A 55,584-nucleotide genomic window follows, 5' to 3' on the forward strand; every position below is an offset into this window, starting at 1 on the left:
ATTGGAAATGGCACACCGTCACGGTATCCCTGCCAGGCTATCGGATGCCGAGCTGTCCGAACTACTGGACAATCCCCCCGCTTGGCTGGTCCAGTCCAAGGCCAACCGGACCGGCAAGCGCCCTGTCTGGGTCCAGCTGACCTGTGCTGTCTGCGGCTTCTCGGAAGCCGCCCGGCCCAAGAAATGGTGGCCGCCGTTCACGTACGTGTGCTGCGTCCATCACGCCCTCGATGACCTCCCCCCGGTCCTGCCGGGCCTGGTTCGCAGCGAGTATGAGGGAATCGGCAGCCGGTTCGTCGGCATTGTTGACGTTGAAGTGCCCGGTTCCTGACGGCCGGCGCCCGGGCGGGGTGCGCTGCGACGCGTGAATGAGGGGCGGTGCCCGAAGCCGGCGTTGGTCCCAGTTACATTCACGAGAAAACAGGCGTACCTTACAAACACGGGGCCCATTCAGGGCCCTACGTTAGGGAGGGCGACATGCCTGACAAATCGCCGCACCGGCAGGTCACCAAGAAGTCGGACAAGACCATCAAGCAAAAAAGGGCCGAAAAGAAGTCCAAGCATGAGGTGGACGCCCACGTGGACCCTGTAGCGCACATCAAGAAGCGCTGACTCGCCGCGGCCACGGCTGGCCGCTGGCGGATGCAGGAACGGTGCTGAAAACACAAAAGGCCGGAAGCTTTCGCTTCCGGCCTTTTGCACGGGGTGGAACGGCGTTGCCGCCGTCCCGATGGTGGAGATGGGGGGAATTGAACCCCCGTCCGATGTCGTGTTGTCAGGGCTTCTCCGGGCGCAGTTCGCGTCGGATTTTCTCGGCCCCAGCTATCCTGCAAACAGGTAGCTGATCCGGGCCCAGTCATTTAAGAGTCCCGTTCACCCCAATGACGAAGGTAAACAGCAGTGGCTATCTTAATGACGCCAGGATCCGGGACGATAGCATTCCCGGGCTGACGGACTGTCTTACTGCTTAGGCAGCGAGAGCGAAGTCAGTGCGCGTTTGTTTGGCACTTATTGTTTTGCAGACAGCGTTTACGAGATAATTCTGCATCCTCGGCCCGCTTCACCTGTCGCGACTAACATCGTCGAAACCGATCATCCCCGTATTTTGTTATCAAACCGGTCAGGACCCTTGCAGAACCTTTCATGGGTTCCGCGCCGTTCCTTCCCGGACTACCAATCATAACGCACTGCCGCGCGGAATCATTCCCGGCAGCAACCCGCGTGTTGCGGACGGCAGCTGGTTTCGCGCCGCTGGCCGGAAGGTCAGCCGCGGTTGCGTTCGCGCATGACCCGCAGCGCTTCGCGCTTGTCCTGCTGTTCGCGGAGCGTCTGCCGCTTGTCGTATTCCTTCTTACCGCGTGCGACGCCGATCTCCACTTTCGCCCGCCCGTCCAGGAAATACAGCTGGAGGGGGACGATGGTGAAGCCGGATTCACGGATCTTGTGCGAGATCTTGGTCAGTTCCTCGCGGTGGAGCAGCAGTTTGCGCCGCCGGCGGGCGGAGTGGTTCGTCCAGCTTCCCTGGTTGTATTCGGGGATGTGGATGCCCTCCATCCACAGCTCGTCATTGTAGAACGTGCAGAACCCGTCCACCATGGAGGCGTGGCCCTCGCGGAGGGACTTGACTTCCGTGCCCATCAGGGCGATGCCCGCCTCATAGGTGTCGAGGACATGGTAGTCATGCCGGGCCTTCCGGTTGGTGGCCACTACCTTACGGCCACTTTCTTTCGGCACGGTGGAACCCCTCAGCTCTTGGTCTCGATGGATGCCCCGGCCGCGGCGGCTCGAAGCTACTTAATTCTACGGCAGGCGCGGGGCATGCCGTTTGTACCGGTCACCGCCCTGTACTCAGGGCCCGGCGCTCAGGGTCTGTCAGAGCAGGATCATGGGATCTACGGCCTTGCCGTTAAGCCAGGTCTCGAAGTGCGAATGGCAGCCCGTCGAGTTGCCGGTCGTTCCTGAATAGGCAATGAGCTGGCCCTGGCTGACCTGCTGGCCCATCGAGACCACCACGCTGCTGTTGTGGTAGAAGATGGTGGTCAGTGAGTTGCCCTGGACAACGCCATGCGAAATCTTGACGTTGTTGCCGCCGCCGTCGTTGCTCCACCCCGCTGAGACGATGGTGCCGGCCGCCGGGGCGTAGACAGGGGTGCCGCAGCTGGCGCCGAAGTCGATTCCGGTGTGCATGTATCCGCCGGAGCCGTAGAAGTCCACGGTGCCGGGGGGCGTCGCGCGCCAGCCGAACCCCGAGGTGATGGGGACGTCGGCCGAGAACGGGTGCCGCAGCCCGAAGGCTGAGGGCGGCCCGATCTGCGGGACATAGGGCTGGGCTGCCTGGCCGGCTGCCCTTGCCGCGGCGGCGGCGGCCTCGGCAATGCGGCGCTGTTCCGCTTCCCATGCTTCCCGGAGCTTCCGGTCGCGCTCGACGATCTCGGAGGCTACTGCATCCTGCGCCGCCTGGACCTTCGAGAGCTGGCTCTGGATACCGGGCTTGGCTGCCTGTAGCTCGTTGTTGAGGCGGGTGGTGTCAGCGATGAGCTTGTCCACCTGTTCCTTCTTGGCGGCAGCCTCGTCACGGGCTGCCTTCTCCCGGGCCAGGGCGGCGTCCGCCTTGGCCTTGAGGTCCTTGATCTCCGCTTCAACCGCTTGCAGGCGGGCCTGCGAATTGACGTTGGTGGCATTCTGCTGGGACAGCTTGTCCATGGCGGAGTTCTGGCTGCGCATGGCCTGGTCCGCGAGGTCGATGGTGTCCGTCAGGCTTCCGCCGCTCTTGGAACCAAAGAAGAGCGTGAGGTTCGAAGGAACGCCGCCGGATTTGTAAGCCTGGGTGGCAATCTGCCCGATGAGTTTCTTGGTGTCGGCGATCTTCTGCTTGTCGGTTTCAAGCTGCTGGGTGATCTTGGCTTTGTTCTGCTGTGCAAGATCCACACGGGCAGCGAGGGCCTCGACTTCCTTGACTGCACTCGCGACCCGGCCCTGCGCCTCGAGCAGCGCCTGCTGCGCGGCAGGGAGCTGCCCCTGGTAAATCACCAGGTCGCCTGCAGCCTTGGCAATCTTGGCGTCCACGAACTCAAGGGACTGCTGCACGCGGGCAGCCTCGGCTTCAAGCGCGGCCTGCTTGTCCTCAAGCTCATCCGCGAAAGCCACGGGTGTCGAGGCACCCAGGCTCGCGGCCAGAATTAGCGCCAAGGCGGCACTGATCATGCGGCTGCCCCGTCCCGCGGTCCGGAACCGGCGGCCCTTGCGGTCCATAGCTGTCATCATCATTCCTTCGTTGGTAGCCACAGCCTAGACCCGCAAATATCTACGTAAGGTCAAGAGAGACGAAATTCCAGCCAAGGTTGCACCAAGGGCGAGCAGCGCCGGAGCAAGGAGCAGCGTCTGCGCCGGCGAGATGAATGCCGTGTCCGGATACTGCTTGGACATGTATTCGCCAAGGAAGAAATGGGCCACAGCCCAGAGCGTGCCGGAAGCCAGCGCCGCTCCAATCACGGCAGCGATGACGCCTTCAAGAATGAACGGCAGCTGGATGACGATCTTGGAGGCGCCGACCAGCCGCATGATTCCGGTCTCCCGTCGCCTGCTGAACGCGGACAACCGGATGGTGGTGGCAATCAGCAGGATTGCACAGACGATCATCACGCCGGCGATGATGACAGCCACCAGCGAGGCGGCGTTCATGACCGAAAAAAGCCGTTCCAGGACCTGGCGCTGGTCGATCACGGTTTCGACGCCGGGCTGTGACGCAAACGTCTCGCTGATGATCTGGTACTTTTCCGGATCCTTCATGTTGATCCGGAAGGAGGCGGGCAGCTGGTCCGGGGTCACCGAGTCAACGATCGGTGAATTGGAGAACTGCTCCTTGAAGTGCTTGTACGCGTCGTCCTTGGATTCGAACTGGAAGTCGTTGATGTACTGGGACACGGCGGGCGATTCCAGGAGCGTGCGCAGGTTCTCCTGCTGTTCCGGGGTGGCCGTCCCGGTGGCGCAGCCGGCCGCCGTCGAGCCCTCACCACAAAGGAAGATTGCCACCTGGACCTTGTCGTACCAGTAGCCCTTCATCTGGTTGATCTGCAGCTGGAGCATACCCGCCGCGCCAACGAACGTCAGCGATACGAAGGTCACCAGGATCACCGACACCACCATGGACAGGTTGCGCCTCAGCCCGCTGCCAATTTCACCGAGAATGAATGCGAGCCTCACTTGGACTCCCCTGCGGACGAAGGGACGGATCCGTCACCGGGTTCGGTTGCGGACTCATCCGGGCGTCCGCTGGCATCCTTGAGGCGCCGGGACTGCCCCACGACCGGAATCATCGAGGTGTACAGGGCCCGGGCCTCGTCGCGGATGACAACGCCGTTCCGGAGCTCCACCACACGTTTGCGCATCTCGTTGACGATATCGTCGTCGTGCGTTGCCATCACCACAGTGGTGCCGTTCTGGTTAATCTTGTCCAGGACGCCCATGATGCCCATGGAAGTGGTGGGATCGAGGTTTCCGGTGGGTTCGTCGGCCAAGAGGATCCCCGGACGGTTGACCACGGCGCGGGCGATCGCCACGCGCTGCTGCTCGCCGCCGGAGAGCTCGTGCGGCATCCGGTGTTCCTTGCCCTCCAGGCCCACCGTTTTGAGGACCTCGGGGACCGTGTCCCGGATGATGCTGCGGCTCTTGCCAATGACCTGCATGGCGAAGGCGACGTTCGCGAAGACATTCTTCTGCGGGAGGAGCCGGAAGTCCTGGAATACGACGCCGATCCCCCGGCGCAGCCGCGGCACGCGCCAGCTTGAAATGTTCGCTACGTTCTGGCCGGCCACGTAGACGGCGCCGGAAGTGGCCCGGTCTTCCTTGAGCACCAGGCGGAGGAAGGTGGATTTGCCGGAACCGGAAGCGCCCACGAGGAACGCGAACTCGCCACGGTCAATTTCAAGGTTGACAGAGTCCAGCGCCGGCCGGGCCGTCTGGTCGTAGACCTTGGTGACATTTTCGAAACGGATCATTGCCCTAAGTACCCTGCAGGACACGGCTGATGGAGCCCCGTACTGCAGCCGGCGCACGGGCTTTCTTTTGGGGGAAGTAGAGCTCCGGCCCCTCGACTATACGCACGGGTACCTGCAGAAAAGCTTGAGTTCCTGCGCGTGTCGCAGGTTTTCAGCCACCGAATGGAATGCCCCGTCACCGTATGGTCCTAGTTGGCGGCGTTGCGGTTGTCGGTGCGCCAGCGGATGCCGGCGTCAATGAAATCGTCGATTTCGCCGTCGAAAACGGCCGAGGTGTTGCCGACTTCGTGCTCGGTCCGGAGGTCCTTGACCATCTGGTAGGGGTTCAGCACGTAGGAGCGCATCTGGTCGCCCCACGACGCCTTGACATCCCCGGCGAAGGCCTTCTTTTCCGCGTCCTCCTGCTCCTTCTTGAGAAGCAGGAGCCGGGACTGGAGCACCCGCAGGGCGGCGGCCCGGTTCTGGAGCTGGGACTTTTCGTTCTGCATGGACACCACGGTCCCGGTGGGGATGTGCGTCAGGCGAACGGCCGAGTCGGTGGTGTTCACGGACTGGCCACCGGGGCCGGATGAGCGGAAAACGTCCACGCGGATTTCGTTGTCCGGAATGTCGATCGAGTCCGTCTGCTCGATCAGCGGAATCACTTCCACGGCAGCGAAGGACGTCTGACGCCGGCCCTGGTTGTCGAAGGGGCTGATCCGGACCAGGCGGTGCGTGCCGGCCTCGACGCTGAGCGTGCCGTAGGCGTAGGGGGCCTTGACTTCGAAAGTGGCGGACTTGAGCCCGGCTTCTTCGGCGTAGGAGGTGTCCATGATGGTGGTCGGGTAGCCGTGGCGTTCAGCCCAGCGCAGGTACATCCGGAGGAGCATCTCGGCGAAGTCCGCCGCGTCCACGCCGCCGGCGCCCGCACGGATGGTGACAACGGCTTCACGCTCGTCGAACTCACCGGACAGAAGCGTCACCACTTCAAGGTCCTTTAGCGACTTGCGGATGGACTCAAGTTCCGCGGCCGCCTCGCCCATGGAATCGGCGTCGTCCTCGTCCTGGCCCAGCTCCACCAGGACCTCAAGGTCGTCGATCCGGGAAACGAGGGTGTTGAGCCGTTCGAGTTCGCTCTGGCGGTGCGAGAGCCTGGAAGTGATCTTTTGCGCGGCCGCCGGGTCGTCCCAGAGGTTCGGCTCGCCGGCGCGTTCGCTCAGTTCGGCGATGTCTTCCTTCAGCTCCTCAACATTCGAGACGTTTTCGATGGAGGTGTAGGTGGCGCGCAGAGCGCGGATTTCTGCGGAAAAATCAATTTGAGCCATGGTTGTTAAAGCCTACGCTATCCTTCCTAGCCGCCCTCACCGGTTCGGACAGCTACCGGACGAGCCGGGAACGCGCGGTGGATGTCGCCTCAATCCTGATTCCGTCCGGGATGAGGAAGTTAACGATCGGAGGATGTACTTCCGCGGTCAGTACAACGACGGCGGTGGAACCGTCCGGGCTTCCTGTGGCCGGCGCGACAGCGAGGCCGTGGAGGCTGGCATGGGCGTCATTCCGGATGAGGTAGTCAGCGGCGACGCTCCGCACCCGCGCGCCGTTGAGCACCGCAGTGGGGCTTCCGCCTTCGGTCTCGACCTGGCCGAGCGTGTAGCTGTCCGCCGCTGCCACGGATGCGCCGTCTGCCGCCGACAGCAGCTTCTTGTGTTCAAGGTAGAGAGCGGATGCCGCCATGACTGAGGTGGTGACCAGGAGCGCAAGGAGAACGTAGCCGATGATGAGGACCATCATCTGTCCGTCCTCAGCGTCAGGTTCAAGGCTCGGGTTGTTCACGGTTATCGGAATCGCCCCACAACCTGGGTGGCCGAGGCGTCTAGTTGGCTTGCGTTGAGACGGAACGAATCGCTGAACGGCACAAATGGCAGCGGGACCGTGAGGTGGACGGTGACGGTGACGGCCGACCCCGGGGCGAGGCAGTCCGACGGCTGGCAGCTTGCGTCCATCCGCGCGTTGTCCGCCGGATGCCCGTAGTCCGCCAGGGCGAGCATGACTGCCTGCTCAGCAGCTGCACGGCCGCTTTCCGCGTCGGGCTGGGCAACGTACACCTTGGCGGCCTGGTCAGCCGCACCGACAACGGCGAAGGCCCCACCCTGGATCTGCCCCACGGTGATGATGAAGTACACAAGGGGGACCATGAGGAGGAGGGCGAGGAACGTGAATTCGACGACGGCACTCCCCCGCTCCCCCGGGCGTGTTGTCCCGTTTCCGGACGTTGTACCCGGTTCGGATTCGTGTGCGCAGGCGCTTTGGGTCCCCCGATCGGACCCGGGGCTCCCGGCGCGGCCCGCAGTTTCCAGTAGGCGGCCTGTCGGCCTTGATCGAAATCTACGGCTGGATGGCGGCATGGCCTTTCACCTCCAGAGCCTCGCGTGGACCGATCAGGCCGATCACCGGCAGCGGCGCCCGGACCGTCACTTCGAGCGCACGGATTCCTTGAAATGTGACTTCCGTGGTGGTCACGTCCTTGGCGAAATCTTCGTTCAGGGCCATTCCAATCAGTTCGCCCGTGCGGTCCCTTGCATCGGCGGCGTTCCGGTCGGCGAGTGTGCCGTACCTTGCCCCCGAGGCCGCAGCATCGATCAGGGTGTTGCGGACGTGGAGGACCAGCGTCAGCTGGATCACCGCGAGGAAAAACATTGTGAGCAGGCCGCCGACCAGGACAAAGTCCACAACGGCGGAACCGCGTTCCCGCCGGGGCGTGCCACCGCACCCGGCCGGCAGTCCTGCCGTCCGGCAGCAGGCATCTTCCGCCACCGGGATCGCCGCAGGCATGTGCTAGTTTCCGACCTTGTCCATGGCCTGGTTGAAGAGCCCCTCCAGTGCAGGTCCGGCCAGGGCCAAGAGGGCAGCGACCAGCACTGCGGACATCAAAGTGATCATTACCCAGCCGGGCACGTCGCCCCGTTCGGGATGGTCCCCGTCCCGTGACGTACTCACCCGGGCTCCCACTCCGGAAGCCGCCGACGTCCAAACCATCAGCGTGAATGTGTGGATCAGGGCCAAGGCGCGGATTCCGTGGTGTTTCATTGAGTTTCCGTTCTGTGGTTCCGGCTGCGTTTGTTCCCGGCGGTCCGGGCGATCTGGATTACGTCATAGTCCGAGGCTGATGGCCGCGAGCCCGGGAAACACGGCAAAGATGACCGTCAGCGGAAGGACACCAAAGACCAACGGCACCATCATGGCGATTTCCTTCTTTCCGGCCGATTCCATCAACTCGCGCTTGGCAGTGTCGCGGACATCCTGCGCCTGGGCCCGAAGGACATCTGCAAGGGGTGTTCCGCGCTCCACTGCCACGATGATCCCGTCAACGAACCGCACCAGGGGTCCCAGATCGGTCCGCGAAGAGAACCGCTGCAGGGCTTCGACAAGTGGTTTTCCGGCCCGCGTTTCCCCAAGAACCAGGTCAAATTCCTTGGCCAGTTCGCCGTGTGAGCTGCGGCAGACGCGGTCAAGTGCACCTGTGGCACTTTCACCTGCACTGACGGCAAGTGCCATCAGTTCGGCCAGGCTTGGGAACTCAGCCATCATCCGCTTCTCCCGCCGCTTGATCTGGGCGCCCAGCCAGTAGTCCCTGAAGAGGAATCCCCCAAGTGCACTGCCCAAGATGGCGACGACTGCTAGGAACGGATTGAACCGTCCCGATGCCGCCGCGATTACTACCAGGCCGGTGGCAGCAGTGAATCCCATGACTGCCCACAGCAGCTGTTCGGCCCTGAAGTCGACGGCTGACTTCCGGATTCCGGCCTGGGCCAGCCTGCGGCTCAAGGCCGACGCCCCCAGGTTGAAACGGCTAAGAAACGAGAGTCCGTCCTTGAGAACCGGACGCAATATGCCCTCCAGCGGACCAAATGGCGTGAGGGTGTCGTTGGCCGCCGACAGCAGCTTGGACTCCAGGTTTTGCGACTTCAGTTGCGGCTCAATCCGTTCCGTGAAGCTGATTGGCCGCATGAACGGCAACCGCACCACCAGAAGCCAGAGCCCCGCTCCGAGAAGGATCCCGCAGACCACGGCCGCGGCGTCCGGCGACGTCACCTGAGCACCCGCTCGTCTTCGGGGAGGGCACCGATCCTCAACATGACGGAGTAGCAGATGGCGGACACAACCAGCCCGCCGAGGAGCACGGCCGCCCCCATAGGGGTGTTGTAGGCGGCGACTGCTTCCGGCCGGGTGGCCAGCAGCACCATGACAATCCAGGGCGCGGCCACTGCAAGGCGGGCCGCGTTCACCGTCCAGGACTGCCGGGCCTCAAGCTCACTTCTGGTTCTGGCGCTCTCGCGGAGGAATTCGCCAAGCGTTCCGAGCAGCCGTCCCAGGTCTGAACCACCCACCTCACGCGTGAGCCTGAGTGCCTCCACAATCCGGTCGGCGACGGGATCTGCCAGCCGTTCCTTAAGCCTGTTGAGGGCCGGATCGAACTGGCCGCCGGCGCGGTAGTCGGCGCCGAAGTCACGAAACACGTGCCGCAGCTCCTCGGGGCCCTTTTCACCCAGCTGGATCAGCGCTTCCGGCAGGGACAGCCCGGCCCTGATCGCAGAGCGGAGATGGTCAACAACATCTGGCCACAACTGGCGCAGCGTCGCCGTGCGTTTGCGGGCCCGCCATCTGACAACAGCCATCGGGAGCCACCCACCGAACAGGCCGAAGCAGGCTGAAATGGGCCAGGACCGGGTCACAGCGAAGAAGATCAGTCCGACGAATGCCGCGAGGCCCAGACAGGTGGATGCCAGGCCCAGTCCCGAGACGTTTTCAATCCCGGCTGCACGCAGCAGGTCTTCGAGCCGGCTGGACCGCGGCCGTCGCTTGGCCTTCTCGGGCTGTTCCCAAGCAGACCACCACATGAGGAACAGCCCGGTTCCGAAGAGCACGCCCAGCACAGGTGCCATCAGCGGACCTCCAGAAGGGCCGCGACGTCGAATCCTGCCGCGGCAAACTTCTCAGCGGCAGGCATGGAGTTGGCCTTGGGGTGCAGCTGCCCGTCGGCCATTGCGAACACCATCGACGATTCGATAATCCCGTTTTCAACGCGTCTGCCCAGCGACAGGATCTCCGTCACCTGGCGGCGCCCGCTGGACTGCCGGCTGCAATGGACCACGAGGTCAATGCACGAGGCAACCGTCGGCACGACAAACGCGCTTGAGATGTTGTCACCGGCAAGGAGCGGCAGCGTGCAAAGCTTGGTGACGGCGTCGTGCGCCGAGTTAGCGTGGACGGTGCACATCCCGGGAAGCCCGGAATTTAGGGCGATCAGCATGTCCAGGCTTTCGGCTTCACGGACCTCTCCGACCACGAGGCGGTCCGGCCGCATCCTGAGGGCTTCCTTGACCAGCCTTCGCAGCGGGATCTCACCTTCGCCTTCAAGGTTTGGCTGCCGGCACTGCAAACCGACAACGTCACGCAATGGAAACTGCAGTTCGAAGATTTCCTCAACAGTGATGACGCGCTCCCGGGCGCCAATGCTGGCAGCCAGGCAATTCAGCATGGTGGTCTTACCGGCCTGCGTCGCCCCTGAGACCAGGATATTCAGCCCGCTGGCCACGGCGGCACCCAGGAACCGGGCCGCCTGGGGAGTCAGCGTGCCGAGCTCCACCAAGTGTTCGAGCCGGCTCGCCTTGACCACGAACTTTCTGATGTTGACGGCCCAGTGACGCCGTGTCACATCGGGAATGACGACGTGGAGCCGGGATCCATCGGGGAGGGCCGCGTCCACGAACGGCGAGGACATGTCGAGGCGACGGCCCGAGCTCTTCAGCATGCGTTCCACGAGGTCCCGTACCTGCTGGTCCGAAAGGCTCAGGGACGTGAGCTCAGACTCGCCGTTCCGGGCCACGTAGATTTCGTTGGGCGCATTGAGCCAGATTTCCTCGATGGTGGGGTCATCCAACAGGGGCTGCAGCGCGCCAAAGCCGGCTACGGCGTCGTAAACATATCGGCGGGCAGTCTCCAGCGGGCCGATCGGCGGAAGCGGACCCATCAGTGCGCGTTCGTCGTAGTCGCTGACGGCCGCCTCGACGAGGCGCCTGACCTCGCCGGCCTGCCGTAGCGGGTCCAGGCCACGGCGCCGGATCAGCTCGCGGACCTCGTCCTCCACGATTCGAACAGCATCCATGTGTTCCCCAATACGACTGCCGCCCCCGACTGAGGCAGTACAACTGGGTTAAAGCTAAGGGAGCATACACATGTAGGCCAAGTCACATCTTAATTGCTGTGGATAACCCTGGTCAGGGTCCCCTGGAACCGGGCGCTAAATCACACTGACTCTTCGTACCCTGAGGGGTTCCTGCTTTGCCAGCGCCAATGGTCTTCGCACATTGTTGCCAGGTTCCGCCGGGCTGACCAGCCCAGGTCCGCCAGTGCCGCGGAAGGATCCGAATAGCTGACGGCAGCGTCGCCGGGCCGCCGTGGAGCGATCTCGTAGGGTACGGGCACTCCGGCCGCCTGGCTGAAGGCCTCAATGACCTCAAGGACGGACGATCCACGGCCCGTTCCAAGGTTCCAGCGGTAAACACCGGCCTTGTTCTGCAGGTAGCCCAGCGCGGCAAGGTGACCGGCTGCAAGGTCCATCACGTGGATGTAGTCCCGGACACCGGTGCCGTCCGCCGTCGGATAGTCATCCCCGAAAACCATGACCTTTTCCCGTCGCCCTACCGCAACCTGGGCCACGAAAGGCAGCAGGTTGTTGGGTACGCCGACCGGGTCCTCGCCGATCAGGCCCGACTCGTGGGCACCGACGGGATTGAAGTAGCGCAGAAGGGCTATGCTCCAGCTGGGGTCGGCCGCACCAAGGTCCGAGAGGATGTCCTCGATCTGCTCCTTGGTTCGGCCGTAGGGATTGGTGGCGTCCAGCGGCGCCTTCTCGATCAGGGGTACTTCCTCGGACGCCCCGTACACCGTGGCGGAGGAGCTGAAGACGAGGCGGCGAACACCGGCCCGGTCCATGCTGTGCAAGAGATTCAGGGTGCCGACGACGTTGTTCTGGTAGTACCAGAGGGGCTTGGCGACCGACTCCCCAACGGCCTTGAGGCCGGCGAAGTGGATCACGGCATCGAAGCTGTCCTCGGCGAAGAGACGGTCCACGGAGGCCGCATCGAGCAGATCAACCTCGCGGAAGTCGATTTTCTTTCCGCTGAGCTGCTCCACCCTGCGCAGCGACTCACGGTTCGAATTCATCAGATTGTCGAGGACAACGACCTCATGTCCTTCTTCCAGCAGACAGAGCGTCGTGTGCGATCCGATGTAGCCGGCGCCGCCGGTGACCAATACCTTCATGGGCTCTAGTCTAGGACGGCGTCGAGGACTGGTCACAGTCACACCGCTGCCTGACGTTGTGTGAACGAACCGAAACGAGCGTCTCCGGCTGCTGTGATCCACACGGCAGAAGTCCTTGGATCCGGCTCGAACGTTAGTATGTTCAGCATGACGACCTCCGAGCCCGGCACTTCGCCTGCCAACCAAACCGGCCACTCAGACGCGTTGAAGGTGGGGGTTTCCATGCTCACGCTGGTCCCCGGCGGGATGGGAGGCAGCGAAACCTATGCACGCGAACTGGTCCGCAAACTCGGTGCCTCCCAGGCGGTGAATCCCACCTGCTACGTCAACGAATCCGGGCGCGGGTTCAGCGAGGGCGCGGATGAAGTCGTGATTCCCGGGCTGGCCGGCGGCGCCTCAACCATCGCTCGTCTGGCCACCCTGGCCAAGGGTCTCGTCATGAGGAGCTCCATTCTGCGCAGGATGCGTCCGATGGACGTTTTCCATGTCCCCTTCACCGTTCCGCTGCCGAAGCCGCCGAAGGGCACGCCGTTTGTTCAGACACTTCTGGACGTTCAGCATCTCGACCTTCCCGAACTGTTCGGCACCGCCGACAAGCTCTACCGCAAGGTCTTCTATGAGAAAGCCGCCCGCGACGCGGACGCCATCGTGACCATCAGCGACTTTGCCAAAGAGAGCATCGTCAAGCACCTCGGCATCGCGCCGGACAAGATCTTCACCGCGCACCTGGGCGTCAACGCCGAAGAATTCATGCCGAATTTCGGACCGCGCGAGAGTTTCATCATGTACCCGGCCCGGGGGTGGAAACACAAGAACCACGCCAAGCTTTTCGAAGCCATGCGGTTGCTTGAAGTCACCAACCCCGAGCTGCGCCTCATTCTGACAGGCGGTGCCCTGGACACGCTGACGGACATTCCCGCCAACGTGGAGGTCCGCGGCCTGGTCCCGCTCGCCGAGCTCAGGGAACTGTACCGGAGCGCCGCCTGCATGGTGTTCCCCAGCCTTTACGAGGGATTCGGCCTCCCGCCGCTGGAGGCCATGGCTTCGGGCTGCCCCGTCGCAAGCTCAACCGCAGGCTCACTTCCGGAAATTGTTGGAGACGCCGCCGAACTGTTCGATCCGCAGGACCCTGAGGCCATCGCCGCGGCGATCCGGAACGCCATCGGCAGAACCGACGAGCTGCAGCGGCTTGGCCTGGAGCAGGTGCGTAAGTTCACGTGGGAACACTGCGCCGATGTGCACGAACAGGCGTACCGCTATGCACTCAGTCAGCGCGCCACAGCAGCGAGCACCGTTTGATCACCCTGTACACGCCGCCTCTGAGCCAAAGCTCCCTGCCATATATAGTTGCTGTAGCCCCGCAAACAATCTGTAAGGACCTCTTCCCATGCCCCGTGCGCTAATCACCGGAATCACTGGCCAGGACGGCCTGTATCTCGCAGAGCTCCTTCTCTCGAAAGGCTACGAGGTATTCGGCCTCATCCGAGGACAGAATAACCCCAAGCACGATCTGGTCCGCCAGACCGTTCCGGGCGTGAAGCTGCTCACCGGCGACCTCACCGATGTCTCTTCACTGGTCCGGGTGCTCGGCGTTGCCCAGCCGGACGAGGTCTACAACCTCGGGGCGATTTCCTTCGTGGCTTACTCCTGGGAGAACGCGTCACTGACCACAGACGTCACCGGCAAGGGCGTGCTGAACATGCTCGAGGCAACCCGCCTCTATGCCGGGGACGACATCTCCAGGGTGCGCTTCTACCAGGCGTCCTCGTCCGAGATGTTCGGCAAGGTCCAGCAGGTGCCCCAGACCGAGGAAACCCTCCTTTGGCCCCGGTCCCCCTACGGCGTAGCCAAGGTCTTCGGCCACTACATGACAATCAACTACCGCGAGTCCTATGGCATGCACGCATCAAGCGGCATCCTCTTCAACCACGAGTCACCGCGCCGGGGTCCGGAATTTGTCACCCGCAAGGTTTCCATGGCGGTCGCACGGATCAAGCTCGGACTCCAGGACGAAATCGTCCTTGGCAACCTGGACGCCAAGCGCGACTGGGGCTTCGCAGGGGACTACGTGGAAGCCATGTGGCTGATGCTGCAGCAGCCCGAAGCTGACGACTACGTCATCTCTACCGGTGCAACGCACTCCATCGAAGAACTCCTCCAGGCTGCCTTTGACGCAGCGGGCCTGGACAACTGGCGGCAGTACGTCCGGCAGGACCCCAAGTTCATGCGCCCCGCCGAAGTCGACCTGCTGATCGGTGACGCGTCCAAGGCCCAGGAGAAGCTTGGCTGGAAGCCGAAGGTCTCCTTCAACGAACTCGTCAAGATGATGGTTGAGAACGACATTGCCGAGCAGACTGCCTTGATGCGGTGAACCCGCTCAGCGAGGCGGGACCCGTTCCCGTCGGCACGGCCTTCCTAACCGGGGTAACGGGCCAGGACGGGTCCTACCTGGCCGAATCCCTGCTCTCCCGCGGCTGGGAAGTCCATGGCCTCGTCCGCCATGCACTCCAGCCGGGAGCGCTCGAAGGGGAAACAACCGTGGAAGGGGTGGAGTACCACCTCGGCGATCTTTCCCGCCCGGACGATGTGGGCTCCATTCTGGAATCGGTCAAACCTGACCTGGTCTTCAACCTCGGCGGCATCAGTTCGGTGTACCAGTCGTGGCAGCACCCGTACGACACGGCGCTGATCTCGGGTGCCTCGGTCGTCTCAATGCTGGAAACCATCTGGCAGCTGCAGCAGGCCACCGGCAAGGAGATCCGCTTTCTCCAGGCTTCGAGTGCCGAGCTGTTCGGTGAGGCGGAGTCGGCACCGCAGAGCGAGTCCACCCCGATCAGGCCCATCTCGCCCTACGGTGCCGCGAAGGCGCTGGCGCACCACGCCGTCAGCGTGTACCGGAGCCGCGGCATGTTCGCTTCCTCTGCGATTCTCTACAACCACGAGTCGGTGCGGCGGCCGGCAAAATTCGTCACGCGCAAGATCACATCGGGAGCTGCGGCCATCGCGGCGGGCAAACTGGACAAGCTTTCGCTGGGAAACCTGAACGCTATCCGGGACTGGGGCTGGGCTCCGGACTTCGTCGACGCCATGGACAGGATTATCCACGCCTCCGAGCCCGACGACTTTGTTGTCGCGACCGGCGTCTCGCATTCCGTCCAGGACTTCGTGGAGGCGGCCTTCAAGGCTGTGGGCATTGACGACTGGCGCGCGGTGGTGGACGTTGACGAATCCTTGGCCCGTCCTACCGACGCTGCAGAGATGAGGGGTGACATCTCCAAGATTTCGTCCCGGCTGGGCTGGCGTCCGTCCGTCGATTTCGACGCCCTGGTTACTGCCATGGTCCGGCACGACCAGGCACTCCTCGCAGGCAAATAGGCTCCCACTAAGTTCACTTTGGTAACAACTTGCACTCTGGTTACACCTGTAACATTGGTGCTACATTGGCCGGGTCATGAAGATGATCTGGAAACGGCCCAGCTGTCCCCACCGTCCGAAATGACAAAACCAATAGGTTTCTAATTTCGCGATGTGTGGGGATCTGCGCGTTGCCGGCCGGAGCAGAACATGAGTCTCAGCAAAGTCACAAGCGCACGTGCGGGCGCAGCAACTTCCTTGGGCGGACGGGTACTGGCGGCGGCCTTTCTGACCTCAGCCCTGGTGTGCAGTTCCTTTGTGCCGGCTTTGCCGGCATCTGCCGCCGAACAGGTTGCGCCGTCACCGTCGTCGACACCCACACCGACGGGCGACGCCACACCGGCGCCCGGCGCCCCTGCGGCGCCTGCTACGGCCACCGCAGCTGAAAGCCCGACGCCGCCCGCTCCGGCCCCGACCTCGGGCGAGGCGGCAGCGCCCAGCCCGGCGCCGACCGCCACCGAGTCCGTTCCGCCGGGATCAACGGTCGACGCAGAAACGCTAGCAAAGCTCAAGGCCGCCCAGGGGGCAGATGGCGCGCACATGGGCCAGGGGCTGCAGCAAAAGCTCGGGATCAGGGCAACCACCGAATCAACCGGGGCTTCGACACAGGCCACATACATGCCGCCCGGCATCCAGGGGCTCGACGTCAGTAGCCACCAGGGAGCGGTGAACTGGCAGGAACAGCGCAACATGGGCGGACTGTTCGCCTATGTGAAGGCGACAGAATCCCTCAGCTACCTCAACCCCTACTTTTCCAATCAGTACAACGGCTCCCGCAACGTCGGCATGATCCGGGGCGCTTACCACTTCGCGATCCCGAATGTTTCCTCCGGGGCCTCGCAGGCGAATTACTTCGCGTCCAACGGCGGTGCGTGGAGCGGCGACGGAACCACCCTGCCTCCCCTGCTGGACATCGAATACAACCCATACCCGGAACTGGGCAACACTTGCTACAACATGTCCCAGAGCCAGATGGTCCTCTGGATTGCGGACTTCTCCAACACGATGTACACCCGCACAGGCCGCTATCCCGCGATCTACACCACCACAGACTGGTGGACACAGTGCACGGGCAACAGCCCGGCGTTCAAAAACCAGCCGCTCCATATCGCGTCATACCGCACCGTCTCACCGGGCGTGTTGCCAGCCGGCTGGACCAAATACGATATCTGGCAGTACAGCAGCCAGGGGCCTTTCGCGGGCGACTCGAACGTCTTCAGCGGCAGCTACGCCGAACTCCAGGCGCTGGCAACCGGCTTCGATCCTGTCCTTAACAAGTACAACTCGATGGGCGGCGCCTCCAGCCGACTGGGTGCCCAGACGCACCCGCTCTACTGCGGCCTTCCGGCCGGCGGATGCTACCGGCAGTATGTCGGCGGCCAGATCATCTGGCACGCCAACACCGGCGCGAATGCCGTCTATTTCAGCTCCATCGGCGGTACCTGGCGCGGCTGGGGCGGCGTGGACGGCCGCCTCGGGTACCCAAAAACGGATGAAACCTGTTCTGCCACGGCCTGTTCCCAGACTTTCGTTGGCGGCGAGGTGTACTGGTCCACGTCAACGAACGCCGCCGCCGTCTTCAACGGCGGAATCGGCGCACGCTGGCGGGTCATGGGTGGCACCTCCGGGACGCTCGGCTACCCCACAGCCTCCGAGACCTGTTCCGCCTCTGCCTGCAGTCAGACCTTCCAGGGCGGAAAGATCCTGTGGACAGCCGCCACCGGCTCCTGGGCAGTCACATCCGGTGACATCGCAACGGCCTGGGAGGCGCTGGGCGGCGAAACCAGCCGGCTCGGCTACCCAACGAACAACAAATCGTGCACCGACACCTCGTGCGTCCAGAGCTTCCAGGGCGGAACCATGGTGTGGACCGGTGCCACGGGGGCGGTCCCGGTCTGGCGGACCTCCATCGGAAGCAAGTGGCAGGCCGACGGCGGACTCTCCGGCCAGCTCGGGGCACCCCGGACGGCCGAAAGCTGTGAGGGATCAGTTTGCCGCCAGGTTTTCGTCAGCGGCCAAATATTCTGGACCCCGGAATCCGGGACGCGGACCATCGTCAACGGCGAAATTTCCAAGAAGTGGACCGCACTCCAGGCCGAGAAGGGCCGCTTCGGCAGTCCCATCAGCGATACCAACTTCTGTGACGGAAAAGAGTGCTTCCAGGATTTCGAGGGCGGCCGGATCCTCAAGGACCCCACCGCTGCGGGTCCTGCGTTTGGGGTGCTCCGCGGTACGGGTATCGGGTCATTGTGGGCGGCCATGGGAAGCGAGAATGCCCGCCTGAGTTACCCTGCGACCGATGAGTCCTGCGCCGGCAGCACCTGCAAGCAGTCCTTCAGCGGCGGAACCATTTACTGGACCCCCGCCACCGGGCAGTGGGCGGTATACAACGGCAGCATCGGCGGACTCTGGCGGACCCTCGGAGCCGAGAACGCCCGTTTGGGCTACCCCGTCAGCAACGAGACCTGCCTCGTCAGCTCCTGCCGCCAGAGCTTCGCCGGCGGCGACATCCTTTGGTCGCCCGCAACCGGTACTGCGGCGGTGTACTCCGGTGGCATTGGATCCCTGTGGCGCTCGCTCGGGTCCGAATCGGGCCGGCTCGGTTTCCCCACGACGACGGAAACCTGCGCGGCAACAACATGCACCCAGTCGTTCGCCGGCGGAGAGATCCTGTGGGCATCCGGCGTGGGCATGGGCGCCGTCTACAACAGCGGCATTGGCGGCGTGTGGCGGACCAACGGGGCCCAGAACGGCTTCTTTGGATTCCCCACCAGCACCGAAACCTGCACCGCGGATACTTGCGAGCAGTACTTCAAGGGCGGCTCCATCAAATGGAGTGCAACGGCGGGCTTCACCATTGCCCGCTACTAAGTTAGCTGCCCCACTGCCGCCCCAGGCGTAAGGCTCCCGAGCGTAGGGCCCCGCGGGGTCCTACGCCGACGGGGCAGCAGTGCGGCGTGAGAGTGCCACAGTGTGGATGGAGACGCCCAGCAGCGGACCCACCAGCAGGGACAAGACTGCCCTGAGGTCCGCGTCCAGGGGCAGCAGGAGGACCACCAGGGTGAGGACGCCTGCACTCACCCAGCCGACAGAAGATACCCGGTGCCGGTTGAGGGCTACACACATACCGCCGGTGAGGGTGAGCAGCGCCAGCACTGCGGCAGCAGCGGTCAGCCCGGCGAGGATCCACGGTGCTACATGGTAGTCCGGGCCGAACAGCAGGACCATGAGCCAGGGTCCCAGGAAGTACGCCGCCACGGCGCCCACAACCGCGACGCCGGTAATTGCGAGGGCGATCGGCCGCAGGGCCCCAAGGCCGCGGTCGCGGTGCCGGACGAAATGGGCGATGGCCACGCTCTGGAAGGTTCCCAGCGGAACCATCAGGGGTGCCCTGGTCAGGAGGATGGCAAGCAGCAAAGGAGCCGACGCGAGGTACACGTCAGCCGGCGTCGTGATCCGATACAGGATCGGGAATCCGACAACGAGAGATGCGCTGGCGGCCGTCGAAATGCTGGCGTGGCCCACTTTCCGTGCAAAGTCCCGGACGGGAACGGCCAACGGCATCCTGAACGCGGACCGCAGTTGAGTGCTGAAGACGGCTACCAGCACCCACGCGAGGGCCCCGCCTGCCGCTGCGGCCGCCAGCCCGGCAGTGGATCCCGCCAGCAAACCGACGATGAGGACAAGGACCAGGCGGAACGAGGACTCGGACGCGACGAGGGCCGAGAAATTGCCCCAGAGGTGCCGGCCGCTGAGGACGCCCGCCAACGCGGCGTGGACGGAGAAGGCCACGCAGGCACCGGCGAGGACGAGGACCAGCACCACCCAGTGGGGTCCCAGCACTGCCCGGCCCCACAGCAGTGACGTCATCACCAATACGAGTGCGACGCCGGCGGCGATGCCGAAGACCACTGCGAAGAGGGAAACCGTTCGGGGCCGCTCCGTGCCGCCGGGCGTGGCGGAAGGGGCCGTGCCCAAGGCGGTCACGTACCGGATGATCTCCGTTTGGAGGCCGCCAAGGATACCGAACAGCAGGAAGAGCGCGGACCAGAACGCCAGGAACTCGGCGTTGTCGGCCTTGCTGAGTACACGCGGCACAAACCAGATGACCAGGTACCCGGCTGCAGCCGAAGCAATCGACGCCAAACCGACCGAAGCGGCCTGGCGCGCAGCAATGGTCGACTTCTGCGGTGCCTTCCCTTCAGTGTGCGTCATCCGTTAAGGACCGGGGCAGCAGGGGTCAATGGCCGGATAACGTGGGAGGTCATGGCAACATATTAGTGTCGGATACGGACGGGCGCTCAATTGAAGCCGCCGTCCCGGCACCCGTGAACGAGCTCAGATGAGCTACGACAACCCGTGGAAGTTGGAAAATGCCGCTCGATATTTTTGTACCGTACTGGGGCGATCCTTCGCTGCTCAAGGAAACAGTCGCGAGCGTCTTTGCACAAACCAACGAGGATTGGTTGCTGACGGTCATCGACGATTGCTACCCCGATCCCTCCGTGAAGGAGTACTTCGCGACGATCGACGATGAACGGGTCTCCTACCAGCGGAACGAATCCAACAAGGGCATTACCGAGAATTACCGCACGTGTGTTTCCCAGGCGACCCAGGACCTCATGGTGATCCTTGGCTGCGATGATGTGCTGCTGCCGAATTACGTGGACGTCGTCCTGCAGGCCCACCGCGATTTTCCCGACGCTTCCGTTATCCAGCCGGGAGTCCAGGTCATCGATGAAACCGGACAGGTTGTCCGGTCCCTCGCCGATTCGGTTAAGCGGAAGTTCGTTGGACCCAAAACCAACGCCACAACCGTCCTGGCCGGGGAATCCCTCGCCGTCAGTCTCTTGGGCGGCAACTGGCTGTACTGGCCTTCCCTCGCCTTCCGGACGGACGCAATCCGCAAGGTCAGCTTCCGCGACGGCCTCCCCATCGTCCAGGATCTGGCGCTGGTGATGGACATCGTCCTGCAGGGCGGATCGCTGGTTCACGTCCCGACCCTGGCGTTCTCCTACCGCCGCCACTCCGCAAGTGCCTCGGCTGCGACGCTGACCGACGGAACGCGTTTTGCCGGCGACCGGGAGTACGCCCGCATTGCCGAGGACCTTTGCCGGGCAAAGGGCTGGAAGAAAGCCGCGGTGGCAGCCCGTGTGCGCTGGACCTCGCGCCTGCACGCCGTCACCCTCATGCCCGGAGCCCTGCTCTCCCGCAATCCGAAAGCGGTCAAGGCCACATTCAGGCACGCTTTCGGTCACTGAGCCACGCCAGTCCTATGAGAAACTGGACCTTGCAGATGTCCGCCCCAGAAAGGCCTCACTAGTGACCCCCTCAACGTCATCAACAACGTCCACTGCCAAACGGGGTACTGTCCTCGTGACGGGAGGCGCCGGGTTTATCGGATGCGCCGTTTCCCCGGCCCTGGTTGCGGCGTTCGACCGAGTGGTAGCTGTGGACAGCCTGCACCCGCAGATCCACGCCAGCCAGTCGCGGCCGGAGGAACTCGATCCCGCCGTCGAGCTGATCGTTCGTGACATCACTGAGGCTCAGACCTGGGACGAGGTGCTCCCGGATGTCGCGCCCGACGTCGTGATTCACCTTGCCGCCGAGACCGGAACCGGACAGTCGCTGGAGGAATCCACGCGACACGCAATCGCCAACGTGGTGGGCACCACGCAGTTGCTGGATGGCCTGAACCGCAGCGGTAAGCTGCCGCGCCGCATCGTCCTGACGAGCAGCCGCGCTGTATATGGAGAAGGCGCCTGGAAGTCGGACGCGGACGGCACCCTGTTCTATCCCGGTCAGCGATCGAACGAAATCCTGTCACGTTCGCAGTGGGATTTCCCCGCGGCCCAGCCCGTGGCTATGTCTGCTTCGGTCGTTGCCCCGGCTCCGGTCAGTGTGTACGGCTCCACGAAGCTCGCCCAGGAGAACATCCTGGAGTCGTGGGCCAAGTCCTACGGGGTCGAAGCCGCCGTGCTGCGCCTCCAGAACGTCTACGGTCCGGGCCAGTCCCTCATCAACCCTTACACGGGGATCATGTCCCTCTTCTGCCGGATGGCAAAAGCCGGGAAGTCCATCCCGCTTTACGAGGACGGCGAGGTGCGCCGCGACTTCGTGCTGATCGACGACGTCGCCGCAGCTGTGGTTGCAGCTGCTGTCGCTGACGAGGCACATGATGGTGCCCTCGACATCGGATCGGGTGAATTCCAGACCATCCGGACGGCCGCTGAGATCATCAGCCGCCACTACGGCGCACCGGAACCGCACGTCACGGGCCAGTTCCGCCAGGGCGACGTCCGGCATGCATGGGCCGACGTGGAGCCGGCCAAGGCCGCGCTGCCGTGGGAACCCCGCTACGACCTGGAGGCCGGCATTGCACGCCTTGCTGAATGGATCGACGGGCGCTTACCGGCAGAGGCAAAGCTCTAGGTTTACTGCCCGCTAGCGACTGCTTGGGCAAACAAAGCGAGGGCCTCCGGTATCGATTGGGTGATTACACTCAACCGATTACCGGAGGCCCTCACTTTTTACGTCGATTGCGCGGATCATACCCGCACCCGCGGTCACAGCGCCGTGGTGCTAGCGCCTTCCTGCCGTTGCGATTCCAGCTTCCGCCGGGGAGTCAGCAGGCACAGCTACGCTGTCGTTCCCGGCTTCGGGAGGCGCCGCTGCCGGAACTGCAGAGGGCACCGATGCCTTGCGCCGCCGCCGGACCGCACGCATGACAGGCCGCTCCACCAGCAGCCAGCTGAGCGTGGCCAGGACCAGGGTGCCGGCAGCGGAAGCCAGGATGTAGATTGCCATGCCGTGGTTATGCACACCATAGAGCGCCAGCAGCTGCTGAACGGGCCAGGCGTAGATGTAAAACCCGTAGGAGACATCGTGGATACGGATCAGCTTCGGTGAGGGCAGCACTGACGAGACCCACAATAGGCCGTAAGCGATAAACGGGCCGGCAAGCTGGCCTCCCCATACGGGAAAAGCGAAGATGCAGAGCGCCGCCGCCGCGATGGACCCGATGCCGGTGGCCCAGTGAAGGCCAACCCATTTGGAGATGGACTGGACAAGGGCTCCGCCGAGGAAGAACGGCACCAATTTCGCCAGCAGGGAGAAGTCGGTGTCCTGCAGCAGGGGCATGATGGCCGGCAGGTTCGCGTAGACTGCGACGCTTGCGCCGAACGCCAGTGCGAGCGGCACCGGTGAGCGCCGGACCCACGCCAGGCCTCCGATGGCCGCAATGATCAGATAGCAGAGGAATTCGTAGTAGAGGCTCCACAGTGAACCGTTCCACGAGCCGGCAAAGGGCACAGTCGCGGGAGTGAAGGCCACATCGTAGTTCTTCATCTCCAGGAACAGGTTGGAAAAGACGAACCGGAGCGGCGTCGTTTCCGTGGTCCAGTAGCCCGTCAAAGTGCCGTTCTGGCGGAGGAATCCGAGCGGGGCAAACACCAGGACCGTTACCGCGAGGCACGCCAGGAACGCGGGATAGATCCTGGCGACGCGGTGTACGAGGTACTCGCCGAGGCCATTGGTGAAGCGGCTCCCGGTGATCAGGTATCCGCTGAGGGCGAAGAAGCCCGCAACAGCCCAGCCGCCAAGGTTTTCACCGCGAAGATGGGGCCCCTCACCCGCACCGGCCAGATAGAAGCTATGGGCAAAGAGCACCATGGCAGCCAGGCCCAGCCTGATCATGTTCATGCTGTTGTTGCGCGGATCCAGCGCCTTGCCCCAGCGCGGTCCGGAACCCCGCGGCTCAACTGGGCTCGAGGCAGCCGAAGCGGCCATCGGCTTTCGCGTGATTGGGGATGTGGCGGAGGTCTCCTCCACTAGCTCAGCTGCCCGGGTTTCTCGGCTTCATCGATCGCGATGCGGCGCGAGAGCTTAGTGAGGGCGTTTTCAGCGTGGCGGAAGCGCTGGTAGGTGGTAGCCATGAAAACGAAGAGGGAAACTACCGCGCCGTAGAGCACCAGGTCGGTTCCTCGTCCGATGCCAAGGAAGCCCGCAACCCGCGTGAGGGCTTCGGGAAAGAACACCGACAGCGCCGCGACGACTGCGAAGATCATCAGCAGGATGCGGCGTACGGCCAGGTGCCGGGCGTTGGAACCGCCGCGCATCAGGGCGAGCGAGACCACCATGACGGCAGCAACGAGGACAATTTGGACAATGATTAGCAATCCGACACCTTGGCTTGTTGAAGAACTGGGGGCTATTTGAAGAACAGTTCGGCCACGATGTTGACCGAGTTCAGCAGGGACTGTCCCTTGGACTTGGAATAGTCGGTGTAGATGATCTCCACGGGGTGCTCAGCATATTTCGGCTTGAGCCTGGCCAGCTGGTTCACCAACTCGGAAGCATGGGCCATCCGGTTCTGGGTCAGGTGGATATTGGAGGCGACACGGGGGTTAAAGGCGCGCAGCCCGTTGTGTGCATCCGTCAGGTCCATACCTGTAGCAAGCCTGGACTGAATGGCTGCCGTCTTGAGCACGAGCCGTTTCGCGGCCGAGAGCTTTGTGCGGTCGTCCAGGAAGCGCGAGCCGAGGATGATTTCGGCCTCCCCTGATTTCACCCGCTCCGCCATGGCCATGGCGTCGTCAACCCGGTGCTGGCCGTCAGCGTCGAACGTTACGATGCACTCCAGTTCCGGATCCTGCAGGGCGAACTCGATGCCGGTCTGCAACGCGGCACCCTGGCCCAGGTTGATAGGGTGCTGAACAACGACGGCGCCAGCCGCACGCGCCTTCTCCTGTGATCCATCCGTGCTGCCGTCATCAACGCAAACGACGTGGGGGAACTGCTTCCGCAGCCCCTCGATGACCGAACCTACGACAGTAGCCTCGTTGTACATGGGGATTACGATCCAGGTGCGACTCACAGATCAATTGTTGCATATGGCACGCCTCCGGCTTGGCAGCGGCACCGGAGTCCGATGCCGCTGCCAAGGCCGTGAATCCGGCAATTCATGCCCGGTTGAGGGCCCGCCGGCGCCCTTCGGCTAGCTCAAGTACTCTTTCAGCCTGCTGGCGACGTTGGCCGGATGAAAGCCTGTGGACTGGATTTTTGCCAGGTCCAGCATGCTGTTCAGTGGCCGGGGCGCTGCGTTCTTGCCTTTGAAGTATTCTTCGGTGCTGACGCCGGTAACGGCGGTCCGGGGCTGGCCTGACAGCTCGTATACGTCTGCGGCGATGTCCGCCCATGACTGCGGTTCGCCGTCGTTGCTCAGGTTGTAGGTGCCGTAGGCGGCGCCGGATGCCAGCAGATGCTGGATGCCCGCGGCGATGTCCGCGGTGAAACTGAGCCGGCCGATCTGGTCGTTGACCACGGACGGTTCAATGCCGCGGCCGGCGAGGGACGCCATGGTGCGGACGAAGTTGTTGCCTTCACCGATGACCCAGCTGGTCCGGACGATGTAGTGGCGGGGAACAACACTGACGACGGCGTCGCCGGCTGCCTTGGTCTGGCCGTACACCCCCAGCGGAGTGAAGGGTTCAGCCTCGTCGTGGTTCTCGCGGACGCCGTCGAAGACGTAGTCCGAGGAGACATGCACGAGGGTGAGGTCATGTTCGACGGCGGCCCGGGCCAGGCGTGACACGGCGGCAACGTTAACGGCCCAGGCGGCGGCGCGCCCCTCCGCGGTTTCCGCGGTGTCGACGGCGGTGTAGGCGGCGGCGTTGATGACTGTCGAATAGTTCTTCCAGTTCCGCTCCGCGAAGGCCGCTTCACTGCCGAGGTCGAATCCGGCGCGGCCGGCGACCTCAACGGTCGCGTCGCCGTCGTACAGTTCCCGCAGCGCTTTGCCCAGCTGTCCGTCGGCACCGACAACGAGGATCTTTTTGGCTGGCATCGGCACGACGTCCGCGAGGCGGGGGTGTGCCTTGTCCTTGTCGGAAAGCTCGGCCTCTTCCAGCGGAACCGGCCATGAAATGCCGGCCGTCTCGTCTGCGAGGTTCAGGAACGTGTACTGCCCCTGGGCGTCTGCGGACCAGTGGTCGTTGACGAGATAGGTGTAAGCGGTGTTGTCTTCCAGGGTCTGGAAGGCGTTGCCCACGCCGCGGGGAATGAAAATGGCCTGGCTCGGGTCCAGTTCGGCGGTGAAGACGGCGCCGAAGGACGGGCCCTCGCGCAGGTCCACCCAGGCGCCGAAGATTTTGCCCGTGGCGACAGAGATGAACTTGTCCCACGGCTCGGCGTGGATGCCGCGGGTGGTGCCGGCCTTTTCGTTGAACGAGATGTTGTTCTGCACGGGGCGGAAGTCCGGCAGCCCCAGGGCCACCATTTTCTCCCGCTGCCAGTTTTCCTTGAACCAGCCACGGTTGTCACCGTGGACGGGCAGGTCGTAGAGGACGACGCCGGGGATCGGCGTTTCGTGCGCGGTCAGCTTTTTGGAGAACTCGATCGGCATCGTCTACTGGCCCTGTTCCTTGTATTTGGCTTCGGTCTGGGCTTTTTGCGGCCGCCACCAGTTTTCGTTCCCGCGGTACCAGGCGATGGTGTCTTCAATGCCGGCGTCGAAGTTGGAGAACTTCGGTGCCCAGCCGAGCTCGTCGCGGAGTTTGGCGGAGTCGATCGCGTAGCGCAGGTCGTGGCCGGGCCGGTCCACGACGTGGTCGTACGCGTCACGGGGCTGGCCCATGTGCTCCAGGATCAGCTCCACGACGTCCTTGTTGTTCTTCTCACCGTCCGCGCCGATGAGGTAGGTCTCGCCGATGATGCCTTTGTCGATGATCGCGAGCACGGCCGAGGAGTGGTCGTTGGCGTGGATCCAGTCGCGGACGTTCTCGCCCTTGCCGTAGAGCTTGGGGCGGATCCCGTCGATCACGTTGGTGATCTGGCGTGGGATGAACTTCTCCACGTGCTGGTACGGGCCGTAGTTGTTCGAGCAGTTGCTGATGGTCGCCTGCAGCCCGAAGGACCGCACCCAGGCGCGGACCAGCAGGTCCGAGCCGGCCTTCGTGGAGGAGTACGGGCTGGAGGGGTTGTACGGGGTGGACTCGCTGAACCGTTCCGGGTCATCGAGTTCCAGGTCCCCGTAGACCTCGTCGGTGGAGATGTGGTGGAAGCGCCTGTTGTGCTTCCGGGCGGCCTCGATCAGCGTGTAGGTGCCGATGATGTTCGTGTCCAGGAACGGGCGGGGGTCATGCAGGGAGTTGTCGTTGTGCGACTCGGCCGCGTAGTGGACCACCACGTCGGCGTCGGCCACGAGCGTCTCGACCAGGGCGGCGTCGCAGATGTCGCCCTGCACGAAGCGGAAGCGCTCCTCCGGAAGGCCCCTCAGGGATTCCAGGTTGCCTGCGTACGTCAGCTTGTCCAGGACCGTGACGTGATCCTCGGTGTTCTCCAGAACGTAGTGGACAAAATTGGAACCGATGAAGCCGGCACCGCCGGTGACAAGGAGTTTCTGCATTCAGCCAGCTTAGCGCGCGCCTGCAGCCGGGACTTTCAGCGACGGGCCCTCCGCAACAGGTCTTACTGGTTTGCTGGCCGTGACAATGCACGCAATGATAGAGCGCATGCGTGGAATCATCTTGGCTGGCGGCACAGGCTCGCGGCTGCACCCGATCACTCTTGGCTCAAGCAAGCAACTGGTGCCTGTCTACGACAAGCCTATGATCTACTACCCGCTCTCCACTCTGATCCTGGCAGGCATCCGGGACATCCTGATTATCACCACGCCCCACGACGCCGAACAATTCCAGCGCCTACTCGGCGACGGTTGGCAATTTGGCGTCAATATTACGTACAAGCAGCAGCCGAGCCCTGACGGACTCGCGCAGGCATTCGTTCTCGGCGAAGAGCACATCGGCAATGAGCCGGTGGCCCTGGTACTGGGCGACAACATCTTCTACGGCCAGGGTATGGGCACCCAGCTTCGCCGCTTCAAGGACATCGAGGGCGGTGCTGTATTCGGGTACTGGGTCTCGGACCCGACAGCCTACGGTGTCGTGGAGTTCGACGGCAGCGGACAAGCGATCTCCCTGGAAGAGAAGCCGGAGAAGCCGCGCAGCCACTACGCCGTTCCCGGACTGTATTTCTATGACAACGAAGTCATTGCCATCGCCAAGGACCTCAAGCCTTCCCCCCGCGGCGAACTCGAGATCACGGACGTCAACCGCACTTATCTGGAACGCGGCCAGCTGAAGGTTGAAATCCTTCCCCGGGGCACCGCGTGGCTGGACACCGGCACGTTCGACTCGCTCAACGATGCGTCCAACTTCATTCGTACCGTAGAGCACCGCCAAGGCCTGAAAATCGGCGCACCGGAAGAAATTGCGTGGCGGCTCGGCTTCCTGAACGACGAGGAACTCCGCGTCCGCGCCGAACCCCTGGTGAAGAGCGGCTACGGAGCTTACCTGCTGGAACTTCTCCGCAGCGCAAACAACTAAGAACAGGTATAGCCCTACATGTCCTGGTGGAACGCCCTGCCCGCATTTGCCGTCGCTCTTCTCATCACTTTCGGCCCCGGCGGAGTGCTCGCCTACTTCATGGGGGCCCGGCGGCTGCCGCTCCTGTGCCTTGCGCCCCTGCTCACTGTCGGCATCATCGGCGTGGCCGGAATCGCTGCCGGCGCTGTGGGCCTGCGATGGAACGTCCTGCCGCTCCTGTTGACCACGGCGGGTGCCTCCGCCGCCGCATGGGCCCTGCGACGCTTTGTGCTTAAAGCCAAGGTTGCCGTTCAGGAGCCGACACCTTTCCGCGCCTGGGCGGGAGCCGCCACCGGCATGGCCGTTGGTGCATTCCTGACCGCACGGCGACTCGCGGAAGTCATTGGCAGCCCGGAGAACTTCGCGCAGCGCTTTGACAATGTGTTCCACCTCAACGCCATCCGCTACATTCTCGAGACCGGCAACGCATCCTCGCTGACCCTCGGAGGCATGGCGGGCGGCGAAGGCGGCGGCGCCATCTACCCCTCCGCGTGGCACTCCACAGCGGCCCTGATTGCTCAGCTTTCCGCCTCGGACGTGGTTGTTGCGGAGAATGTATTCAACATCATCATTGGTGCGGTTTTCTGGCCGGCGGCGCTGATCTTCCTAGTACACCAGATCGTCGGGCCACGGCCCGTGGCCCTGGCCCTCACGGGCGTCTTCGCCGCAGGGTTCACGGCATTCCCGATCTCGATCATGGACTTCGGACCGCTGTACCCCAACATCCTGTCCTACGCCCTGCTTCCGTCGGCCGTCGCACTCGTCATTGGACTGTGCAGGCTTGGTTTCGACAAGCGTGAAGACCGGACAATGTTGTGGATGGCGCTTGCCGTGGCCGTCCCCGCGCTGGCCCTGTCACAGACGAACGGGCTCCTGTCCCTGGTCGCGTTCTCACTCCCCCTCGGTCTGTGGGTCGCAGGCCGCGAACTGGTGGGCCTCCGTGGCCGTACGTTCCGTCCGCTGCAGCCACTGATCATCATCGGGGCAGCCTTTGCGGGGCTGCTGGTGTTTGCCCTGGTTTGGCGGGTTTTGCGTCCGCTCGTCGAATACGACGGGTGGGCACCGTTCACGAGCCTGACCGGCGCGGTGGGCGAGGTCATTTTGAATGCACCCATCGGGCGTCCCGTCGCATGGGCCGTCTCCATACTGGCCCTCATTGGCCTTCATCGGGTGCTACGGCACTCCCGGGACCTCTGGATCGTCCTGTGTTGGCTCGTGCCGGTATTCCTTTACATCACCACCGCATCCGCGCCCAAGGGCTTTTGGCGGATGTTGCTGACGGGCGGCTGGTATCAGGACAGCTACCGGCTTGCGGCCCTTCTGCCAATCTTCACCGTGGTCCTCGCCGCTATCGGCAGCTTGTTCCTGTGGGATGCCCTCAAGGCTCCGATAGCGAAGGCAGCCACCAGGATGAACGGGGCGCTGAGCCACAAGTACCCCGCTGCGGGCCCTGCCGCGCTGGCGGCACTCTTCATTTTGGCCGCCACGGTTACTACGCAGACGGGAACCATGCGGGGAATTACCGAGGAGGCGTCACGGGCGTATGTTATGGACGCCTCGTCGCCGATCGTCGACTCAGACGAGCTGGCTGTGATCAACCGCCTGCCGGAGACAGTTCCCGAAGACGCTACCATCGCGGTGAACCCTTGGAACGGAGGCTCGTTGGCGTACGCCCTTACCGGCCGCAAAGTCAGTACGTACCACATGTTCTCCACTGACGACCCCGCGCTCACGGCCATCAACCAGGACATCGGCGAGGCACTCCCCGGCTCCGACGTGTGCTCGATCGCCAAGGCGCGGAACGTCGACTACATCCTGGACTTCGGTTCCAAATACCTGGCCAACGCAGCGGCCGCCAAGGGCTTTGGAGGTGTTGTGGATGTCAAGGATTCACCGTCAGTGAAGGTTGTGGACAGCCAAGGCCACGCCAGGCTGCTGAAAGTTGTCTCCTGCGGCTAGGGCCGCCTGCGGTTGATGTCTCCTGGGCCGAAGCCACCTGCGGCCGAAGTCACCGGGAGCTTGAAGCGTTGCCGCTCCCCCAGAGCCGCGCTTCGATCATCCGAGCCGGGCTTCGATCATCGGGCCCAGGAGCCTGCTGAACTCCACGTTCAGGTGGTTGACGTCGAAATAGACCACCACGCCCCCCACAACGCTGTAACACCGGCCGCTGTCGCAAAAGTAGTCGGTGAGGTCAACGAGCTTCAGTCGCGGGTCCTTATTGGCGTGCGCCGCGTAGACCATGGGATCCAGGGGAGCTGCCGCGGACCGGTCCACAGCGCAACGCGCGGGATCCTCTACGTTGAGCAGGGGACAGTCTGCAGGCCGGACATCGACGTTGTAGGGCGGATCTGCCAGGACTACCACTGTGCTGCCGGCGGACGTCCATGCCTTCCAGTATTTGCCGAAGCCTTCGGCGTACTGTTCGTTCTGGGACCGTCCTGAACCGTCGTCGACACGTTCCCTGCGGGCAAAGGCAGACGTGAAGACGTAGGCGGGCTTGTCAGCGGCCACGGCCTCGGAGACGGCCTGCCCCCACGACCTGCAGTTGTTGACGCTGCCCTGGTCGGCCACCGACGCATAGAAGCCTGCATACGTCACCGCAGCCGGTGGGCAGCCGCCCAGGAAACTGATCTTAAGCAACCATTTGTTCTTTTTGGCCATGTCGAACAAAGGGGCCTGCCATTGCTGGGCGTGGGAGTCCCCGACCAGCCAGACGGTCGGGGCGTCCGGGGCACCGCCGCTGAAGTCGCAAAACCTTGTGGTCCTCTTGTCACCTGCCATGAGGATGTCCAGGTTGTCCGTGCATTCGGAGGCCGTCTTGTGGTAGGCGTTTGCTTCGCTCATCGTCGACACGAAGGCGGGCCCGAACCGGTCCCCGCATTTGGCAGGGTGGTCCATTGCCCGGGGGCCGTAGCAGATGGACGTCTTCTGGTTGAGCATGATCTGTTCTGCTTCTGCCACCCGGGCCTGCTGTCCCAGGGACACACCGGCGCAGCCGGCTGCTATCACAGCCATTCCCAGCACCATGGCCACCACGGTCTTCACGGCGGGTCTGGACTTCGGCCGGAACTTCAGTCCCTTGTCCTCAACCCAGACTTTGGTGGCCCACGCCAGGGGAACCGCTATCGCCAACAGAATGAGCTTCTCTGGTGTGTGGAGTTCCGCGTCAATGAGGAACGGGCCCACAACGATCAGGGGCCAGTGCCAGAGGTAGAGCGAGTAGGAGATGTTCCCCAGGAACTGCACCGGCGGCAGCGAGGTCACCCGGCTGTGCCACATGAAATGGCCCGGGGTTCCGCCCGCAATGACCATTGCGGTGGCTACGACCGGCAGGAGCGCGGCAGTGCCCGGGAAGGGCGTGCCCGCGTTATACAGGACGGCACTGGCGATCAGACCGCCAAATCCCAGGAGCGCGAGAACATTTGCGGCGACGGGCGGGAATTTGAGCCTGTTGACCATCAGGGCCAGCCCGGCACCCACACCGAATTCCCACAGCCGTACCTGGGTGTAGAAATAGGCCTCATGGCGGCCCGCATCGGCAAGGTAGGCGGACAAGGCGAATGAGCCGGCGGCAGCCACGGCGATTCCCGCCGCGACGATGACCCGGGGCCGGGCCCTCAAACGGACCGCCGCCGTCGCCAGACCCACCATCAGCAGGGGCCAGAGCAGGTAAAACTGTTCTTCCACGGACAGTGACCAGTAGTGCTGTGCAACTGTGGCGGATTCGGTGGATGCCGAATAGTCAACGGCGTTGGCCGCCAAGACCCAGTTCTCGGCATAGAGTGCGCTTGCCAAAACTTGCTGGGCGGTGTCGGTCCATCTGGAAAACGGAAGGATCATCACTGCCGCGATGAGGGATACAACGAGTACCACGAAAGCCGCCGGCAACAGCCGGCGGATACGCCTGGAATAGAAGGCGGCCAACCGTAGTTTTCCCGTCGCGAAAATCTCTTTCGACAGGTGGGACGTGATGAGGAAGCCTGAAATGACGAAGAACACGTCAACGCCCACGTAGCCGCCGGTTAGCTTGTTGGGCCACACGTGGCCCAGAACCACCATCCCAACGGCAATCGCACGCAAAGCCTGAATGTCGGCACGGAAGCCGCTTTTCGGTCGGGACGCGGGTTGCGGGCGGCGTTCTCGCTGGTGGAACTCCGCCCGTTGCCCCAATGGCACAGTTCGACTTGTCGACAAACCCAACTCCTCAGACTTCACAGTAGTGGGTCGCGTATAGCCGGGCCCAAAGTAGCTTATGCCATGGTCCGCTACGCGCCCAAGTTGGAGGCCGGCGGGTCGCCGGTTTTCGCGCTGCCCTAATTGGGTTGACGCCAAAGGAAAGTGTTAACCTTGGCCGATGACTGAGAACATCTATCTCGTTGCCTCCGGTGGGAACCCGAACTACGGCGATGAGCTGATCGTAGCTGCATGGCTGCGGTTCCTGGCCCGCGTCCGGCCCGACGCATCCGTATGGCTTGACTGCCCCCAGCCCGGTACCGCAAGCGCACTCTTTGCCGGAATCCACCCTGGTTTCCACGCCACGAATACGCTGTGGCGCTCCTGCGCCGAGGCTCCGGATCAGTCTGCCCAGGCCGTGTGGGATCACGTGGTCAACGTCGTCACCCGCGGCGGGACGCCCATGTACGACATCGGGCTCATGACGTTGGGCCAGGCGGACTCGATCCACCTCCTGGGCGGCGGCTATGTCAACGGTGTCTGGCCGGACCATGTAGGGCTGGTAGCGGGAATGGCCGCAGCACGAAACCTGAACGGCTGCAGGCTGGTGGGTTCCGGGCTCGGCCTGATGCCCCCGCCTGAAAATGCGGAACTGTTGGCGAAGACGTTCGCGGACTTCTCGGCGGTCAGCGTTCGCGACGACGCCAGCGCGGCCTTCCTCGGCCTCGAAACGGGACTGGACGATGTTTTCCTGGGCCTTCTCCATGAGCTGCGCCGGAGTACTGAATCGCCACGCGTCCAGTCCCGCGCGAAGGATGTCATGTTGTGCATCCAAAGCGACATGACCGATGAACCCACGTTCTTGCGGCTCAGGGACAAACTGCGGGTTGTTGTCGAAAACGCCCTCGCAAACGGCCTCTCGGTCGGCTACGTGGAGGCGATCCCGGGGTCGGACCGTCGAATGTTCGACGCCCTCGAAGGGCTCATCCCGGAGGAGAACTTCGTCCCGTTCACACAGGTCTGGAGTGAAGGATTGCCAGTCCGCCGGGGTCAGCAGTGGTACACGTCCAGGTTCCATCCGCACATGGTTGCGGCGGCCGCGGGCGCTCAGGGCGTGGCCATCGGCATTCTTGACGACTACTACGACATCAAGCATCGCTCGCTGCTGGATCTTGGTTCCGGCTGGACGTACGCCGCCGCAAGCAGCGACGCCGAACTTCCGGAACCGACCGGTTCGCCCGAGTTTGAAGCAACTGCCACCCGGTTGGCGGGCAGCAAGAGAACCGAAGCGCTGGCTTTGTATCCCGTCCGCTAAGGCTTGGACATAACAAAAGGGGGCCCTGCAGGGCCCCCTTTTGTTATGCGGTTATGCGGTCAAATGGTTCAGCGGACGCTGCGGGCCATTTTCGGCTTCGGATCGAATTTGAGGCCGGCAAGGACCTGCTTCGCAACCTTAAGCTGCAGCCGGCGCCCGACGCCGCCCTTGACCATCCAGGCGTACGTTGTGACCACAAACTGCAGCCAGGCGAGCTTGTCGTCGTGGTGCCAGCGGTACGACGACTCGTTGCGCGCTCCGTAGAGGAACTTCCAGGCATTCCCGGGGTTCAGGTCGCCGAAGTTCACGCCGCGGTTTTCGGGCATGTCGTGGGTTACCACGCTGTCGATAATCTGTACACCGGGTCCTTCTGCACTGATCCGGAGCGTGTATTCCATGTCGTCGAACCAGATGAAGTACTCGACCAAGGGCAGTCCGTACTTGGCGATGGACCGGCGGGGAATCAGGACTGAGACGAAGGAACAGTTGGTGATGAGGACCGCCCGTTGGCCCTGTGCGATCAGACGACCCCAGTCCCAGGTGGGGCCGGCGTTGTTCATTTCGCAGATGGAACCGTCGGTGTAGCGGACCAGCGAGCAGCTGTACGGTACGTTCCTTCCGAGCCCCTTCTCAGCTTCCGCGTGCCCGGCGAGAAGCTTCTCCAGGGCGCCTTCCTCGGTGTAGCAGTCATCATCCATGATCCATACCCAGTCGGCGCCGCGCTCGTAGGCACGCTCCATACCGGCAGCAAAACCGCCTGCACCGCCCGTGTTCGAATCCAGGCGGACGATCTCCACCCGCGGATCGTCATCGTAGACAGCGAGCAGCTGTGGTGTGGAGTCCGTACTGGCGTTGTCGATGACAATCACCCGATCAACGGGCCGGCTCTGGGCGAGGATCGAGTCGAGAACCCTTCCGAGCTTGTCAACACGGTTGTAGGTGACGACTACGGCTGCGACCTGGTCGGTCATGCTTTCCATCCTTCGTAAAGTCCTGTGGTCCATTCCCGTGCTTCCGGGAGTTCCTTGAGCGCGGCGATTTTCTGCCTTTGTTCTTCCACGATCTGTTCACGCAACTCCTCCGAGGCCATGATCGCCTTGGTGCGCTGGACAGCTTCCCTGATAAACGCGAGGGGCTGCCTCGGTACCAGGACTTTGTCGGACACAAGGGAAGCCTGTGAGCCGACGTCGGTCGACAGTACCGCCACGTCCTGGGCTGTCGCTTCAAAGGTCGTGAGTGTCAGCCCCTCATTGTCCGAGGAAATCACCAGCAGGTCTGAGTCGGCCAGGGTGTCGTCCACGGAACGCGGCGGCTGACGCAGCTCAAGACAGTCCGAAAGACCGTACTTTGCGACAAGCCGCGAGGTCTCTTCAGCCAGGGCCCCTGATCCGTGCAGGATGAAGCGCACGTCCTGTTCGGTGGAGCGTCGGAGCTGGGCGGCATAACGGAGGAAGAGATAAGGGCGTTTCTGCTGGCTGAGCCGGCCAATGAAGGACACCGTAAAGGGCCGCTCCGGGTCCTTTACCGCCTTCGGGGCAGCCGACAACTCACTGAGTCCGTACAGCGGCGCGAGGGAAACCCGTTCCTTCGGGACGTCCCGCTGCAGGACCATGTAGTCCCTCAGCTGCGGCGAAATGACGTGGTGCATGTCAATGGCATTGGACAGCTTGACGGCCAATTCGACGAAACCGCCGGTCCGCCACTCGATGACGTGCAGCGAGTCGACCGTCCGGATCCCGGGATCCATGGCCTTGAACCATGGCAGACGGTGGTACAGCCACCCGTTGTGGTGGACGTGGATACCGCGAACCGAGAACTTCGTCAGCAGTGCCAACAGCAGTTCGGATTCTTCCTCGTCTGAAATGGGAAGGTTCACCGGCAGGACCAGCGCGCCGTCCAGTTCGGGGCGCACAATCCAGGGGTGGGCCGACTCACGGTCAGTCAACACGATGGGCAGGAAGCCGGCCTCGCGGGCCAGCGCGATGGTTTCAATGGCCCATCGTTCCGCCCCTCCCATTTCCAGCCAATGCAGCCCGAAGATGATTGCCGGCTCGCCGTCTTCGGACGGGCTGCGCAGCGGCGCGGCGGATTCGATCGGAGCCATCCGATGCGGCCGGCGGTTCGGTGTGAGGCGTTTTTCGTGGTAGTCGGTCAGTCCCTGGCGCAGGGCGTCGAAGGCGATCGGCGCTCCAAACCGGGCAAGACGAAGCACTTTGGCTTTTCGGCCCGGGCGGTCGTAGAAGGTTGCGCCCCCTTCGGCGCGTTCCCCGCCCAAATCGATGACGAGGGGAACGACCGGCGAATCGGCAGACGCCGTCGTCGGAACCGTGCTTTTGACGCCAACCGTGCAAACGACGGTACGGTTCGGTTCCCACTCGTGCCGGTGGCAGGCGTAGCCGGTCAGCTGGGGAAACTCGCCGTCCGGTGCTCGGAGGACTATGACCTTAAATTCCCGGCCGGGCTGGATCAGTGAGTGATAGTTCAACCCGCCAACAAGCAGGCCAATTTCCCGCTCGGAGAGTCGGGCCTCTCCGCCTGCCAGGCCTGAACCGCCGTCGTCTAAAACTTCGAAGAGCTTACGGGCCCTACTCATCTGCGCTCCCTACTGCAATCGTGTTCATGTCAGCTTCGTATCAGCTTTCCCGGAGAAGGCGGACTGCTTCCCCGATTGGCCCGTCTGCAACCTTCTTGCCTTGCCGCAGCACAACGCCTCTGTCACAGACCTTGCTCACCATGTCCAGGTCGTGGCTGACCACGACGAGCGTGCAGCCCGAGTCCCGGAGTTCCTGGATGCGTGCCAGGCACTTCTTCTGGAAGGGCTCGTCGCCCACCGAGAGGATTTCGTCGATTAGGAAGACATCCGGGTTCGTGTGCACGGCGACCGAAAAGGCGAGGCGCAGGAACATACCGGATGAGTAGAACTTGACCTCGGTGTCGATGAACTTTCCGATTTCGGAGAACTCGACGATTTCGTCAAAACGCGCTTCTGTTTCCTTCTCGGTCATTCCAAGAAGCACGCCATTGAGGAACACGTTCTCCCGGCCTGTCAGGTCGGGGTGGAAACCGGCGCCCACCTCAATGAGGCCGGCGACCTTGCCGCGGGTCCTGATGCTTCCGCTGTCCGTACTCATAACACCGGAAATGAGTTTGAGCAGGGTCGACTTTCCCGACCCGTTGAAGCCGAGCAGCGCAACCGACTCCCCGACGCCAACAGAAACGTCCACACCATCCAGCGCCATGAACGTCGAGGAAAGATCCCCGCGTCGTCCCTTGAACAGCCACACAACCGTCTCCTTGAGGGACCGTGTGTGCCGAAGGTTAAAGCGTTTCGATACCTTTTCAACAATGATTGCTTCTGCAGCCATCACAACTCCTGCGCAAATCTGCCCTCAAGGCGTCGGAATACGGTCTGGCCAATTGCGAGGAGCGCCAAGGAAATCAGCAACCCGACCGGCAGCCACAGCGAAATGAGGTTCTCCGGCATTCTGGCGCCTTCGGCGGCATTCCGCACGGCGCCGGTCGGTGCCCAGAATGCAAAGTGGAACAGTTCGACGGCGATAGTCATCGGGTTGAGTTGGTAGAAGAAGTAGAACGTCTCTCCCAGCGCGTCCCGGACCAGGTACCAGGCGTAGAGAACAGGCGAAAGCCAGGTGGCCATCATGAGCATCAGGTCAACGATATTTTCGGAGTCACGGAACATCACGTTGGCGGCGGCAAACAGCAGGCCAAGTCCAAGGGACAGCATGGCGACAATGACGAACGCACCAATGGCACCAATGATCTGCACGATGCTCGGGGTCCAGCCAAAGAAAAAGCAGGCCGTGAGGAGGATCAGGAACTGGGGCAGGAAGTGGACCATGGCCACCCAGACGGACGCCACCGGGAAAAGCTCACGGGGGAGGAAGATCTTCTTGACCAAGGCCCCGTTCGCAACAATGGACCGCGTTGCGTTGCTGAAGGCTTCCGAAAAAAAGTTCACCAGGATGATGCCCGAGAACATGTAGATGACGAAGTTGGGCTGCTTGTTCAGGCCCAGGAAGACTCCGAGGGCGAAATAGAAAACGATGAACTGCACGCCCGGCTTTACGTAGCTCCAGAGCAGGCCCAGCACCGAGCCGCGGTAGCGGACCTTGAGTTCCTTCCGCACGATAAGCCGGAGCAGTTCACGGCGCCGGAACACGTCGAGGAGGCCGCCGCCCTTGTCGGGAGCAGCCAGTAGCTCAGCGCTCATGCGTCTACCCCTCCGCTTTCAAGGGTTGTTCCACTCTCGAAGTGCGGACGGATTTGGTTGTCGAACATGGTCAGGGCTGAGCCGATTGCCATGTGCATATCGAGGTACTTGTACGTTCCAAGCCGGCCGCCGAACAGCACATCCTTCTCGGCAGCCGCGAGGTCGCGGTACTTGAGCAGGCGTTCGCGATCGGCTGCGGTGTTGATCGGGTAGTAGGGCTCGTCGCCCTTCTCGGCCGCACGGGAGAACTCCCGCATGATGATGGTCTGCTCACCCTGGTAGTCGCGTTCCGGGTGGAAGTGGCGCGGTTCGATGATGCGCGTGAAGGGGACATCGTCGTCGTTGTAGTTCACGACCGACGTTCCCTGGAAATCGCCGACGTCGAGAATTTCCTCTTCGAAGTCGATGGTCCGCCAGGACAGATCGCCTTCCGAGAAGTCGAAGTACTGGTCCACCGGCCCCGTGTAGATCACCGGGATGTTGCCGACAACCTTGTTCTTGCTGTATTCGTGCGACTCATCGAAGAAGTCGGTGTTGAGCCGGACCTCGATGTTCGGGCTCTCCGCCATCTTCTCGATCCACGCGGTGTAGCCGTTGGTCGGCAGCCCCTCGTACTTGTCGTTGAAGTAGCGGTTGTCGTAGTTGTAGCGCACCGGCAGCCGGGAAATGATCCCTGCGGGCAGGTCCTTGGGATCCGTCTGCCACTGCTTGCCGGTGTAGTGCTTGATGAACGCCTCGTACAGCGGCCGGCCGATGAGCTGGATGCCCTTGTCGTTCAGGTTCTGGGGATCAGTGCCCGCGAGCTCGCCGGCCTGCTCCTGGATGAGGGCCTGGGCCTGCCCCGGAGTCAGGTTGGCACGGAAGAACTGATTGATCGTGGCGAGGTTAATCGGCAGGGAGTACACCTCGCCCTTGTGGACGCCGTAGACCTTGTGGACGTAGTTGGTGAACGTCGTGAACCGGTTGACGTACTCCCACACGCGCTCGTTGGACGTGTGGAACAGGTGGGCGCCGTATCGGTGCACCTCGATGCCGGTCTGCTCTTCTTTTTCGCTGTAGGCATTGCCGCCGATATGGTGGCGGCGGTCGAGGACAACGACCTTCAAGCCCAGCTCAGTGGCGGCCTGTTCTGCGATTGTCAGGCCGAAAAAGCCCGACCCTACGATGACGAGGTCAGCGGTCACAAAATCTCCTGATTCGAATGCGGGCAGCCCAATGTTGTGCATTGGCTGCTGCTCTAGCCTACCCGAGGCTGTACGGCCACCAGTGAATCGCCGGCACGGGCCGGGCTTGTCCACATAGTCGGATGAGGGCGATGACCGGGGGCAGCGCCCGCCGGTAGCTTGGGCAGAAACCGTCTCCTTCCCAAGGGAAAGCCCCCGATGACGCTCCACTGCACGCTGGTCCGCGGACCCGATGCCGGCAGCCCTGGCCCACCGCTCGAACTCACCATTGCGGCCGGGCATGGCGCTGCAGGCCACCTCGTGCAGCAAGCCATTGCGGAGCAGTACGGCGCAGGGGAACTGACCGTACGCGGACTGCCCTTAGCCGGCCTGGCTGTCGGAGTCCCTCCGTTTGTTACTGGGGCGGTCATAGTGGACGGTGTGGGAGGCCACGCGGCGGACACCGGCAACGCCACGGATGCTGGCCTGCTGATCGCCGTACACAGCGGACCTGCGGCCGGGACTGTACTGCCCCTGCGGCGCGGCACTTACCGGATCGGCCGGAGCGGCACTGAAATCGCCCTTCCGGATGCCGCCCTCTCCCGTGAGCATGCCCGGCTGGACGTGACGGACACCGCCATCACCATAACGGACCTTGGCAGCGCCAACGGAACCATCGTGGACGGGAAGAGAGTGGCCCACTCCGCGGTTTCGGCAAATTCGCTGATCAGCTGTGGAAATTCAACGCTATCCATCACCTTCGGCCCCCGGCCGGCAGGACAGCTCGCCGAGTGGGAAGCTGCCGGGTCCAGCGTCACTGAGCCTTTGAGGGTCCCGCACAGGGCCGAAGGCGGCAACCGGGTCATTCTCTTCCTCACCGCGGCACTGCCGCTGCTCATCGGCGTGGGCCTCGCTGTGATCACCGGAATGTGGATGTTCCTGGCCTTCACGGCGGTTTCTGCCGTTTCCGTGCTCGTTCCCATGCTGGCGGGCCGCCGCCAGCGATGCCGCCTCAAGGCGTCGGTGGCTGCCGCCGTTGAAGAAGACAAGGAACGACGACGCCGGTCCGCACCGTCCGCCGCTGCGCTGGTCCTCAGGGGGCAAGCGGAACCCGCGGTCGGGACCGGAGGAACAGTGGCACCGGACGATCTTGGGTTGCGCCTGGGACTCGCGGATCAGCAGGCCAACGTCAGGCTGGATCCCGCCGACCCGGATTTCGACGCACCGGCGGCCGGCCGCATGCCGGTCATCCTCCACCTTCCGGATAGGACATTTGTCCGTGGGCCCCGGCAGGACGTCGCCGGCCTGATCAGGTTCATGGTTATGCAGCTCACAAGCTACCGGAATGCGGCACGGACGCGGATCCTGTTGCAGGGCCGGCCCGAGTCACTGCCGCTGACGTCCCGGTATCTCACGCCGGTGTCGCTTTTGTCGAACGCCCGGAAGACATCGGACCTGCTGGAGCGCGGCATCGACCGGAGCCGGGAACGGGGCGTGCTGATACTGATCGATGACGTCGATGGCGCGCCCGGAATTTCCGGCATGACTGCCACCGCCATCAACCGCGGCTGGCACGTTCTTGACTGCACCCGGGGTGGCTCCGCGGAGGCGGGCACAGTCATCGAACTTGGCGGAAACATGGCCCGGCTCTGTGCCGGGAACTCCACGCAGGACTTCCTGCCTGACCTTGTTCCGGAGCGGGTGTTCGACCGGTACTGCCGGGATATGGCACCGGCCCTTGAGCGCAGCCCGGCTACCCCATCAGTGGTGCCGCTGAGTTGTTCACTGGCCGATGTCCTGCCGGCGTCGGCGGCGGACACGTCGGTCCGTTGGCTTGGCGGGCGCGGGACGCGCGGACTGGCCGTGCCCATCGGAATGTCAGCACAAGGACCCCGCATGCTCGACCTTGAGTCGGACGGTCCGCATCTGCTGGTGGCGGGAACCACCGGTTCCGGAAAATCCGAACTCCTCCGGAGCCTGGCGGCCGGGCTGGCTCTGAGCTTCCCGCCGGATGTGGTCAACCTTCTCTTTTTTGATTTCAAGGGCGGTTCGGGACTGGGACCGTTGACGGGCCTGCCTCATTGTGTGGGTATGCTCACGGACCTCACCCGGGATGAACTGGACCGTTCGCTGATTTCCCTGCGCGCCGAAATCCGGCGCCGGGAGGAATTGCTTTCCGCCGTCCAGGCTCCGGACCTGGCGGGCTATCGGGCGGCAGGTGCCGCCGCCGGTCCGCTCCCCCACCTGGTTCTGATCATCGACGAGTTTCGCATGCTCGTCGAAGACGCCCCCGAAGCGCTGACGGAACTAATGCGGATCGCAGCCATCGGACGATCGCTGGGCCTACACCTCATCATGGCCACGCAGCGGCCCCAGGGCGCCCTCACGGCGGACATCCGTGCGAACGTCACCACCAGCATTGCGCTGCGCGTCCAGTCTGAGATGGAATCGTTCGACATCATCAACTCCAGGGTCGCCGCCGGAATCGACGTGGCCACTCCCGGGCGCGCCTATCTCGCCCGCGGCTCCGAGGATCCGGTCGAGTTCCAGACGGCGTCGCTGGCCGGTGCCGCAGCTGACCCCACCGCGTCCGGGGTCAGGGTGTGCCTCGCCGCCGAGGCACTGAGGGAAGCCCCGGAAGGACCTGGGCAACCGAACCCCGATCTGCAGCCTTCACCGGCGCAGGCCGCAGCCCCCCTGATTGAATCCCTCGTGGAGCTTTGGAACGGCATGGGAGGAACTCCGCCGCACCGCCCTGTGGCCGGCCCGCTGCCGCGGGCGGTCTCCCGCCCTGGGACTGCAACGCCTGACCGGACAGCGGTTCTCCCGACATCCGAACCCTTAGGGGTGAATACGGAAGGCGACCCATCACCATGCGTCTGGTCCGTCCAGCTCGGCTTGGCGGACGAGCCGCAGCGGCAGCGCATCTCCCGGCTGACGTGGCAGCCATCAGGCCACGGCCATCTTGCCGTGGTCGGCGGACCGGGCAGCGGGGCAGACGACGCAGTGGCCCTGGCCCTGCAGCAGCTGATCGAACACGTCGAGGAATCGCACCTTTATATACTCGACGCCGGCAATTCGTTCAGCGCGTCGCGGGCTGAGCCTCGGGTGGGCGCGGTGGCCGGACTGCATGAACTGCGCCGGGCTGTTCGCATCCTGGAACGTATTGCCCTCGAAATGTCCCTGCGGCTCAGCCAGCGGGTAGAAGAACAGGCCACCCCGCTCGTCCTGGTCCTGACCGGCTGGGGTTCGTGGGTCTCCGCGTTCCGGGCCGGCCCCCTGGCCTGGGCTGAAGACCTGGTCCAGGACATCGTCCGGGACGGTACCAGGGCAGGTGTCACGGTCCTCATTTCCGGGGACCGGGACGTTGTGACCGCCCGCTACTTCGCCGCCGTCCCCAACCGGGCTTTCTTCCCCAACGGCTCCACCGAGGAGAGCCGCCTGGCGTGGCCACGGATCCCTGACGTTGCGCGGGTCCGCGGACGGGCGGTGGTGTTCGGCCCGCTCACGGGAAGCCCGGGGTCGGTGGCCCAGTTTTATGCACCGGCCGCAGGGACGGCGGCGAAGACGGCGACAGTCAAGGAACCTGCCGCCCGGCCCTTCAGGATTGAAGCCCTGCCCACGCGCCTGAGCGTGTCCGATGTCCAGGAACGCACCGCACGCCTGGCAGCGTCACCGTTGTCCGCAGATGCCGCCACCGGAAGCGGAACCAAACACCGCACAATTGTCATCGGCATCGGCGGTGACGAACTCCTTCCGGCAACTGTCCGGCTTCCGCCCGGATGTGTCCTGCCCGTTCTGGGCGGTCCGGCCACCGGCAAAAGCTCACTCCTTGCAGCCATCCCCCAGCTAAACCCGCACGTCCCCGCGTGGCTCTTCCCCGGTACTGACGATGCCGCCGACAACTACTGGGCAGGCCTCAGGCTAAGCGCTGATGCCGGCGCGTTGAGCAGGGACGCGGTCCTTGTGGTGGATGATGCGGACATGCTGACTCCGGAGGCCACCCGGCATCTGATGGACCTGCACAGCCTGGGGTGGACAGTACTGCTCACCGCCGGGTTCAGCCCGACGCTCGTTCAGCGGGTACCGCTGGCTGCACACGCCCGAGGGCACGGCAACGGAATCCTGATCGCGCCCCGGAACATCATGGACGGCGATTTCTTCGGTGTTCGTTTCGAAGTGGACCCCAACCCGCCGCCCGGGAGGGCGGTCCTCATTTCCGAGGGTCGGGCCACCCCCGTACATCTGGCGGCGGGATCCAGCCCCGGCGTCACAGGGCGGGGGGCGCCCCACCGGCACGCGAGGCGAAGCTGATCACGCTCTTGCGGAACAGCAGCACCAACGCGACGGCGGCCGGAACCAGCATGGCAAGCCCCGCCACAATGTAACCGCCGGTGAGAGTCGGAAATCCGATCGTCAGCACAAACAACTGGGCCACCAGCGCACCCGCCCGCGGCCAGCGGAATCCACGGAAAAGGAAATAGGCAACGGCAAAAAGCCAGGCTGAAAAGGAAAGGAGGAGCGCCAACGTAAACACAGCACCCCAAAATGAAAGCACGGGCGCGCCGGTGGTCAGTTGCACGGCGTACCAGCCCGCGGCCACAAGGAGGGCCGCCGCTTCAGCAGCGACAATCAGGCTCAGCGCGCTGACTTCCCGCGGCCGGGAGGCCGGAACTCCCTTGGAAACGGAGTGCGAGGAAGCATCCGAACCGTCCGCGGAGCCTGCCCCGCTGGGCTCAGAACTGAAGTCGGAGGGGTTCTCTGGGGGTCTTGACACACTGGCACCATACCGGACATAGTCGACTAGCGGGGAGGGCGCCGGCGACCTATGTGACGTATCGCTCACGCTTAAGAGGCACTTCTTAGACGATTACCCCTTGTTTACACAGCGTTAACATGACACGCTTAATTCAGATGACCAAGGGGACCCGGCAGGGTCCCTTTCTTATGTAGCCTCTAGTGAATATTTTCACAAGTCGCTTTCAACGAGTTCCCAGGAATGGAGTGACTGATCAGCATGGATTGGCGTAACCGCGCAGCGTGCCTCGACAAGGACCCGGAGCTGTTCTTCCCAGTAGGAAACACCGGGCCAGCTCTCCTGCAGATCGAGGAAGCCAAAAGTGTGTGCCGCCGTTGTCCGGTGGTGGACACCTGCCTTCAGTGGGCCCTCGAATCGGGACAGGACGCCGGTGTTTGGGGCGGGATGAGCGAAGACGAGCGCCGCGCACTCAAGCGCCGCGCTGCACGCGCACGTCGCGCCTCCTGACCGGACAGACACTGCATTGGCCTAATTTAGGCAAATAGGAAAGCGGCCGCGGACTGTGAAGTCCGCGGCCGCTTTCCTGTTTAAGACCCTGCTACCGCTTTTGCAGGCTCAGGACGATCTGCACGGCGGTTCCGCCGCCCTCGCGGGGCTTCCACTGGATGCTGCCGCCGAGTTCACTGGTCACAAGCGTCCGGACGATCTGTAGTCCCAGACCCTCCACATGGGGCGTTTCCGGCAGCCCGACTCCATCGTCTGCCACAGTCACAGTCAGGAGCTCGTCCCCGTCATCGCCTTCGGAACGGTCGGCCAGAAGCCAGACAGTTCCGGTCCTCCCCTCCAGACCGTGCTCGACGGCGTTCGTCACAAGTTCGTTGATCACCAGGGCAAGCGGGGTGGCGAAATCGCTGGGCAGCTCTCCGAAGAGCCCGGACCTGGCCGTCTTGACCTGCTGGGAGGGTGAAGCGACTTCGGCAGAGAGACGGAACTGGCGGCCGATCAGTTCATCGAAGTCAACGCTTTGCGTCAGCCCCTGGGACAGGGTCTCGTGGACGAGGGCAATCGTGGCGACTCTCCGCATGGCCTGCTCGAGGCCCTGTTTGGCCTCATCGCTGACCATCCGGCGCGACTGCATCCTCAACAGGGCCGCCACCGTCTGGAGGTTGTTCTTCACCCTGTGATGGATCTCCCGGATGGTGGCGTCCTTGGTCACCAGTTCCATTTCGCGGCGCCGCAGCTCGGAGACGTCACGGCAGAGCACCAGGGCCCCGAACCGCTGCTGTTCGTCGCGCAGCGGGATGGCCCGAAGGGAAAGGCTGACCCCGCGGGATTCGATTTCGCTTCGCCACGGCATCCGGCCTGTCACTACAAGCGGGAGCGTTTCGTCCACCATGCGACGGTCCCGCAGCAGTCCCGCTGTGACTTCGGCCAGCGACCTGCCTTCGAGGGACTCCCCGTCACCCAGGCGCCGGAATGCGGAGACGCCGTTCGGACTGGCGTACTGCACGATGCCGTCTGCATCCAGCCGGATGAGGCCGTCACCCACACGTGGAGCGCCGCGGCGGGATCCGGTGGGCGACGCAAAGTCGGGCCAGAGGCCGAGCGTTCCCATCCGGAGCAGATCGTAGGCACACTGGCGGTAGGTCAGTTCGAGCCTGGAAGGCATCCGTGAACTGGACAGATCCATGTGGGTGGTCACAACGGCCAGGGTCCGGCCGTTCCTGACCATGGGCACAGCTTCGACCCTGAGGGCCATGTCGCTGCTCCAGTTGGTTTCGCTGGAGCGCTCAATCGTGCGACTGCCCCAGGCCTTGTCCACCAGCGGCTGCAGGTCCGACCTGATCCCCTCCCCCACGAAGTCGGCGTGGAACACCGTGTGCGTGGTGGAGGGGCGGACGTGGGCCAGCGCCACGTACCCGAACTCAGGATGCGGAAACCACAATGCCAGGTCAGCGAAGGCAAGGTCGGCGACCATCTGCCAGTCGCCAACCAGGAGGTGCAGCCACTCGGCATCCCCCGGCCCAAAATCAGCGTGTTCCCTGATGGGGTCCGTAAAGATTGCCACTACACCTCCAGATTCGACGCTTGGGACTGGTCCCTAGCGTCGGACGATTGACCTCAAGAGCCTCAATGCTACCGACAGTGACGCCATATCGTCCGCTTCGAGCGAGTTGACCTCGTCAAACATGCTCCTGGCACGGCCGAGCTGTTCGGCATTCAGGCCTTCCCAGTCCAGTACGCGGTCCTCCGCGGGGGTCCCGGACGGCGTCGAGTCAAGGACCGACGTCGTGATGTCCGAAATGGTGGAGTAGAGGTCATCACGCAGGGCAGCGCGGGCCAGCGCCTGCCAGCGGTCCCGCCTCGGGAGCTTCGTGATCCGCTCCAGGAGCGAATCCGCGTGGAAGCGGTCGAACACCGAGTAATAGACGTGCGCGATGTTTTCCACCGGCTCCGCGCTGACATGGGCGATCTTGGCGATGTCCAGCAGCACAAAGCTTTCGAACAGTTCGGCCCAGCGGTGGGCAAGGTCCTCCGGAAGTTCCCAGCTCCGGGCCTTTTCGAGCCACGAAGCCACGCGGGCACGGTCCTCTCCACGCAGGTAGTCGAGGAGGCGGGCACGCATCGGATCCATCAGCGGCTTGAATTCGCCCACGATCTCGGAGATCGGCCGGGAACCGCTGCCTTGGCTGAGCACCCACCGGACAGCACGGTCCAGGAGCCGTCGGATGTCAAGGTGGACGGTGCTCCAGTGCTCCGTCGGGAAGGACGCAGGCAGTTCGTTGAGCTCGCCCACCATGACGTCAAGCTCGTAGATTTCGCGGAGCGCAACGAAGGCCTTGGCCACCGCGGCTTCGTTGGCGGAGGTCTCTTCAATGGTGCGGAACGCAAACGTGATGCCGCCCAGGTTGATCATGTCGTTCGCCACGACCGTAGCGATGATCTCGCGCCGCAGCGGATGGGTGTCCAGTTCGGCGTCGAACCTCTCCCGGAGCTGCTTGGGGAAGTAGGACCGGAGGGTTTGCCTGAACCACGGATCGTCGGCGAGGTCGCTCTCACGCAGCGCCGTCGCAAGTTCGATCTTCGCGTAGGCCGCCAGAACGGAGAGCTCCGGCGAAGTTAGCCCCTGTCCCTGTTCCAGGCGTTCCCGGAGCGTCGCCGTTGTTGGCAGGGCTTCGAGTTTGCGCTTGAGGTCTGCGGATTTCTCCAGCCAGTCCATGAGCCGCTCGTAGCTGGGGCTCCACTCCGCAACACGGATGCGGTCGTTGAGGAGGAGGATGTTCTGGTCGATGTTGTCTTCGAGCACAAGCCGCCCGACTTCATCCGTCATGGATGCCAGGAAGTCCGCCCGCTCGGCGGACTCGAGCTTGCCGGCTGCGACCATCCGGTCAACAAAGATCTTGATGTTGACTTCATGGTCCGAGCAGTCGACGCCGGCCGAATTGTCGATGGCATCCGTGTTCAGGATGACTCCCTGGAGTGCGGCCTCGATGCGGCCGCGCTGGGTCATGCCGAGGTTTCCGCCTTCTCCGACCACCTTGACGCGAAGGTCGCGGCCGTCAACGCGGATCGCGTCGTTGGCCTTGTCCCCTACCTCCGCATGCGTTTCGGTGCTTGCCTTGACGTAGGTTCCGATACCGCCGTTGTACAGCAGGTCCGCGGGCGCCAGGAGAATCGCGCGAAGGAGCTCCGGCGGACTCAGCTCCGAGGTGCCGTCCGGCAGTCCCAGGGCCGCCCTGACCTGGTCGGAAACAGGAATGGACTTTGCCTGCCGCACGAAGACGCCGCCGCCTTCGCTGATAAGGGACTTGTCGTAGTCGTCCCAGGAGGACCGGGGCAGGTTGAAGAGCCGCTGCCGCTCGGCGTACGACACGGCCTCGTCGGGATTCGGATCCAGGAAGATGTGGCGGTGGTCAAACGCCGCGAGCAGCCGGATGTGCTTGGAAAGCAGCATGCCGTTGCCAAAGACATCGCCGGACATGTCGCCGACGCCCACCACGGTGAACGGCTCCGACTGCGTGTCGAGATCCAGTTCGCTGAAGTGGCGCTTGACCGATTCCCACGCGCCCCGGGCGGTGATCCCCATGGCTTTGTGGTCGTAGCCCACCGAGCCGCCGGAGGCGAAGGCGTCCCCCAGCCAGAACCCGTATTCGTCCGATAGGCCGTTTGCGATGTCCGAGAACGTTGCCGTTCCCTTATCGGCAGCGACGACGAGGTAGGAGTCGTTGTCGTCGTGGCGGACGACGTCGGCCGGCGGAACCACGGCTTCCCCGTCGGGAGTTGTGATCAGGTTGTCCGTCAGGTCCAGCAGACCGCGGATGAACGTCTTGTAGCTCTCCACGCCCTCCGCCATCCAGGCCGCCCGGTCGGCGGCGGGGTCAGGGAGTTGCTTGGCGAAGAATCCGCCCTTGGCGCCGGTGGGCACAATGACGGCGTTCTTGACTGTCTGTGCCTTAACAAGGCCCAGGATTTCGGTCCGGAAGTCCTCACGCCGGTCGGACCAGCGCAGTCCGCCTCGGGCCACCTTGCCGAAGCGCAGGTGCACGCCCTCCACACGGGGCGAGTAGACCCAAATTTCAAACATCGGGCGCGGGAACGGCAGGCCATCGATGGCGGCCGGATTCAGTTTGAAGCTCAGGTACGGCTTTTGCTGATAGAAGTTGGTCCGCAACGTGGCCTCGATGAGGTTCGCGAAGGTCCGGAGCACACGGTCCGCGTCCAGGGTGGCGACCTGTTCGATGGCGGCAGCCAACTCTGCACGGACCGACGCTTGGCGCTCGGTCCGAACATCGTCCCCGAGGGCGGGGTCAAAGCGGGCCGCGAACAGGGCACTGAGCGCACGTGTCACGTCCGGATTGGCCAGCAGCGTGTCCGCAATGAAGCCAAACGAATTCGTGTTGCCCATCTGGCGCATGTATTTGGCATAGGCCCGCAGGACCACGATCTGGCTCCAGTGCATGCCCTCGCGCAGGACCAGACGGTCAAAGCTGTCAGACTCGACGGCACCGGAAACGGCGGCGCCAAAGGCTTCCGCAAGCAGCTGGCCCGTTGCGAGCGGGGCCACACCGGCGGGGTACTTCAGGCCCAGGTCGTAGAGGAAGAAGTCCCGCTTGTCCGAGGTCTCGATTTCGAACGGCCGTTCATCGAGCACTTCAAGGCCAAGGTTATGGAAGTACGGCAGGATCTGGCTGAGGCTCTTGGGCTCCAGCATGTACAGCTTGACACGGGCGTCCTCTTCAAGGGTGGCTCCGGCCCCTTCGGGAAGGTACACGTGGACGCCGGGCCGCTCCGGCCGGCCCTTTTCGGCCAGCTCGGCAGCCGATCCGTACTTCTCGAAGCGGGCAATGTCCGTCAGGGCATCCTCCACCTCGTAGTCCACGCGGTAGCTGGCCGGAAAGGCTTCGGCCCAGGCCGAAGCAAGCCCCTTCGTGTCATCTTCCGGACCGCTGGCCCGCAGGACTTCCGCGATGCCCTCGCTCCATGATCGCGCAGCCCGGACAAGCCGTTTCTCCAGCTCTTCGGCGTTGACGTTACTGACGTCGACGTCCTTGGGCAGCCGGATCCGGAAGAACAGCCTGGCCAGCGCGGATTCGGTCATCCTGGCTTCGTAGTCGATGGAGACGGCGTGGAAGGTCTCGCGCAGTTCCTGCTCGATGCGGAGGCGAACGTTTGTTGTGTACCGGTCACGGGGAAGGTAGACGAGCGCGGACATGAACCGGCCGTAGATATCAGGCCTCAGGAACAGCCGGGTGCGACGCCGTTCCTGCAGCCGCTGGATTCCGGTTGCCGTCGCTGCGAGGTCGGAAACCTCGATCTGGAACAGCTCATCGCGGGGGTAGGTCTCAAGGATGCCCAACAGGTCTTTGCCGGAGTGGGAGTGCGGCGGGAATCCGGCCTTGCGCAGGACGGCTTCAACCTTCTCGCGAACGATCGGGATGTTCCGGACGGAGCCGGCGTAGGCGCTGGTGGCGAACAGGCCGATGAACCGCTGCTCGCCATTGACGTTTCCGGCGGCGTCGAAGCTCTTGACCCCGATGTAGTCGAGGTAGGCCGGACGGTGGACGGTGGAGCGGGAGTTGGCTTTGGTAATGACCAAAGCGCGCTTTTCACGTGCCTTCTTGCGGCCGGCAACGGTGAGGTGCTGGACGTGGTGTCCGTCCGCACCGCTGCGCAGCAGGCCGAGACCGCTTTTCTCCCGGAGTTCCAGGACGTCTTCCCCGGACTCGTTCACCAGGTCGTATTCGCGGTACCCGAGGAAGGTGAAGTTGCCTTCGTCGAGCCAGCGGAGCAGGTCCTGAGCCTGGCGCAACTCCTCGATCTGTGCAGGATTGGCCACGTTGTCCAGGTCTTTAGCGATCTGCAGCGCCTTGTTGCGCATCTTCGGCCAGTCTTCGACTGCTGCCCGTACGTCCCCGAGCACGCGTTCAATGCCTCCGATCAGCCGTCCATGCAATTCCTCGCTGGCAAGGTCGATCTCGACAGCGATCCAGGACTCCATGTGGGAGGCGTTGTCGCCCTGGGCTATCAGGTGCGACAGGCTCGGCATGGCGGCGGTATCTCCGCTGGAAATGCCGATGCTGGACGGGACCCTGTCCACCTTGGTCAGTTGAGCGGTTTCCCGGTTGCGTGTCACGACAAACAACGGGTGGAGGACAAGGTGGATTGCAGAGTTCTGGCGAACGAGCTCAGCGTTGACTGAGTCCACCAGGAAGGGCATATCGTCCGTGACGATGTACACGACGCTTCGGTCGGCTTCGTCCACGATTCTGATGTTGGCCGTGCCCGGAACGCGGACAGCGGCCACTTCGCGGTGGGTTTCAGCGCGGGCGGCCAGGAGGTCAGGCGAATATGCCCGGCCGTCCTCCTCCGCAAGGTGCTCGTAGTAGTCTCGGAGGTACCCTTCACGGGCTCCGAGTAAAACGGACTGATCCTCCACGCTGGACCCAGACGACATCGACAAACGCCTCCATCAAAAGTTCATAGCTGCCTCTTTGCAGCCCTTATGGCGAGCCTAGCCCTTTAGGCGACGCTTCGCTGTGGAAGTAAAGACAGAGGATCGGCGTTTTCGCTGGACAGGTGCACAAGCCAATTCTGCGATTGCCAGACGTAGTCCTGATTGGGGTGCAGCCTCGAGCAGGAGGCACCCGGACAAAAGTGCCGAGTCGCTTGCTGCGCTGTCCGATGGCAGGAACGCGGCGATTGCCGCCGCCGGCCCGTACCTTTCCCAGGCGTCCCTGAGCTGGCGTTCCGGTGACCTTCCGGCGGCCGAGGCACGGACCTTATTCAGGACTACCCGGGGAACCGCCTGCGGGACCGCGGCCTCAAGCTCGGAAAGGCCGCGGACGAGCCGCGGCACCCCGATGGAGTCAGCCGCCCCGACGGCATAGACGGTATCTGCCAGTTCGAGGCTCCGGAGGGTGGCGGCGTTCCTGCGCGGCGCCATGGTGTCAAAACTGAGTTCCTCGTCTGCCTCAAGGCAGAATCCGGTGTCCACGACGACGTAGTCCGCGATTTCCCGGGCTTTCTCAAACACGACCCCAAGGGCGGACGCGCGCAATTCCGTCCAGCGGTCCGCGCGCGTGATCCCGGTCAGGATCCGGAGCGTCCCGGATTTCAGGGCGACAGGTGTGGCAACCCTTAGCAGGGCGTCGGCATCCAGTTGCCCCAGGTCAGCCAGCCGGCAGGCCTGCGCCAGCCCCGCGGACTCATCCAGGAGTCCCAGCAGGCCCGCAACGCTCGCCCCATAGCTGTCAGCGTCGATCAGGAAGACTGAATTGCCGGCTGCAGCCAGCTCGCCTGCCATGTTCGCCGCCACGAGCGTCCGGCCGGGCGACCCTGCCGGACCCCAGACGGCAATAAGCTGGCCGGCGCCGGACGGCTCTGCTGAAACGTCGCTTTCCGCACCGGGCTGAGTCCGGATGGCCGCCCCCGTGTCCGCAAATCCGCTGTCACCCGCCTGAAATGGCTTGGGACGGGACCACTGCTCCACCGCGCCGGAAATCCGTCCGGCCAGCGCCGCTGAGTCCACTCCCGCCGGCGCCGCCGTGACGCCGATCGCCGTCAGCCTCGCGGTTTCCGATGCGCTGTCCGTCAGGGCAACGATCACGACGCCGACCGCGGCGAGCCGGTCCACCAGCGAAGCAGTCAGTTCGTCGCTGCCTTCTGCGACGACGGCCGCCCGGGCGAGGCCGCTTTGGCAGGCGGCCAGCAACTCCGTCAGTTCCGAGCACCTCCTGACGACAGTGACCGGTCCGTGCAGTCGTTCCAGGCCGCCCACCAGGTCTTCGCGTGACTGTCCGACCGTGACCACCGGGATGCTCATGGCGTCCCACCGCCAGGGTTCCAGACGACGGAAATCTTGGCTTTGTTCGCTTGGGCGCCCAGCAGCTTCGGCATCTGCTCATCAGTGACGAGCACCAGCACTACTGTGGACCGGGAAGATCCGAGCGTGGTTGTTCCCGGCGTGACTTCAGCAATTTCTGCGCCGGGAAGGAGTAGCTTCGGCTCGCTGAATCCGTTGCGGGCATCAGGCAGGGCGACCCAGGCGTCCACGCGCGAACCGGCAGCGGCCTGCTCCGGCAGGGTTTCGTCTATGGTGATTGCAACCGGCTTGCGGTTCAGAGCGTCGGGCTTGCCGAGGCTTGCCCGTGGCACCAGCTGGTCCGGGCCAATGCGCTGCACGGCGACCATGCCCTCGGGCAGTCCTGCTTCAGCGGTGATGTAGTGCGATTCCACGTCGCCAAGCCTGACCTTCACCCGGTTGACGTTCTCAGCCGTCAGCTTCTCCCCAACGGCTATCGGCCCTTTCGCCGCGTAAACCTCGGTGGTTTGGTCGGCAGCACCTACCAGGGACACAACACCCGCCACGGAGGCCAGGACCAGCAGGAATCCGAGCAGGAGCCGGGGATCCTTCCAGGACGGCTTCTTCAGCCGGACCCCTGCGGCTGTTGTGCTTGCACTCATCCGTGTTGCTCCCCCCATCGGTGCTGACCGGACTGCTTCATGCGCCGGACTCCCTCATTGTTACGGCAAAACAGCCGGATCGAAAGTCATAGGATCAAACAACGCCAAACTGTGGATAACCGCACCACTTGACGCCACTGGTGGCAAAATAGAACCATGCCCCGATTCCTAACCCTCGCAGACGTAGCCGAACAGCTGCAGATCAATTCCCCGGCAGCCTATGCGTTGGTCCGCAGCGGCGAACTAAAGGCCATCCAGGTGGGCGGCCGCGGGCAGTGGCGCGTGGAGGAAAAGATGCTGGAGCAGTACATCGAAGAGCGTTACGCGGAGGCGGACCGCATGATCCAGCAAGCGAAGTCCAAGTCCTCCTGAGACCTAAGTACGCCTGAGGCACGGACGCAGGCGCGCGCATCCCGCCCTGCCGCCAATTCGGCCTGCAGCCCGGCAACTGGGGTGTGCGTTCAGAGCTCGGCGCCGCGCAAGGACCGCAACGCACCGAGCGAGGCAAATGGAACCGTGGCCACCTGGCTGACGTTGGCCGCGCGGCGGGCCTCCCCCGGCCGGGTTACAGCCAGGTCGAAATAGTCCCGCCCCACGCGGTCGATGACACCGCTGAGTCCGGCTACCCCCTCCGCGCCGCCGATCAGGAAAACTGACAGACCAGTCCTGTCGCGCGCCAGGCCACGAAGTGCGCTGGCCAGGCCCAGTTTTCGCCGGACAGAGGATGGCTCCGCGACAGCGAGCCTCCCGAGGCCCTGATACCGCGAGACCGCAGCATAAGGAATCAGCACCTGACGATACGGATCGCTGAGCACCAGGCTCTCTGCGCCCACGTGGCTCAGCGTTCCGTCGAACACTGACCCGGACGCCAGATGGACACCAACCCTGAGCCCGAAGGATCCGCGCAACCTGTCGGCCAGTTCCACACCTGCCACGTCCGCCCGCGACCGCTCAGCGATTTCCGCTTCGAGCTCCAGCCGGTCAACTGATGCCAGCTGCGCCTCCATGTCATCAAACAGGGCATCCCAACGCATGCCGCAAATCTAGGCCTGCTCGGCGCCGGGGTCAATTCAATGCCGGACCCCGGGACGAAAAAACAAATCACTGGACAAAACCCGGAGGGCGGGTTCAAACTTTACTTACATACATCAAACAACATCAAATCGTATCAAACAGCTTGGAGGAGTAGGATCATGAAGGGTTCGCAGCGAAGACCACTTGGCTCGGACGCGGCATTGGCAGCAGCGATTCTTCTTCTGGGTACTCTCCTGGCGGGGACGGGCGCCTCGCTGGTGGAGCGGTGGCAGCGGTCAGCGGAGAGGGGCCAGTCGCTGGCCTTTGAAGACCTGCTGGGAATTGCCGTCAACACGATTGGACTCATCATCGTGGCTTGGTGGTTCTTGTCGATGCTGATCGCGCTTGCCTCCGCCGCCCTCGAGCGCACCGGCAACGGCCGGGCAGCGGAAATCACCGGCAAGTTCAGCCCGGCATTCATGCGCCGGCTCGCCCTCGCCGCAGTCGGTTTGCAGCTGCTGGGCGCACCGCTTGCCCATGGCGCCACGGACCCCGGGGTGCCGCCGCCGAGTCCAACATCCGGCACGGCCATTGCTGCGGTATGGGCGCCAACGGAACAGGCAGGTGGGGGAGCCAGCGCGCTTCCGTCAGAGCCGGCCGCACTCACCACCGCAGTGGTTGGCGGGGTAGGCGGTACAGCATCCATTTCCGTTTTGCCGGCGACCTCAGCGTCCGGTGACAGCCTGGATCCACAGTGGAAACCAAGCGCACCCGTCGTGGATCCAGGTCCGCTCGCGGCTCAACCCGTGAGGTCCGCACGGCAGCAACCAGCCTCGGCCGGCCCCGTCACAGTGGTGGCTGGGGACTCGCTGTGGAGTATCGCAGCCAGGGGGCTGGGCGGCTCCCCCGCTTCTGACGTAGACGTCGCCTTGGAATGGCCACGTTGGTATCAGGCCAACAGGGCCGTCGTTGGAGACAATCCCGATGTCCTTCTCCCGGGCCAGGTTCTCCGGCCACCGTCCAGCTCATAGTCCGCGGCCGGCTTCGAGCAGTCTTCAGATATCCGTCATCAATCAGAGGAAACGTCATGAGCGCATTGCATTTGGTCCCCTCATCTCCTGCGACGGGCCGATCCGATCCGGGTGTTCCGCCGGTCCGCGGGCTGACGGCGGTCCCTGAACCGGCCAGCATCCCGCCTGCGGGTCCGCGCCCTGCTGGCGCTCCTCCCGCGCCGGGCCCGGCCGGCCCGGCTCGATCGGCCGGTAACCTGCGGACCCTCAAGGCTGTGAGTGAGAGCAGGGAGGTTTGCGCGATCGCCCGCGGTACCGTGCAGGCCGCCATCGAAGTACTGGCCGGAACGCGTCCGATCCAGCAGCTCTCGCGGCGCCTGGACCAACGCTGCCTGGCCTCGCTCCAGCACCGGGCCGCGCTTACCCGCCGGCTCGCGTCCGGGTCCTCACCGACGGCCGGCCGCCTACACCGTAACCCGGCTGTCCGGTCGGTCCGCGCCTGCGAAGTCGCGGACGGCATCTACGAGGCAAGCGCCGTCGTGGTGGACGAACTGAGGGTCCGCGCGGTGGCAGTGAGACTTGAGCGCAGCAACCAGGTATGGCGGGTAACGGCGCTGGAAATCGGCTGACTCATCAGCTTTGAGCCGACTCGCGCCGCCCTCCGCCAATCCAACTGTCCGGACAAGAGTGGATACAGGTAAGGGCCGGAACAATTGTTCCGGCCCTTACCTGTATCTCAGCTGGCTGCGGTTTCGGCAGTCATCAGTTCCTAGCGCTTCTTCTTTTTCGGCGCCTGCTTCCGGGCACCGTCCTGGGC

At 63.7% G+C, this 55,584-nt stretch carries 47 protein-coding genes and 1 other RNA gene (1 of these 48 running past the window's edge); 16 read left to right on the forward strand and 32 right to left on the reverse strand.

The features are described from left to right. Positions 1 to 331 carry the 3' portion of a hypothetical protein gene (locus J7I79_RS10875; RefSeq protein ID WP_214953046.1) on the forward strand. 41 nt of this gene lie to the left of the window's left edge, so the window shows 331 of its 372 coding nt (coding positions 42–372); its start codon lies beyond the left edge, outside the window; the stop codon is at positions 329 to 331. Between the two features lie 146 nt (positions 332 to 477). Next, complete coding sequence (locus tag J7I79_RS24605; protein WP_258073794.1) at positions 478 to 612, forward strand: hypothetical protein; 135 nt, start codon at positions 478 to 480, stop codon at positions 610 to 612. A 119-nt stretch (positions 613 to 731) separates the two neighbouring features. Here J7I79_RS24605 and ssrA read toward each other — a convergent pair. From ssrA to galE, 14 genes are all read right to left on the reverse strand, one after another. After that, positions 732 to 1,100: a transfer-messenger RNA gene (gene ssrA / locus J7I79_RS10880) on the reverse strand. A 163-nt stretch (positions 1,101 to 1,263) separates the two neighbouring features. Then, positions 1,264 to 1,734 carry an SsrA-binding protein SmpB gene (gene smpB, locus J7I79_RS10885; RefSeq protein WP_214842159.1) on the reverse strand — a complete coding sequence of 157 codons (471 nt, stop codon included), beginning with the start codon at positions 1,732 to 1,734 and terminating at the stop codon, positions 1,264 to 1,266. A 138-nt stretch (positions 1,735 to 1,872) separates the two neighbouring features. Next, entirely contained in the window at positions 1,873 to 3,252 is a 1,380-nt protein-coding gene (locus J7I79_RS10890; RefSeq protein WP_396020191.1) for a peptidoglycan DD-metalloendopeptidase family protein, read from the reverse strand. Between the two features lie 36 nt (positions 3,253 to 3,288). Further along, positions 3,289 to 4,203 carry a permease-like cell division protein FtsX gene (gene ftsX / locus J7I79_RS10895; RefSeq protein WP_214953050.1) on the reverse strand — a complete coding sequence of 305 codons (915 nt, stop codon included), beginning with the start codon at positions 4,201 to 4,203 and terminating at the stop codon, positions 3,289 to 3,291. Further along, positions 4,200 to 4,997: a cell division ATP-binding protein FtsE gene (ftsE, locus tag J7I79_RS10900; protein ID WP_214953052.1), complete on the reverse strand. Its 798-nt coding sequence runs from the start codon at positions 4,995 to 4,997 to the stop codon at positions 4,200 to 4,202. The genes ftsX and ftsE overlap by 4 nt, the downstream gene beginning before the upstream one ends. Positions 4,998 to 5,185: 188 nt before the next feature. Continuing rightward, the gene (prfB, locus tag J7I79_RS10905) at positions 5,186 to 6,301 is read right to left on the reverse strand and encodes a peptide chain release factor 2 (protein ID WP_104172292.1); all 1,116 of its coding nucleotides are present in this window, start codon (positions 6,299 to 6,301) and stop codon (positions 5,186 to 5,188) included. Between the two features lie 52 nt (positions 6,302 to 6,353). Then, the gene (locus J7I79_RS10910; protein WP_214953136.1) at positions 6,354 to 6,767 is read right to left on the reverse strand and encodes a pilus assembly protein TadG-related protein; all 414 of its coding nucleotides are present in this window, start codon (positions 6,765 to 6,767) and stop codon (positions 6,354 to 6,356) included. Positions 6,768 to 6,811: 44 nt separating this feature from the next. Further along, positions 6,812 to 7,381, reverse strand: coding sequence for a hypothetical protein (locus J7I79_RS24955; protein WP_396020189.1), 570 nt, complete (start codon positions 7,379 to 7,381; stop codon positions 6,812 to 6,814). Next, complete coding sequence (locus J7I79_RS10920; protein WP_285291421.1) at positions 7,362 to 7,808, reverse strand: TadE family protein; 447 nt, start codon at positions 7,806 to 7,808, stop codon at positions 7,362 to 7,364. The genes J7I79_RS24955 and J7I79_RS10920 overlap by 20 nt, the downstream gene beginning before the upstream one ends. Positions 7,809 to 7,811: 3 nt before the next feature. Then, a complete protein-coding gene (locus tag J7I79_RS10925; RefSeq protein WP_251042688.1) occupies positions 7,812 to 8,012 on the reverse strand; it encodes a hypothetical protein in 201 nt (66 codons plus the stop codon). Between the two features lie 114 nt (positions 8,013 to 8,126). Next, positions 8,127 to 9,068: a type II secretion system F family protein gene (locus J7I79_RS10930; protein WP_214953073.1), complete on the reverse strand. Its 942-nt coding sequence runs from the start codon at positions 9,066 to 9,068 to the stop codon at positions 8,127 to 8,129. After that, a complete protein-coding gene (locus tag J7I79_RS10935; RefSeq protein WP_214953075.1) occupies positions 9,065 to 9,919 on the reverse strand; it encodes a type II secretion system F family protein in 855 nt (284 codons plus the stop codon). The genes J7I79_RS10930 and J7I79_RS10935 overlap by 4 nt, the downstream gene beginning before the upstream one ends. Continuing rightward, the gene (locus tag J7I79_RS10940) at positions 9,919 to 11,142 is read right to left on the reverse strand and encodes a CpaF family protein (RefSeq protein ID WP_104172286.1); all 1,224 of its coding nucleotides are present in this window, start codon (positions 11,140 to 11,142) and stop codon (positions 9,919 to 9,921) included. The genes J7I79_RS10935 and J7I79_RS10940 overlap by 1 nt, the downstream gene beginning before the upstream one ends. A 140-nt stretch (positions 11,143 to 11,282) precedes the next feature. Beyond that, complete coding sequence (gene galE, locus J7I79_RS10945) at positions 11,283 to 12,302, reverse strand: UDP-glucose 4-epimerase GalE (RefSeq protein ID WP_104172285.1); 1,020 nt, start codon at positions 12,300 to 12,302, stop codon at positions 11,283 to 11,285. A 147-nt stretch (positions 12,303 to 12,449) separates the two neighbouring features. Between galE and J7I79_RS10950 the strand changes: the two genes are divergently transcribed. The 4 genes from J7I79_RS10950 to J7I79_RS10965 all read left to right on the forward strand — a co-directional run bounded on the left by J7I79_RS10950 (position 12,450) and on the right by J7I79_RS10965 (position 18,587). Next, positions 12,450 to 13,601, forward strand: a complete 1,152-nt coding sequence (locus J7I79_RS10950) for a glycosyltransferase family 1 protein (protein WP_214953076.1) — start codon at positions 12,450 to 12,452, stop codon at positions 13,599 to 13,601. Positions 13,602 to 13,689: 88 nt separating this feature from the next. Next, positions 13,690 to 14,673 carry a GDP-mannose 4,6-dehydratase gene (locus tag J7I79_RS10955; protein WP_104172283.1) on the forward strand — a complete coding sequence of 328 codons (984 nt, stop codon included), beginning with the start codon at positions 13,690 to 13,692 and terminating at the stop codon, positions 14,671 to 14,673. Next, the gene (locus J7I79_RS10960; RefSeq protein WP_214953078.1) at positions 14,670 to 15,677 is read left to right on the forward strand and encodes a GDP-mannose 4,6-dehydratase; all 1,008 of its coding nucleotides are present in this window, start codon (positions 14,670 to 14,672) and stop codon (positions 15,675 to 15,677) included. Before J7I79_RS10955 ends, J7I79_RS10960 begins: the two co-directional genes overlap by 4 nt. Before the next feature lie 189 nt (positions 15,678 to 15,866). Next, on the forward strand, positions 15,867 to 18,587 hold the full coding sequence (locus tag J7I79_RS10965) for a GH25 family lysozyme (protein WP_214953079.1): 2,721 nt from the start codon (positions 15,867 to 15,869) through the stop codon (positions 18,585 to 18,587). Positions 18,588 to 18,647: 60 nt separating this feature from the next. Here J7I79_RS10965 and J7I79_RS10970 read toward each other — a convergent pair whose 3' ends face one another. Further along, entirely contained in the window at positions 18,648 to 19,931 is a 1,284-nt protein-coding gene (locus J7I79_RS10970) for a hypothetical protein (protein ID WP_214953080.1), read from the reverse strand. 158 nt (positions 19,932 to 20,089) lie between these two features. On the opposite strand from J7I79_RS10970, the gene J7I79_RS10975 reads away from it, so the two are divergent. Further along, complete coding sequence (locus tag J7I79_RS10975; protein WP_214953081.1) at positions 20,090 to 20,977, forward strand: glycosyltransferase; 888 nt, start codon at positions 20,090 to 20,092, stop codon at positions 20,975 to 20,977. Between the two features lie 61 nt (positions 20,978 to 21,038). Continuing rightward, the gene (locus J7I79_RS10980) at positions 21,039 to 22,148 is read left to right on the forward strand and encodes an NAD-dependent epimerase/dehydratase family protein (RefSeq protein WP_214953082.1); all 1,110 of its coding nucleotides are present in this window, start codon (positions 21,039 to 21,041) and stop codon (positions 22,146 to 22,148) included. Positions 22,149 to 22,298: 150 nt separating this feature from the next. Here J7I79_RS10980 and J7I79_RS10985 read toward each other — a convergent pair whose 3' ends face one another. From J7I79_RS10985 to rfbB, 5 genes are all read right to left on the reverse strand, one after another. After that, positions 22,299 to 23,504: an acyltransferase gene (locus tag J7I79_RS10985; RefSeq protein WP_214953083.1), complete on the reverse strand. Its 1,206-nt coding sequence runs from the start codon at positions 23,502 to 23,504 to the stop codon at positions 22,299 to 22,301. 41 nt (positions 23,505 to 23,545) lie between these two features. After that, the gene (locus J7I79_RS10990) at positions 23,546 to 23,893 is read right to left on the reverse strand and encodes a DUF2304 domain-containing protein (protein ID WP_214953084.1); all 348 of its coding nucleotides are present in this window, start codon (positions 23,891 to 23,893) and stop codon (positions 23,546 to 23,548) included. 32 nt (positions 23,894 to 23,925) lie between these two features. After that, a complete protein-coding gene (locus tag J7I79_RS10995; RefSeq protein WP_311380562.1) occupies positions 23,926 to 24,591 on the reverse strand; it encodes a glycosyltransferase family 2 protein in 666 nt (221 codons plus the stop codon). Between the two features lie 120 nt (positions 24,592 to 24,711). Next, positions 24,712 to 26,118 carry a bifunctional dTDP-4-dehydrorhamnose 3,5-epimerase family protein/NAD(P)-dependent oxidoreductase gene (locus J7I79_RS11000; protein ID WP_214953085.1) on the reverse strand — a complete coding sequence of 469 codons (1,407 nt, stop codon included), beginning with the start codon at positions 26,116 to 26,118 and terminating at the stop codon, positions 24,712 to 24,714. 3 nt (positions 26,119 to 26,121) lie between these two features. Further along, positions 26,122 to 27,120 (reverse strand): dTDP-glucose 4,6-dehydratase, encoded by a 999-nt coding sequence (gene rfbB, locus J7I79_RS11005; RefSeq protein ID WP_214953086.1) that lies wholly within the window; start codon positions 27,118 to 27,120, stop codon positions 26,122 to 26,124. A gap of 106 nt (positions 27,121 to 27,226) precedes the next feature. Here rfbB and rfbA point away from each other — a divergent pair, with 106 nt between their 5' ends. After that, positions 27,227 to 28,099, forward strand: a complete 873-nt coding sequence (gene rfbA / locus J7I79_RS11010) for a glucose-1-phosphate thymidylyltransferase RfbA (RefSeq protein WP_214953087.1) — start codon at positions 27,227 to 27,229, stop codon at positions 28,097 to 28,099. 18 nt (positions 28,100 to 28,117) lie between these two features. Then, positions 28,118 to 30,097 carry a DUF6541 family protein gene (locus J7I79_RS11015; RefSeq protein ID WP_214953088.1) on the forward strand — a complete coding sequence of 660 codons (1,980 nt, stop codon included), beginning with the start codon at positions 28,118 to 28,120 and terminating at the stop codon, positions 30,095 to 30,097. Positions 30,098 to 30,193: 96 nt separating this feature from the next. Here the strand turns inward: J7I79_RS11015 and J7I79_RS11020 are convergent, their stop codons facing one another. Next, the gene (locus tag J7I79_RS11020; protein WP_396020190.1) at positions 30,194 to 32,314 is read right to left on the reverse strand and encodes an acyltransferase family protein; all 2,121 of its coding nucleotides are present in this window, start codon (positions 32,312 to 32,314) and stop codon (positions 30,194 to 30,196) included. 178 nt (positions 32,315 to 32,492) lie between these two features. On the opposite strand from J7I79_RS11020, the gene J7I79_RS11025 reads away from it, so the two are divergent. After that, positions 32,493 to 33,626, forward strand: a complete 1,134-nt coding sequence (locus tag J7I79_RS11025; RefSeq protein ID WP_214953090.1) for a polysaccharide pyruvyl transferase family protein — start codon at positions 32,493 to 32,495, stop codon at positions 33,624 to 33,626. A gap of 68 nt (positions 33,627 to 33,694) precedes the next feature. Here the strand turns inward: J7I79_RS11025 and J7I79_RS11030 are convergent, their stop codons facing one another. Genes J7I79_RS11030 through glf form a run of 5 tightly spaced genes read right to left on the reverse strand, consistent with a single transcriptional unit; the run spans position 33,695 to position 39,041 of the window. Continuing rightward, positions 33,695 to 34,597, reverse strand: coding sequence for a glycosyltransferase family 2 protein (locus tag J7I79_RS11030; protein WP_214953092.1), 903 nt, complete (start codon positions 34,595 to 34,597; stop codon positions 33,695 to 33,697). Then, entirely contained in the window at positions 34,594 to 36,219 is a 1,626-nt protein-coding gene (locus tag J7I79_RS11035; RefSeq protein WP_214953094.1) for a glycosyltransferase, read from the reverse strand. The genes J7I79_RS11030 and J7I79_RS11035 overlap by 4 nt, the downstream gene beginning before the upstream one ends. 40 nt (positions 36,220 to 36,259) lie before the next feature. Next, the gene (locus J7I79_RS11040) at positions 36,260 to 36,991 is read right to left on the reverse strand and encodes an ABC transporter ATP-binding protein (RefSeq protein WP_214953096.1); all 732 of its coding nucleotides are present in this window, start codon (positions 36,989 to 36,991) and stop codon (positions 36,260 to 36,262) included. Further along, a complete protein-coding gene (locus J7I79_RS11045; RefSeq protein WP_214953098.1) occupies positions 36,991 to 37,857 on the reverse strand; it encodes an ABC transporter permease in 867 nt (288 codons plus the stop codon). Before J7I79_RS11045 ends, J7I79_RS11040 begins: the two co-directional genes overlap by 1 nt. Continuing rightward, positions 37,854 to 39,041 (reverse strand): UDP-galactopyranose mutase, encoded by a 1,188-nt coding sequence (gene glf, locus J7I79_RS11050; RefSeq protein WP_214953100.1) that lies wholly within the window; start codon positions 39,039 to 39,041, stop codon positions 37,854 to 37,856. The genes J7I79_RS11045 and glf overlap by 4 nt, the downstream gene beginning before the upstream one ends. 198 nt (positions 39,042 to 39,239) lie before the next feature. Here glf and J7I79_RS11055 point away from each other — a divergent pair, with 198 nt between their 5' ends. Then, on the forward strand, positions 39,240 to 43,334 hold the full coding sequence (locus tag J7I79_RS11055; protein ID WP_214953102.1) for an FtsK/SpoIIIE domain-containing protein: 4,095 nt from the start codon (positions 39,240 to 39,242) through the stop codon (positions 43,332 to 43,334). Here J7I79_RS11055 and J7I79_RS11060 read toward each other — a convergent pair. Next, positions 43,291 to 43,797, reverse strand: coding sequence for a hypothetical protein (locus tag J7I79_RS11060; protein WP_311380564.1), 507 nt, complete (start codon positions 43,795 to 43,797; stop codon positions 43,291 to 43,293). The genes J7I79_RS11055 and J7I79_RS11060 overlap by 44 nt on opposite strands. A 240-nt stretch (positions 43,798 to 44,037) precedes the next feature. Here J7I79_RS11060 and J7I79_RS11065 point away from each other — a divergent pair, with 240 nt between their 5' ends. Continuing rightward, positions 44,038 to 44,286 (forward strand): WhiB family transcriptional regulator, encoded by a 249-nt coding sequence (locus J7I79_RS11065; protein WP_003804966.1) that lies wholly within the window; start codon positions 44,038 to 44,040, stop codon positions 44,284 to 44,286. A 91-nt stretch (positions 44,287 to 44,377) separates the two neighbouring features. On the opposite strand, the gene J7I79_RS11070 is transcribed toward J7I79_RS11065, so the two are convergent. Genes J7I79_RS11070 through J7I79_RS11085 form a run of 4 tightly spaced genes read right to left on the reverse strand, consistent with a single transcriptional unit; the run spans position 44,378 to position 52,743 of the window. Beyond that, entirely contained in the window at positions 44,378 to 45,847 is a 1,470-nt protein-coding gene (locus tag J7I79_RS11070; protein ID WP_104172261.1) for a sensor histidine kinase, read from the reverse strand. A gap of 33 nt (positions 45,848 to 45,880) precedes the next feature. Continuing rightward, complete coding sequence (locus J7I79_RS11075; RefSeq protein WP_214953143.1) at positions 45,881 to 50,734, reverse strand: NAD-glutamate dehydrogenase; 4,854 nt, start codon at positions 50,732 to 50,734, stop codon at positions 45,881 to 45,883. A gap of 57 nt (positions 50,735 to 50,791) precedes the next feature. Continuing rightward, complete coding sequence (locus J7I79_RS11080) at positions 50,792 to 52,102, reverse strand: chromosome partitioning protein (protein WP_214953104.1); 1,311 nt, start codon at positions 52,100 to 52,102, stop codon at positions 50,792 to 50,794. Next, entirely contained in the window at positions 52,099 to 52,743 is a 645-nt protein-coding gene (locus J7I79_RS11085) for an SAF domain-containing protein (protein WP_214953106.1), read from the reverse strand. Before J7I79_RS11085 ends, J7I79_RS11080 begins: the two co-directional genes overlap by 4 nt. A 156-nt stretch (positions 52,744 to 52,899) precedes the next feature. Between J7I79_RS11085 and J7I79_RS11090 the strand changes: the two genes are divergently transcribed. Further along, the gene (locus J7I79_RS11090; protein ID WP_104172257.1) at positions 52,900 to 53,115 is read left to right on the forward strand and encodes a helix-turn-helix domain-containing protein; all 216 of its coding nucleotides are present in this window, start codon (positions 52,900 to 52,902) and stop codon (positions 53,113 to 53,115) included. A gap of 89 nt (positions 53,116 to 53,204) precedes the next feature. Here J7I79_RS11090 and J7I79_RS11095 read toward each other — a convergent pair whose 3' ends face one another. After that, complete coding sequence (locus J7I79_RS11095; protein ID WP_214953107.1) at positions 53,205 to 53,777, reverse strand: hypothetical protein; 573 nt, start codon at positions 53,775 to 53,777, stop codon at positions 53,205 to 53,207. 159 nt (positions 53,778 to 53,936) lie between these two features. Between J7I79_RS11095 and J7I79_RS11100 the strand changes: the two genes are divergently transcribed. Together J7I79_RS11100 and J7I79_RS11105 are read left to right on the forward strand one after the other, a co-directional pair. Next, positions 53,937 to 54,788, forward strand: a complete 852-nt coding sequence (locus tag J7I79_RS11100; protein WP_214953109.1) for a LysM peptidoglycan-binding domain-containing protein — start codon at positions 53,937 to 53,939, stop codon at positions 54,786 to 54,788. Between the two features lie 254 nt (positions 54,789 to 55,042). Continuing rightward, positions 55,043 to 55,396: an Rv3235 family protein gene (locus tag J7I79_RS11105; protein ID WP_214953111.1), complete on the forward strand. Its 354-nt coding sequence runs from the start codon at positions 55,043 to 55,045 to the stop codon at positions 55,394 to 55,396. Positions 55,397 to 55,584: the final 188 nt, after the last annotated feature.

It is taken from the genome of Arthrobacter sp. ISL-69, from assembly GCF_018613775.1.
Lineage (GTDB): Bacteria > Actinomycetota > Actinomycetes > Actinomycetales > Micrococcaceae > Arthrobacter.

Coding starts and splice junctions, on each gene's coding strand:
- J7I79_RS24605 (WP_258073794.1), top strand. CDS start 478: ATGCCTGACAAATCGCCGCACCGGCAGGTCACCAAGAAGTCGGACAAG.
- J7I79_RS10890 (WP_396020191.1), bottom strand. CDS start 3,252: ATGGACCGCAAGGGCCGCCGGTTCCGGACCGCGGGACGGGGCAGCCGC.
- ftsE (WP_214953052.1), bottom strand. CDS start 4,997: ATGATCCGTTTCGAAAATGTCACCAAGGTCTACGACCAGACGGCCCGG.
- prfB (WP_104172292.1), bottom strand. CDS start 6,301: ATGGCTCAAATTGATTTTTCCGCAGAAATCCGCGCTCTGCGCGCCACC.
- J7I79_RS10910 (WP_214953136.1), bottom strand. CDS start 6,767: ATGATGGTCCTCATCATCGGCTACGTTCTCCTTGCGCTCCTGGTCACC.
- J7I79_RS24955 (WP_396020189.1), bottom strand. CDS start 7,381: ATGCCGCCATCCAGCCGTAGATTTCGATCAAGGCCGACAGGCCGCCTA.
- J7I79_RS10920 (WP_285291421.1), bottom strand. CDS start 7,808: ATGCCTGCGGCGATCCCGGTGGCGGAAGATGCCTGCTGCCGGACGGCA.
- J7I79_RS10925 (WP_251042688.1), bottom strand. CDS start 8,012: ATGGTTTGGACGTCGGCGGCTTCCGGAGTGGGAGCCCGGGTGAGTACG.
- J7I79_RS10935 (WP_214953075.1), bottom strand. CDS start 9,919: ATGGCACCTGTGCTGGGCGTGCTCTTCGGAACCGGGCTGTTCCTCATG.
- J7I79_RS10940 (WP_104172286.1), bottom strand. CDS start 11,142: ATGGATGCTGTTCGAATCGTGGAGGACGAGGTCCGCGAGCTGATCCGG.
- galE (WP_104172285.1), bottom strand. CDS start 12,302: ATGAAGGTATTGGTCACCGGCGGCGCCGGCTACATCGGATCGCACACG.
- J7I79_RS10950 (WP_214953076.1), top strand. CDS start 12,450: ATGACGACCTCCGAGCCCGGCACTTCGCCTGCCAACCAAACCGGCCAC.
- J7I79_RS10955 (WP_104172283.1), top strand. CDS start 13,690: ATGCCCCGTGCGCTAATCACCGGAATCACTGGCCAGGACGGCCTGTAT.
- J7I79_RS10965 (WP_214953079.1), top strand. CDS start 15,867: ATGAGTCTCAGCAAAGTCACAAGCGCACGTGCGGGCGCAGCAACTTCC.
- J7I79_RS10970 (WP_214953080.1), bottom strand. CDS start 19,931: ATGACGCACACTGAAGGGAAGGCACCGCAGAAGTCGACCATTGCTGCG.
- J7I79_RS10975 (WP_214953081.1), top strand. CDS start 20,090: ATGCCGCTCGATATTTTTGTACCGTACTGGGGCGATCCTTCGCTGCTC.
- J7I79_RS10985 (WP_214953083.1), bottom strand. CDS start 23,504: ATGGCCGCTTCGGCTGCCTCGAGCCCAGTTGAGCCGCGGGGTTCCGGA.
- J7I79_RS11000 (WP_214953085.1), bottom strand. CDS start 26,118: ATGCCGATCGAGTTCTCCAAAAAGCTGACCGCGCACGAAACGCCGATC.
- rfbB (WP_214953086.1), bottom strand. CDS start 27,120: ATGCAGAAACTCCTTGTCACCGGCGGTGCCGGCTTCATCGGTTCCAAT.
- rfbA (WP_214953087.1), top strand. CDS start 27,227: ATGCGTGGAATCATCTTGGCTGGCGGCACAGGCTCGCGGCTGCACCCG.
- J7I79_RS11015 (WP_214953088.1), top strand. CDS start 28,118: ATGTCCTGGTGGAACGCCCTGCCCGCATTTGCCGTCGCTCTTCTCATC.
- J7I79_RS11025 (WP_214953090.1), top strand. CDS start 32,493: ATGACTGAGAACATCTATCTCGTTGCCTCCGGTGGGAACCCGAACTAC.
- J7I79_RS11030 (WP_214953092.1), bottom strand. CDS start 34,597: ATGACCGACCAGGTCGCAGCCGTAGTCGTCACCTACAACCGTGTTGAC.
- J7I79_RS11035 (WP_214953094.1), bottom strand. CDS start 36,219: ATGAGTAGGGCCCGTAAGCTCTTCGAAGTTTTAGACGACGGCGGTTCA.
- J7I79_RS11040 (WP_214953096.1), bottom strand. CDS start 36,991: ATGGCTGCAGAAGCAATCATTGTTGAAAAGGTATCGAAACGCTTTAAC.
- J7I79_RS11045 (WP_214953098.1), bottom strand. CDS start 37,857: ATGAGCGCTGAGCTACTGGCTGCTCCCGACAAGGGCGGCGGCCTCCTC.
- J7I79_RS11055 (WP_214953102.1), top strand. CDS start 39,240: ATGACGCTCCACTGCACGCTGGTCCGCGGACCCGATGCCGGCAGCCCT.
- J7I79_RS11065 (WP_003804966.1), top strand. CDS start 44,038: ATGGATTGGCGTAACCGCGCAGCGTGCCTCGACAAGGACCCGGAGCTG.
- J7I79_RS11075 (WP_214953143.1), bottom strand. CDS start 50,734: ATGTCGTCTGGGTCCAGCGTGGAGGATCAGTCCGTTTTACTCGGAGCC.
- J7I79_RS11080 (WP_214953104.1), bottom strand. CDS start 52,102: ATGAGCATCCCGGTGGTCACGGTCGGACAGTCACGCGAAGACCTGGTG.
- J7I79_RS11085 (WP_214953106.1), bottom strand. CDS start 52,743: ATGAGTGCAAGCACAACAGCCGCAGGGGTCCGGCTGAAGAAGCCGTCC.
- J7I79_RS11090 (WP_104172257.1), top strand. CDS start 52,900: ATGCCCCGATTCCTAACCCTCGCAGACGTAGCCGAACAGCTGCAGATC.
- J7I79_RS11095 (WP_214953107.1), bottom strand. CDS start 53,777: ATGCGTTGGGATGCCCTGTTTGATGACATGGAGGCGCAGCTGGCATCA.
- J7I79_RS11100 (WP_214953109.1), top strand. CDS start 53,937: ATGAAGGGTTCGCAGCGAAGACCACTTGGCTCGGACGCGGCATTGGCA.